The sequence below is a fragment of the Pseudomonas sp. ACN5 genome, from assembly GCF_002303975.1.
Taxonomy (GTDB): domain Bacteria; phylum Pseudomonadota; class Gammaproteobacteria; order Pseudomonadales; family Pseudomonadaceae; genus Aquipseudomonas; species Aquipseudomonas laurylsulfatiphila.
Genome location: NZ_MRCP01000019.1, coordinates 57,444 through 99,508 on the forward strand (window position 1 = coordinate 57,444; position 42,065 = coordinate 99,508).

Genomic DNA, 42,065 nt, shown 5'->3' on the forward strand with positions numbered 1-42,065 from the left:
CAGCTGACCCAGGGCGAGCGCAACGTCGGCGAGCTGGAAAAAATGACCGGCGTGCGCCAACCGACCCTGTCCCAGCAACTGGGGATCCTGCGCGATGAAGGACTGGTCGCGACCCGTCGTGAAGGCAAGTACATTTTTTACGGTCTCGCCAGTCACGAGGTGATCCAGGTGATGAAAACCCTCTCCGGGCTGTATTGCGGGGCGGTGCTTAAAAGCTGGGTTCAACCTTGATTTTTTCAACACACCGAACCTGTGGGAGCGGGCTTGCTCGCGAAGGCGGTGTGTCAGCCAACGTTTATGTCTACTGACACACCGCCTTCGCGAGCAAGCCCGCTCCCACAGTAGTTTTGTGTGTTGACTGGAAAAATCCTTGCGTGCAGCAAAAGGAACAAGCAATGAACGATCAACACTGGGGCCCATCCATCAGTGCAGATATCGTGGTGATCGGCGGCGGCACGGCGGGCATAGGCCTTGTCGCCAGCCTGCTCAAGCGTAGTCCGCACCTCAACATCACGGTGATCGAACCCGACTCCCGGCATTTCTATCAACCGGCCTGGACGCTGGTCGGCGGTGGCGCCTACAACGTGGAAAACACCGTGCGGCCAATGGCGTCGGTGATGCCGCGCGGGGTCAATTGGGTGCAGGCTGCCGTGACCGGCATCGACCCCGATCATGGCCGGCTCATCCTCAGTGACGCGCGCACGGTCAGCTATCAGAACCTGGTGGTCTGCCCCGGCCTGCGCCTGGCCTGGGAGAAAATCGAAGGCCTGGAGGAGACCCTCGGCCAGCACGGCGTGACCTCCAACTACAGCTACCGGCACGCGCCCTACACTTGGGACCAGGTGCAGAAACTGCGCGGCGGCAAGGTGCTGTTCACCCAGCCGGCCATGCCGATCAAATGTGCGGGAGCGCCTCAAAAAGCGCTGTACCTGTCCTGTGATCACTGGAACAGGAACGGTGTGCTGAACAACATCGATGTCGAGTTCAATCTCGCAGGCGCGGCACTGTTCGGCGTGGCGACCTTTGTCCCGCCGCTGATGAATTACATCGAGAAGTACAACGCCCGGCTGGCATTCAATTCGAATCTGGTCAAGGTCGACGGCCCGGCGAAAACCGCGTGGTTCGAGGTCAAGGACGCCGAAGGCACTGTCACCCGCCAGGCAAAAACCTTTGATTTGCTGCATGTCGTACCGCCTCAGGTGGCCCCGGATTTCGTCGCCCGGAGTCCGCTGGCCGACGCCGCCGGCTGGTGCGAGGTCGATCCCCACAGCCTGCAGCATCCGCGTTATCCAGGCGTCTTCGCGCTGGGTGATATCTGCGGCACCAGCAATGCAAAAACCGCCGCGGCGGTGCGCAAGCAGATAGTGGTCGTGGCCGAAAACCTGCTGGCCTTGCGCAAGCAACAACCCTTGCCGCTGAAGTACGACGGCTATGGCTCCTGCCCGCTGACGGTGGAGAAGGGCAAGGTGATCCTTGCCGAGTTCGGTTATGCGGGCAAATTGCTGCCGACCTTTCCCCTTGACCCGACGACGCCGCGCCGCTCAGCGTGGTGGCTCAAGGCAACGCTGCTACCGTGGTTCTATTGGAACGGTATGCTCAAGGGGCGCGAGTGGCTGACGCGTCTGTCCAGGGTCGACTGAGAACTCCCTATGTTGCTGGCAAGTCTGTTTGGCGTGGTGATGGGGTTGGTATTGGGTTTGACTGGCGCGGGCGGCGGGATTCTCGCGGTACCGGCCCTGGTATTGGGATTGGGCTGGAGCATGACCCAGGCCGCTCCCGTGGCATTGTTTGCGGTGGGCAGTGCGGCAGCGGTCGGCGCCATCGATGGATTGCGTCATGGCCTGGTACGGTATCGCGCGGCGTTGCTGATCGCCGCGCTCGGTGCGGTGTTTTCGCCGGTGGGCATCTACTTCGCCCATCAGTTACCGGAAAAAATCCTGATGATCCTGTTCAGCCTGCTGATGGTCATGGTGGCCTGGCGGATGTTGCGCCGTGAACGCAAGGACGAAGGCCCGAGCGACCACGGGCACGCGAACTGGGGCCAGAAAAACTGCATGCTCGATCAACAGACCGGGCGCTTTTCCTGGACCGCCAAATGCACCGCGACCCTCGCCGCGCTCGGAGCGGTCACGGGTGTGGTCTCGGGATTGCTGGGGGTGGGCGGCGGCTTCCTGATTGTCCCGGCGTTCAAGCAACTGACCGATGTGCAGATGCGCGGAATCATCGCTACTTCTCTGATGGTGATCAGCCTGATTTCGGCCATCGGCGTGATCGGCGCGTTCCATGCCGGCGTGCGCATCGACAGTGTGGGTGCCACCTTCATTGGCACGAGCATTATCGGCATGATCATCGGCCGCAAGCTGTGCGCCCGGGTGCCGGCGCGGGCGTTGCAGGTCGGGTTCGCCAGCATCTGCGTGGTGGTCGCCGCCTACATGTTGCTCAAGGCCAACGCCTAGCCGGTACCGGTTCCTGTGGATGCCAGTCGGGTCCACAGGCCTACACCCTAAGTGGCGAGCCTCGCCGACGAGCGGTCTTACGCCATAGCGGTCACGCGCCGCCAGCCAATCCAAAGCACCTCAAAACCAGCCCCAAGGCAGCGTATGGCGCCGCCCGTCAGGTTTCGATAATCGCCTCCGACACTCAGTCCCCCGTTTCGGAGCGCGCCATGCACAACAATAAGAACGTCACGCATCGTTTTCTGCCAGCCTTTATCGCCAGCCTGTCTGCCCTGGGCCTGAACCAGGTGGCTGAGGCGGATATCATGCTGTACGACAAGGACCAGACCACGTTCTCCACCGACGGCTACATCAACGCCTTCTACGTAAACAGCGATGTCGACCGCGCCGGCGATCAGTACGACCGTCGGCAGTCGCGGGTCAAGATGGGCTTTTTGCCCAACTACCTGGGATTCAACATGGGCAAGCAGGTAGACGATCTCAAGCTCGGCGCCCGCGCCTCGTTCTGGGTCACCATCAACGACAGCCAAACCAACGGCACAGACACCGCGATCGACGTGCGGCAGTTCTTCGGCACCGTGGCCAACCCGGAGTGGGGCGAGGTACTGATCGGCAAGGACTTCGGCTTGTTCGCCCGTTCCAACATCCTGCTCGACGAAATGCTCGCCGGTTACGGCCAGGTCAGCGATACGTTGGGGCTGGTGGATGGCGGCGGGGTGTCGTTCGGCAACATCGGCACCGGTTACCCGTATCCGTTCCCGACCTCGCAGATCACCTATCGCACCCCGGTGATGGACGGACTGCGCGTGGCGGTCGGGATCATGGACCCGGTGGACACCAACGACAGCAGCCCGACGGGCAAGGCCTATCAGGAAAACCCGCGTACCGAGAGTGAAGTCACCTATCAGTTCGACCTGGCCGGGGCAAAGATTTACAGCTGGGTCAACGGCAGCTACCAGACCTCGGACAACACCGATTCCACGGTCGAGACCGTCACCTCCAAGGGGGTCGGTTATGGCGTGCAGGCGAAGATGGGCGGCTTGTCCCTCACCGGGTCCGGTTTCCAGGCCAAGGGCATCAACCCGTTTTTCACCAACAATGCCGGCGAGCCGACCTTGCGCAACGTCGACAGCGACGGCTACCTGATGCAGGGTTCCTACAAACTGGGCAAGAACCGCCTGGCCTTGTCCTACGGCAAGACCAATGACGACGGCAACGGTGTGGTCGGCAGCGGCGCGGACTACGAGACCCGCGGCATCGCGTTGTTCCATGACGTGAACGACAACCTCAAGCTGGTGGCCGAGTACAACCAGTTCGAAATCAACGGCCACGACACCGATGAGCAGAACGAAGACACCGACACCTTTGCCGTGGGCGCGGTGCTGACCTGGTAACCCCGGGAGGTGGCCCTGGCCGTGCGCATCGCGGCGAGGGCTGCCAACCGTCTCATCCCATCGAAGCGGCTACCCGCTACCCAAGTAGCATTCGTCGCACCCCACAGACTTCGTACACTCGTGCCTCATACACACGCACCTGCGGGAGGTAAGGATGCAGCAGAGCGAAGGCGTCGTCAGTGCAATGTCCCAGGCCACCGATGCCCGACAGGTCGCGCAGGAACTGGCACGACAGTTGTTGCACCCGCACCTGGGGTTCGTGCTGTTCTTCTGTTCCGCCGAATACGACTTGCAGGCGCTGGGCCAGGCCTTGCAGCAAAGCTTCGGTGGCATTCGCCTGGCGGGCTGCACCAGCGCCGGGGAAATCACCCCGCTGGGCTATGGGCGCAATTGCGTGACGGCGGTGGGCTTCGACCACCGGCACTTTTCCATCTCGATCGAACTGATCGACCAGATGGAACACTTCAGCCTGATCGACGCCCAGCAAATGGTCGAGCGCCTGGTCAGTGGCTGTCGCAGCAACACCCTGGCCCCGATCAAGGGCAACAGCTTTGCCCTGACCCTGCTCGATGGCCTGTCCAGTCGTGAAGAAATGGTCCTGGCAGCCTTGAGTGCGGCCTTGGGCGACATTCCGCATTTCGGCGGTTCGGCCGGCGACGATAACTACCTGACCCATACCCATGTGTACTTCGATGGCGAGTTCCACAGCGGCGCGGCCGTGGTGGTGCTGGTCAATACCTGGCTGGATTTCGAAGTGTTCACCACCCACCACGTGCTGCCCCGCGCCGAAAAGCTGGTGGTCACCGGGGCCGACAGCACCTTGCGCCGGGTCTTCGAGCTCAATGCCGAGCCGGCTGCCGAGGAGTACGCCCGGCACATCGGCGTGCCGGTGGCGCAGCTTGATCACCGGGTCTTTGCCGCGCACCCGTTGGCGGTGCGGATCAACCAGCAATACTACGTGCGGGCCATCCAGCAGGTGCATCCGGACCTGAGCCTGAGTTTCTACTGCGCCGTGGAAAACGGCATCGTCCTCACCGCCATGACCCCGGGGCCGATGCTGCCGAACCTGCAGCGCCTGTTCGAAGGGTTGCAGGAGCGCCTGGGCGATTTGCTGCTGACCATCGGTTGCGACTGTTTCCTGCGGCGTCTGGAACTCGAAGACGACGGCAGTCTTGATCAGATCGGCGGTTTTTTGCGTGAGCAACGGGTGATGGGTTTCAACACCTATGGAGAACAGTTCAATGGCATGCACATCAACCAGACCTTCACCGGCGTTGCCATTGCCCGTGGCCGTGCCCCAGGACATCGCTGAGCTGCAGGCCGAGCTGGCCGGGCTGCGCCTGGAAAACCACAAACTGCAGCGCATCAATGGCGCGCTGATCGAGCGGGTCGAGTCCGGGGGAACCCGCGGCAACGATCCGTACGCGGCATTCCAGCATTCGGTGGTGCTGGCCGAGCAAGTGCGCGAACGCACCGATGCCCTGAACCAGGCCATGGCCGAACTCAAGGCCGGTAATCATTTGCTCAGCGAAGCCCGTTTGCGCGCGGAAACGGCGCACCAACACCTGATCGATGCCATCGAAAGCATTTCCGACGCCTTCGTGCTGTTTGACGCCGACCAGCGCATCGTGCTGTTCAACAGTCGCTTCAAGGCGTTCTGGAGCAACAGCCGGGTGCGGATCAACGCCGGCATGCGCCTGACCGAGGTCAAGCGGCTGATGATGAACAACGCCCTGTTCACCGAAGAGCCGCGCGGGCATGCCGACGAAAACCTGCTTTACCGCCTGCAGAACGGGCGCTGGCTGCAAGTCAGCGAGCGCCCGACCCAGGAAGGAGGGCGGGTGATCCTGTTCACTGACATCACCGACGTCAAACTCAGCGAAACCATACGCCGTGAGCAGGCGGTGGCGCAGAAGTCGCATCTGTTGCAACGGGCGGTCGACAACCTGTCCCAAGGGGTGGCGATGGTCAGCGCCGAGGGCATCCTGGAGTTGTGGAACCGGCGGTTCCTGGAGTTGAGCGGCCTGGCGCCGGTGGCGGCCCATCGCCCGTTTGCCGAAGTGATCGCCGACAGCGAGCTGAACCTGCTGACCCCGGCCAGTCGCGATGGCAACGGACGACCGGTGCGCGAATGCGAGCAGCGCCTGTACGATGGCCGGGTCCTGGAAATCCGCACCCATCCGTTGCCCACCGGCGGTTTCGTCAACACCTTCACCGACATCACCGAGCGCTACCAGCACGCCGAGGCGCTGAGTGAAAGCGAACACTGGATTCGCCTGATCACCGATCACGTGCCGGCATTGATTGCCTACCTCAATGCCGACCTGGTCTACGAGTTCACCAACAAGGTCTACGAAGAGTGGTACTGCTGGCCCCGCGGCGTGATGCTCGGCCAGAGCCTGCGCGAAGTGCACAGCGAGCAGCATTACCAGCGGCTGGAGCCCTACGTGGCCAGGGCACTGGCCGGCGAGAGCGTAACGTTCGAGTTCGCCGAAACCAACGTCAACAACCAGGAGCGCTACATGCTGCGCTCCTATGTGCCCAACCGTCTGGCCAGTGGCGAGGTGGTGGGGATTTTCGTGCTGATCCGCGACATCACCGAACGCCGCCGCACCGCCGAGGCGCTGCATCAGGCGTATCAGAACCTGGAGCTGCGGGTACGCGAGCGCACGGCGGAATTGACCACCCTCAACGACCAGCTGCTGCGCGAGATCGATGAGCGACGCCTGGTCGAGTCACGCTTGCGCGAGGCCAAGCAGGAAGCCGAGCAGGCCAACCTGTCGAAGACCAAGTTCCTCGCCGCCGTCAGCCATGACCTGCTGCAACCGTTGAATGCCGCGCGCCTGTTTACCAGTGCCTTGCTGGAACGGCGCGAGCCGATGTCCAGCGAGATTCTGGTGCGCAACGTGAGCAATTCCCTGGAAGACGTGGAGAACCTGCTCGGCACCCTGGTGGATATTTCCAAGCTCGATGCGGGGGTGATCAAGGCCGACATTGCGCCGTTCGCCCTCAGTGAACTGCTGGACAACCTGGCCGCCGAATACACCCAGGTGGCGCGCAGTGAAGGCCTGCAATTGCACTTCATCGGCTGTTCGGCGCTGGTGCGCAGTGACATCCAGCTGCTGGCGCGGATTCTGCGCAACCTGCTGAGCAATGCGATTCGCTATACCTACAGTGGTCGCGTGGTGCTCGGTTGCCGGCGGCATCATGAGTGCCTGACGATCGAAGTCTGGGACAGCGGCATGGGCATTGCCGAGCATCGCCTGGAGGAGATTTTCCAGGAGTTCAAGCGCGGCGATGTGCAGCGGCCCGATCAGGATCGCGGCCTGGGCCTGGGCCTGGCGATCGTAGAGAAGATTGCCGGCATCCTCGGACATCCCATTCATGTGCGCTCATGGCCGGGCCGGGGTTCGATGTTTTCGGTCGCAGTGCCCTTGAGCGCTACCGCGCCGAAGCCGCAGCCCACGTTGCAGATGAGCGAGCCGATGCTCGAGCGCCTGCGGGGGGCGCGGATATGGGTGCTGGACAACGACGCGACCATCTGTGCCGGCATGCGCACCTTGCTGGAGGGGTGGGGGTGTCGGGTGGTGACGGCGCTGTCGGAGGAGGACCTGGCGCGGCAAGTGGACAATTTCCACGCCGAGGCCGATCTGCTGATTGCCGATTACCACCTGGATAACGATCGCAACGGTGTCGACGCTGTGGCGCGCATCAATGCCCGGCGTGCGTCACCGCTCCCGGCGATGATGATCACGGCCAACTACAGCAATGAACTCAAGCAGCAGATCCGCGAACTGGGCCACACCCTGATGCACAAGCCGGTGCGGCCGATGAAGCTGAAGACGGCGATGAGTCATTTGCTTGGCCGGCCTTGAAATCTTCGGAGCATGGGACGGCCCCTTCGCGAGCAAGCCCGCTCCCACATTTGGAATACGGTCAAATGTGGGAGCGGGCTTGCTCGCGAAGGGCGCGCCGCGGTCTTGATGACTCAACGCCGCAAATAAGACCCGAAATCAATATCCCCGGCACTCAGGATCGCCTGCACCCGGTTGTGCACGTTGAGCTTGCGCAGGATCGCCGAGACGTGGGCCTTGACCGTGGTCTCGGCGATTTCCAGGGTGTAGGCGATCTGTTTGTTCGATTCGCCCTTGGTCATGCGTTCCAATACCTGCAACTGCTTGCGGGTCAGGGCCTGGAGCAGTTCGGGCGGGAAGCTCGGGGTGTCGTTCATCCGCCGGTGGGTGCTGCTTTTGGCGGTGCGGATGATGTCCGGGGGCAGGTAGACATTGCCATTGAGAATCTGCTGGATGGCATCGGTCATCTGGGCGCGGGGTGAAGACTTGGTGATGAAACCCACCGCGCCGTAGGTGATGGCTTGCAGCACGATCTGTTTGTCCTGTTCGGCGGAGACAATCACCACCGGAATGGTTGGCGCTTCGTTACGCAGGTTGATCAGGCCATTGAGCCCGTGCATGCCGGGCATGTTCAGGTCGAGCAGGATCAGGTCCAGGTCATCGTGTTCCTGGGTCAGGGCCAGGGCGCTGTCCAGATCGGCGGTTTCCATCACTTCGCTGCCGGCAAAACCGTCGCTGATGACGTTGTGGATGGCTTCGCGAAACAGCGGGTGATCGTCGGCAATCAGAATTTTGTACATGGCCTTTCACCTCATTATTTTGATTATGGTGTGGCAACAACACGCACGCGTAAAGCTCAGGGAAAGGGTTCGGGCCTGGCTGGCGAAACCGGTAGATTGGCCGCTTGCCAGGCGTCCAGGCCATCGCGATACCAGTACAGGGTCTTATAGCCCATGGTGGCTGCGCGCTTGACCGCATTCCAGCTCAACCAGCAGTCGGAGCGGCAATAGAAGACCAGCGGTTGCGTCGGGTCGCCGGCGGTCAGCTTTTTCAGGTTGGCGGCGAAATAGTCCTGCCATTGCGGCGTCAGCTCACCGTCACCGGTATTGGCCAGCCAATGGCTGCCGGGCAGGTTTTCATGGGGCTGGTCTTCGATGAATTGCCCTTGCAGCCACTGGCGGCGGTAGACATCGATCAGCAGCGGGCGCGGGGTTTGGCCGAGCAGTGCTTGCAGGGCTTGGGTATCGACGATGGTTGCGCCTTGCAGTTGGTCCGGCGTCGGGCTGCGGTACAGGCCGATGCGATAGCCGTCGCTGGAGAACAGCGCAGTGTCGGCCTGGGCGGTGCTTAGCAGCAGGCCCAGCGACAGGGCGGCGAGAGCAGGGCGCAACAGGCAACGTCGGGCACGTGGCATGGGGTCGGTCCTTATAGTTATGGACCTATTACATGCCAGTCGGGGGGCGTTGGGAATGCGACGATAGACAGGGAAACCAGTACTAAAGTAGTAATTTCACCCTGTTCAATGAAGATCCCCCCTGTGGGAGCGGGCTTGCTCGCGAAGGCGTAGTGTCAGTCAACTTATTTATTGATTTTGCCGCCGCCTTCGCGAGCAAGCCCGCTCCCACATTTAAATCGTGTTGTCAGCCCGCCTTGCGCAAGGCCGCATGCTGCGGGTTGAAGGTCAGTACGGCGAGCAACGCAAACAGCAGCGTCAGCCCCGTGCACACCGCCAGCGCCAGCGGATTGAAGCGTTCATACAGGGCAAAACGCACCAGCTCCACCGCGTGGGTGAACGGATTCACCGCGCACAGCCAGTACAGCCATTCGCTGGCCTCACGCATCTTCCACAGCGGATACAGTGCCGATGACAGGAAAAACAGCGGAAAGATCACGAAATTCATCACCCCGGCAAAGTTCTCCAGCTGGCGGATCGCGTTCGACAGCAACAGGCCCAGTGCGCTGAGCATCAACGCCACCAGCAGCAGCGCCGGCAACGCCAGCAACAGACCCATGGCCGGTGGCCGCACGCCATAGGCCCAGGCAATCGCCAGGAACGCATACACCTGCAGCAGCGAAATCAGTGACGTGGCCACCAGTTTGCTGCACAGCAGGAAGGTTCGGGGCAGAGGGCTGGTCAGCAGCACGCGCATGCTGCCCATCTCGCGGTCGTAGACCATCGACAGAGACCCCTGCATGCCATTGAACAGCAGGATCATGCAGGCCAGGCCGGGAATGATGTAGACCTCGTACGGAATGTAGGTGTCGTAGGGCTCGATGATCGCTATACCCAGCGCCGCGCGAAAACCGGCGGCGAACACCAGCAACCACAGCAGCGGTCGCACCAGGGCGCTGAGAAATCGCGTGCGTTGCAGCACAAAGCGCAGCCACTCGCGCAGCACGATACCGCTGAAACATTGCCAGTAAGCATTCATTGGGCAGCTCCCGATGTAGTCAGGCGGGTGAAGGCCGAACCGAGGTCACCGCCGTGCTCCAGGCTCAGCGCATCGGCCTGTCCGCTGGCCACCAGCCGGCCTTGATGCAGGATCAGCAAGTCATCGCTGGGTTGCACTTCGTCGAGCAGGTGGGTGGTCCAGAGCACGCTGATGTGCTCCTCGCGACACAGGCTGCGGATGTGCTGGTTGAGCGCCAGGCGACTCGCCGGGTCGAGGCCGACACTGGCTTCATCGAGCAGCAAAAGGCGCGGCTCATGCAACAGGGCGCGGGCAATTTCCACCCGGCGACGATGGCCGCCATTGAGTTCGCGCACCCGTTCGCGGCGGCGCTCGGTCAGGGCCTGGCGGGCCAGTTCGGCGTCGACCCGAAGGTCGGTCTGGCGCCGGGACAGGCCATGCAATGCCGCGTGATAACGCAGGTTCTGCTCGACGCTGAGGTCCAGGTCCAGGGTGCTCTGCTGGAACACCACGCCCAATTGCCTGAGCGCCGGGCGTGCCGCGCTGCGCAATGAACAGCCACCGACGCGGATCTCGCCGTGCTGCAGATCATAGAGCCGGGTCAACAGGGCAATCAGGGTCGACTTGCCGGCGCCGTTGGGCCCCAGCAGCGCGGCGAAACGCCCGGGCTCCAGGCTGAAACTCACTTTGCGCAAGGCCTCCCGGGCGCCGTAGGCAAAGCTCAGGTCACTGACTTCAAGGGCGTTCATGGCGTCACCACCACGCCCCAGGGATAGCGCCCGACCTTCACCGATTTGCTGACCTTGAGGCTGTCGACATCGATCACCGAGACATCGCCGCTGACGCCGTTGGTGGCCAGCAACTGCTTCTGATCCGGGGTGAACGCCATCTGCCAGACCCGTCGACCCACCAGCAGGTAATCGAGAATCTCGAAGGTCCTGGCATCGATCACCGCCACATGGTTGGCCGGGCCCAGTGCGACGAAGCCGTACTTGCCATCGGCGCTGAGCTTGATGCCGACCGGCTGGACCTTGTCCGGGTGCACGCCCTTGATCTGGAAGTTCAGGGTCTTGAGCACGGTGCGGCTGGCTACATCGAGAATGGTCACGGTGCCGCCGATTTCCGCCGAGGCCCAGAGCTTGGCGCCATCGGGGGAGAACTCGACGAAGCGCGGACGCTGGTCCACCAGGGTGCTGTCGGCCAGGGTCTGGGTGCTGGTGTCGATCCAGTGCAGCATGTTGGTGGTTTCGCTGGTGTTGACCGCCCACTTACCGTCAGGGCTGACGGCCATGCCCTCGGGCTCGACGCCGACATCGATCTGGCCGAGCACCTTGGAGGTCTCGGTGTCGATCACCGTGACCAGCGCATCGTCTTCATTGGAGACGTACAACCAGCGGTTGTTCGGGTGCAGGGCGAATTGCTCGGGGTCTTTACCCGAGGGCAGTTCCTTGATGATCTTGCGTGTGGCCACGTCCATCACCTGGACCCGGTCCGAGTCGCTGGCGCAGATGTACAACAGCTTGTTGTCATGGGACAGCAGCAGGCCCCGGGGGCGCTGGCCGACGGGCAGGGTGTCGGTGACTTGCAGGGTCTGCATGTCGATCAGGCTCAGGCTGTTGTCCTTTTCGTTAGAGACCCAGGCAGTGCTGGCAACGGCATGGCCAGCGGCGAGCAGCAAGGTGCACGAGAGCAGGGTGCGGCGCATGGCGGATTCCTTGTTGTTGTGATGTTCGGATCAGGGAAAGCGGCAGCTGACCTCGGGTTTGTCGTAGCCCAGGCTGTCCATCTCGTTGAACGGGTGCAGAAAGCCGTCCTGGGGTGAAGTGCTGACCAGCGCCCGGGGCTGGACGATGGGAATCGGCTGGCGCAACTGGCCGTTCCACGGCCGGTAGCTGAGCTTGCGACCCTTGAAACCGTCGAGGGGCAACTGGTCGCTGATTTCAAGGGTACGGATTGCCATCGGCTCGGCCTGGCGCAATTTGCTCACGGCACTGGCGATGCTGCGCACGGCCATCCAGGCGGCGAAATCGCGGTCATTCATCCAGCGCCCGGTCAGGGCTTCAAAGCGTTTTTGCAGCTGCGCGGCACCGTAGGTTTCCACGGTCTTGTGCCAGCCCACCGGGGTCAGGCCCTGGGTGCCGGCGACCGGGCGTGGGTACCAGGTCTGGTAGGGCACGTATTCACCGAAGTCGCCGCGTTCATCGGCCACCAGTACCACGTCGTACTCGGCGGTCTGGGTGAACAGCGGCATGTCGGCCTGGGCGCTGCGGCGTTGGTCGTTATCGAAGCTCCAGGTTTTTTCCGCCACCAGTTGCAAGCCGAAACGCTTGGCCCCGCGGCGCAGGGCGGCGGCATAGGCTTGATCGTCGGGCGTCGGGCCGACAATCAGCAGCGCCCGTTGCCATTTGCGCAACACCAGAAACTGCGCCAGCGCATCGGCGAGCATCGCCCGGCTCGGCAAGGTGTGCAGCACGTTCGGCAGGCAATCGGTGGTGCGCAGGCTGTCATCGGCACTGCCGGCGTTGAACAGCAAACTGTCGGGCAGTGCCGCACTCAATTGGCGCAGGCTGGTCGCGGGGGCATTCACCACAAACAGGCGCAGGCCTTGTTCGTGCTGAGTCTTCGCCGCTTCGAGCAAGGCCTCGGGGCTGTCGACGCTGGCGCTGACCAGGCTGTAGCCGTGGTTGAGAAAACGCCCGGTGCTGTTGCTGTCAGTGATCGCCAGTTCGGCACCGCGCAGCCCGGCATCGGTGGGTTCGGGGATGACGTTGGACAACAATGGGCCAGGGTCGGGGCGATAACCCAGGTAGCCGATCCGCACCTGCAAGGGGGCATCGGCGGCCTGGCTTTGGGTGGCCAGGCCGGCGGCGCAGGCAATCGCCAGCAGGTAGATCAGGGCGTAAGGGGCAAGCTGGCGCATAAGGCTCTCCATGACCGTTAGCGCCAGCATAGGAAGCCTGGGGTGCAGTGAAAATATGCAGAAAGTACCGAAGGGCCAGTACCAAGGTAGTAGCCCGCCACGCACGGCGCGGTTCTAGCATGGGCAACCACGGCCATTGATCTGGAGGGGATTGACCATGCGTATCGTCAAAGCACTGCTCCTGCCGTTTCTGCTGATCCTGACCCTGATCGGCGTCGACCGGCTCCAGGGCCCGCGTCCGGTGTCCCACGATCGCCTTACGACCAAGGGAGTAGGTGGCGACCACCAAAGCAGCATGGGGTCTGGGCGCAGGGCTTTCTAAGATGGCTGCCATAGCCTCTGCCAAGAGGTTTTGCGTGCAATCCAGAGGGCATGACAATGACAACAAAACGCAACGCCTTGCTCGTGACCGGTCTATTGGCCAGTTTGATCAGCGCAGGTTCGGTCTGGGCCCACGGCAACGTGGTACCACAGGCTGTCGCCACCCAGGGCCTGACCCCGATAAAAGATGCCGGTGTGCAGCTCGATGCCGATGGCTGGGCCGCGGTGAACCCGTATCGCACCGCCCCGGAACACGACAAGGCAGTGGAAATCGGCGCTTCGGCCTATACCCAGAACTGCGCGGCCTGTCATGGCCTGGAGGCCAAGTCCGGCGGTATCGCCCCCGACCTGCGCATGCTCGATGTCGGCGAGGCGGGCGATGAATGGTTCGCCGAACGGGTGCGCCATGGCGCGGTACGCGACGGTCGCGTGTACATGCCGAAGATGGCCGACTACCTGAGCCAGGAAGCCCTGTGGGCGGTGCGCACTTATCTGGACACTGTGCACGTCGAGGAGTGACCCATGCGCCTGTTCGCGGTGTTGATCAGTGCTCTGTGGCTGTGCTGCCAGGCGGCGCAGGCGCAGGTTCGCAACTACGACGAAATGATCGCCGCCGGGGAGCTGAAGGTGGCGGTCTACAAGGACTTCGCCCCCTACAGCTTTGAACGTGCCGGCAAACCCCAGGGTGTCGATGTCGAGCTGGCCGAAGCCCTGGCCAAGGCGCTCGGCGTGCGCCTGACGCTGATCTGGGCGCCGGCCGGGGAAAAGCTCGACGACGACCTGCGCGATTACATCTGGCGTGCCAGTGCCTTGCACAACCAGCAACTGGCCGACCTGATGATGCGCGTGCCCTACGACCACGACTACGCGCAGAAGCGCAATGAGCTCGGTGAACTGGTCAACGGCCATGTGGTGATGTTCGGTCCGTACCAGAACGAACAATGGCAGGTGGCCTATGACCGCCGAAGGCTGGACAAGGTCGCCAGCGTCGCGGTGTTCGAGCAGCACCCGATTGGTGTCGAAGTCGACAGCGTGCCGTCGTTCTACCTGACCTCGGTGTTCAACGGCATGCTCGCCGGCAAGACCCATCACTATCCGGGCGTGCCCCAGGCGTTTGCCGCGATGAAGGCCGGCGAGGTCGACGCGGTGATGGCCATGCGCGGCGAAATCGACTGGCAAGTGCACGAAGCGGCCGATCCGCAGCTGGCGCTGGCAGAAAATGCCTACCCGAACATGGGCAAGCAGCTCTGGGAAATCGGCATGGCGGTGCACGAAAGCAACCGGCAACTGGCCTATGCCGTGGAAGAAGCGCTCGAAGGCCTGATCCGCGAGGGTTCGGTGAAGACCATCTACGGCCGTTACGGCCTGCAATACGACGTGCCCGAGATGTATCAATAAGGAGCAGGCGATGAAATGGCGAGGGAGTTGTCTGTTGGCCTGCTGGTTGAGCCTGGCGGCACAGGCTGGCGCTATCGATCCCGGCAAAGACCCGGTGCCATCGGTGATGTGGGCTTTCTATCACCAGCAGTTTCTGGGCAATGCGCCGTTCGTTTTCGATGAACGGGTCAAGCTGCTGGCGCCGCCGTTTGCCGAAGATGCCCGGCAGGTGCCGCTGGAAATCGACGCCCGGGCGTTCAAGGGCGAGGTGGTAAGAATCCTCGCCTGGGCAGAACTGAATCCGTTGCCGAAAATCGTCGACTTCCAGCCGCTGGATTCGGTTTTGCCCTGGTTGTCGTTGCGCATTCGCATCGAACAGGCCACGCCCCTGCGCGCGGCGGTGTTGACCCGCGACGGGCTGTGGCATGTCGGCTCGACCCTGATTGACGCCGCAGGCGGCGGTTGCACCGCGCCCAGTGTGGTGCGCACCCAGCCGGGCTGGGAGGAACACATCGGCGAAGTGCTCGGCGGGCGCTATCCCCGGGACGGGTTCAGTCGTTTGCGTTTGCAGGTGGCCCACCCCATGGACAACGGCATGGTCAGCGGCATTCCGGAATTCTTCATCAACCATGCCGAGCTGCGTGACCACAACCAACACGTGCTGGCCTGGCTGGAGCTGTTCCCCGCGGTCAGCGAAAACCCCAACCTGGCCTTTGACATCGAGGGGGCAGGGCAAACACGTCTGTTACTGCGGGACAACAGTGGCAATGAGTTCGATGCGTCGATCCCCTGACCCCAAGGAGCGTGGCATGCGCTGGATCCTGTTGATGGTGTTATGCGTCAGTCTGCCGGCCCTGGCCGATCTCGACTACTCACTCAAGCCCCGGCAGATCGCCCGGGACACCTGGCTGCTCGAAGGCAGCACCGATAATTTCGCCAAGGCCAACGGCGGCAACATCGTCAACACCGCGTTTATCGTCACTGAACGCGGTGTGGTAGTGATCGACACCGGGCCGTCCCGGCGTTACGGCGAAGCGATGCGCAAGGCCATTGCCGCCACCACCGACAAGCCGGTGATCGAGGTCTTGCTGACCCATCACCACCCGGACCATGTGCTGGGCAATCAAGCCTTCACCGACGTGCCGATCGGCGCCCTGGCCGGCACCACCGAACTGTTGCACCGGCAAGGCGATGCCATGGCCGAGAATATGTACCGGATGGTCGGCGACTGGATGCGTGGCACCGAAGTGGTGCTGCCGACGCAGACGCTGACACCTGGTGTGAAAAGTTTTGGGAATCACGATCTGCGTCTGCTGAGCCTGGGTGGGCATACGGGCGCGGATCTGGCTATTCTCGACCAGCAAACCGGCGTGCTGTATGCCGGGGACCTGGTGTTTTATCAGCGGGCGCTGACCACGCCCAACAGTCCGGGGTTGTCAGTGTGGCTGGCGGACATCGCGACCCTGCAAGGCTTGCCCTGGACGCAGGTCGTGCCGGGCCATGGGCCGGTGTCGAGCGACCCACAACCCTTCGAGCAGATGCGCGATTACCTGAGCTGGCTCGATCAGCTCATGCGCGACGGCGCGGCCAATGGCAGTGATATGGCCGAGATGATCCGCAGCCCCATCCCCGAACGCTTCGCCGGGATCAGCCTGAGCCGTTATGAACTGATCCGCAGCGTCAGTCATCTGTACCCGCGCTACGAGCGCGAGCGGATGACGCGGGTGGATTCTGCCAGCAAATAGCCGACCCAAATCCCCTGTAGGAGCGAGCTTGCTCGCGATGGACGATAATGATAACGCTGGCAGCCTGACACCCAGCGGTGTCCTTGAGTCCATCGCGAGCAAGCTCGCTCCTACAGGGGGCCGGTGCTGTTCAAAAATCTTGTGTCCATCTCTTCCCACCCTGTACCAAGGAACTAGCAATCTCCTCATTGCGGGCAATTGTTGTCAGGGCGGTGGCGCCCAAGAATCTGCACCAGACCGGGAAAATTTCCGGACATAACAAAAATCCGCAGAGGAAGCCGTCATGACTCAACCCGCACGTCGCCAGCCCTTCGTCCTGAGCTTGCTGCTCAGTGCCATGCTGTTGTCCGGCCAGGCATTGGCCGGGGTTTCCGACCAGGACATTCTCCAGGATCCGAAGAACCCGGAACAGGTCGTGACCAACGGCCTCGGCGTTCAAGGGCAGCGCTACAGCCCGCTGGATATTCTCAACGTCGACAACGTCAAGGAGCTGCGCCCGGCCTGGGCGTTTTCCTTCGGCGGTGAAAAACAGCGTGGCCAGCAAGCGCAGCCGATGGTCAAGGACGGCGTGATGTACATGACCGGTTCCTACTCCCGGGTCTTCGCCGTGGATGCGCGCACCGGCAAGAAACTCTGGCAATACGATGCGCGCCTGCCCGATGACATCCGCCCTTGCTGCGACGTGATCAACCGTGGCGTCGCGCTGTATGGCGACCTGGTGATCTTCGGCACCCTCGACGCCAAGCTCGTGGCGCTGAACAAGGACACCGGCAAGGTGGTGTGGAGCAAGAAAGTCGCCGACCACAAGGAAGGCTACTCGATCAGCGCCGCGCCGCTGGTGATCAACGGCAAGCTGATTACCGGCGTGGCCGGTGGCGAGTTCGGCGTGGTGGGCAAGATCGAGGCCTATGACCCGAAAAACGGTGCTCTGCTGTGGACCCGGCCGACGGTCGAAGGCCATATGGGCTACGTCTACAAGGACGGCAAAGCGGTGGAAAACGGCATTTCCGGCGGCGAGGCGGGCAAGACCTGGCCGGGCGATCTGTGGAAAACCGGCGGTGCGGCCCCTTGGCTTGGCGGTTATTACGATCCGGAAACCAACCTGCTGCTGTTCGGTACCGGCAACCCGGCGCCATGGAACTCGCACCTGCGCCCAGGCGACAACCTCTACTCCTCATCGCGCCTGGCGCTCAACCCGGACGACGGCACCATCAAGTGGCACTTCCAGAGCACGCCCCACGACGGTTGGGACTACGACGGCGTGAACGAGCTGGTGTCGTTCAACTACAACGAAGGCGGCAAGGAGATCAAGGCAGCGGCCACGGCCGACCGTAACGGTTTCTTCTACGTGCTGGATCGTACCAACGGCAAATTCATCCGCGGCTTCCCGTTCGTGGACAAGATCACCTGGGCCACCGGCCTGGATAAGGACGGCCGGCCGATCTACAACGAAGCCAGCCGTCCCGGCGCCCCGGGTTCGGAAGTCAAGGGCAGCTCGGTGTTCGTAGCACCGGCGTTCCTCGGTGCGAAAAACTGGATGCCGATGGCCTATAACCGGGACACCGGGTTGTTCTATGTGCCGTCCAACGAATGGGGCATGGACATCTGGAACGAAGGCATTGCCTACAAGAAAGGCGCGGCGTTCCTCGGCGCCGGCTTCACCATCAAGCCGTTGAACGAAGACTACATCGGCGTGCTGCGGGCCATCGATCCGAAAACCGGCAAGGAAGTCTGGCGCCACAAGAACTACGCGCCGCTGTGGGGCGGGGTGCTGACCACCAAAGGCAACCTGGTGTTCACCGGCACGCCTGAAGGTTTCCTGCAGGCGTTCAACGCCAAGACCGGCGAAAAGGTCTGGGAATTCCAGACCGGCTCCGGCGTGCTCGGCTCGCCCGTGACCTGGGAAATGGACGGCGAACAGTACGTCTCGGTGCTCTCCGGCTGGGGCGGCGCGGTACCGCTGTGGGGCGGCGAAGTGGCCAAGCGGGTGAAGGACTTCAACCAGGGCGGCATGCTCTGGACGTTCAAGCTGCCCAAGGATCTCGTAGCCAAACACTGATCCCTTGTGGGAGCGGGCTTGCTCGCGAAAGCGGTGTGTCATTCAGCAAGTTTGTGGCTGACACAACGCATTCGCGAGCAAGCCCGCTCCCACATTAATTTGTGTGAAACCTACGACCAAATAACGAGAGCCCCTCCTGCCAACGACGCATTCGTCTGGCACGCGGGGCTCTCTAGTATCGGCTCATCGCCTGTCAGTACGACAGGCATCGACCCAGACAGAGGCCCACCATGATCTACGCACAACCCGGAACCCCAGGCGCCGTCATTACCTTCAAGCCGCGCTACGGCAACTTCATCGGTGGCGAGTTCGTTGCCCCGATCAATGGCGAGTACTTCACCAACACCTCGCCGGTCAACGGTGAAGTGATCGCCGAATTCCCGCGCTCCAGCGCCGCCGACATCGACAAGGCCCTCGACGCCGCCCATGCCGCTGCCGACGCCTGGGGCAAGACCTCGGCCCAGGACCGCTCCCTGGTGCTGCTGAAAATCGCCGACCGCATCGAGCAGAACCTTGAGGTCCTGGCCGTCACCGAAACCTGGGACAACGGCAAGGCCGTGCGCGAAACCCTGAACGCCGACGTACCGCTGGCGGCCGACCACTTCCGTTACTTCGCCGGCTGCATCCGTGCCCAGGAAGGTGGGGCTGCCGAGATCAACGAGCTGACCACGGCCTATCACTTCCATGAGCCTCTGGGCGTGGTCGGGCAGATCATTCCGTGGAACTTCCCGCTGCTGATGGCCGCCTGGAAACTCGCCCCGGCGCTCGCCGCCGGCAACTGCATCGTGCTCAAGCCTGCCGAGCAAACACCGCTGTCGATCATGGTGTTCGCCGAGCTGATCGCTGACCTGCTGCCAGCGGGTGTGCTGAACATCGTCCAGGGCTTCGGTCGCGAAGCCGGCGAGGCCCTGGCCACCAGCAAGCGCATCGCCAAGATCGCCTTCACCGGTTCGACCCCGGTGGGTGCGCACATCATGCATTGCGCCGCCGAAAACATCATTCCGAGTACCGTCGAACTGGGCGGCAAGTCGCCGAACATCTTCTTCGAAGACATCATGAACGCGGAGCCGGCGTTCATCGAAAAAGCCGCCGAAGGCCTGGTGCTGGCGTTCTTCAACCAGGGCGAAGTCTGCACCTGCCCGTCCCGGGCGCTGGTGCAGGAGTCGATCTACGAGCCGTTCATGGCCGAGGTGATGAAGAAAATCGCCAGGATCAAGCGCGGCAACCCGCTGGACACCGAGACCATGGTCGGCGCCCAGGCGTCCGAGCAGCAATACGACAAGATCCTCTCGTACCTGACCATTGCCCAGGAGGAGGGCGCCGAGCTGCTCACCGGCGGCGCGGCCGAACGCCTGGAGGGCGACCTGTCCAGCGGTTACTACATCCAGCCGACCCTGCTCAAGGGCCACAACAAGATGCGCGTGTTCCAGGAAGAAATCTTCGGCCCGGTGGTGGGTGTCACCACCTTCAAGGACGAAGCCGAAGCCCTGGCGATTGCCAACGACAGCGAGTTCGGCCTCGGCGCCGGCCTGTGGACCCGCGACATCAACCGCGCCTACCGCATGGGCCGGGCGATCAAGGCCGGACGGGTGTGGACCAACTGCTACCACCTGTACCCGGCGCACGCCGCGTTCGGCGGGTACAAGAAGTCCGGCGTCGGCCGCGAAAACCACAAGATGATGCTCGATCACTATCAGCAGACCAAAAACCTGCTGGTGAGCTACGACATCAACCCGCTGGGGTTCTTCTGACTCCTTAAGCACGACACATAACCTGTGGGAGCGGGCTTGCTCGCGAATGCGGAGTCCCATTCAGCAGAAATGTTGACTGGCACACCGCTTTCGCGAGCAAGCCCGCTCCCACATTGGTTATGTGTGTTTTGTAAGTCCTGCAACACCCCCTACCAAATCACCCCGCCAACTCCTTCGAAAGTAGCATTCGGGCGCCCGATGCCCCGTGCATTAATGGCTCTACCGGAATCACCCGGCACAAGAAGAGGAATGACCCATGTGGACTAAACCCGCGTTTACCGATCTGCGCATTGGCTTCGAAGTGACGATGTATTTCGCCAACCGTTGATTGATCACCCGGCCAGCCGATGCGTTGGCCGGGCCTGCCTTCCGGAGCATCTGCCATGTACATCCGCGTTCTCGGTTCCGCCGCTGGCGGTGGTTTCCCGCAGTGGAACTGCAACTGCCGCCAGTGCGCCGGTGTGCGCAATGGCAGCCTGCGGGCCCAGCGTCGTACGCAGTCGTCGATTGCCTTGAGTGACGACGGTGTGGAGTGGGTGCTGTGCAACGCGTCACCGGACATTCGCGCGCAACTCGAAAGTTTTGCGCCTCTGCAACCGGCGCGGCGCCTGCGTGACAGCGCCATCGCCGGCATCGTGCTGCTGGACAGCCAGATCGACCATTGCACCGGTTTGCTCAGCTTGCGCGAAGGCTGCCCCCATGACGTCTGGTGCACCGAGCGTGTGCATCGGGACCTGAGCAGCGGTTTCCCTTTGTTCAACATGCTCGGCCACTGGAACGGCGGACTGCAATGGCAACCGATCGGCCTCGATCGCCAGCCGTTCGGCATCCCGGCCTGCGGGCATTTGCAATTTCGCGCGATTCCCCTGGTGAGTAACGCGCCGCCGTATTCGCCCAATCGCGGCAACCCGCAACCGGGCGACACCATTGGCCTGTTCGTTGAAGACCTGCGCAGCGGCGCGTCGCTGTTCTATGCCCCGGGCCTTGGCCGAATCGACGATGAAGTGCTGGGCTGGATGCAGCGTGCCGATTGCCTGCTGCTGGACGGCACCCTGTGGCGCGACGACGAGATGCGTATCTGCGAAGTCGGCCAGAGCCTGGGCAGCGAAATGGGGCACCTCCCACAAAGCGGCCCCGGCGGGATGCTGGACGTGCTGGAGGGTTTCAACCGCCAGCGCAAGGTGCTGATCCACATCAACAACACCAATCCCATTCTCGATGAAGACTCGGCCGAGCGGGCGCTGCTGGAGCGGCGGGGGATTGAAGTGGCTTATGACGGCATGAGTATTGAGCTGTAGCCGACGGCCTCTTCGCGGGCAAGCCCGCTCCCACAGGGTTCGGCAGTGTCCACAAAACCTGTGGGAGCGGGCTTGCCCGCGAAGAGGCCGGAACAGACACCGAAGATTCCCCGGAGACCCGCAATGACCGACACCCCCCTGTCCCCCAGCGAATTCGAAGCCGCCCTGCGCGCCAAGGGCGCCTACTACCACATCCACCATCCTTTCCATCAAGCCATGTACGCCGGTCGCGCCAGCCGTGAGCAGATCCAGGGCTGGGTCGCCAATCGCTTCTACTATCAGATCAACATTCCCCTGAAGGACGCCGCGATTCTCGCCAACTGCCCGGACCGCGACGTGCGCCGCGAGTGGCTGCAACGGATTCTCGACCACGACGGCGCCCCCGGCAGCGAGGGCGGAATCGAAGCCTGGCTGCGCCTGGGCGAAGCCGTGGGGCTGGATCGTGAGCAGATCCTCTCCCAGGAGCTGGTGCTGCCCGGCGTGCGTTTCGCGGTGGACGCCTACGTCAATTTCGCCCGTCGCGCTTGCTGGCAGGAAGCGGCCAGCAGTTCGCTGACCGAACTCTTTGCCCCACAGATCCATCAGTCACGACTCGACGCCTGGCCGACCCATTACCCGTGGATAGACGTCGCCGGCTACGACTATTTCCGCACGCGCCTGAGCCAGGCGCGGCGTGATGTCGAGCATGGGTTGCGCATCACTCTCGCGCACTACGTGACGGCCGAGGGGCAACAACGCATGCTGCAGATCCTGCAATTCAAGCTCGACGTGCTGTGGAGCATGCTCGATGCCATGAGCATGGCCTACGAACTTGCGCGCCCGCCGTATCACACGGTTACCGGCGACAACGTCTGGCATCGGGGGATCGCCCTGTGAGCCTGATCGATCGCCAACAGTCACCGGCCTTGCGTCGCGGTTTTCGTCTGCAATGGGAGCCCCGTCAGGACTGCCATGTACTGCTGTACCCCGAAGGCATGATCAAGCTCAACGCCAGTGCCGGGCAGATTCTCGATCTGGTGGATGGCCAGCGCAGCGTGGCGGCGATCATTGAGCGATTGAGCGCGAATTTCCCCGGCGTACCCGGGATCGACGAAGACGTGCTGGCGTTTCTGGAGGTGGCCCATGCGCAATTCTGGATCGAGTGAGACGCTGCCCGGACCGCCGTTGTGGCTGCTCGCCGAGCTGACTTACCGCTGTCCGTTGCAGTGCCCCTATTGCTCCAATCCGTTGGACTTTGCCCGGCACGGCGAGGAACTGAGCACGCAAGAATGGATTCGCGTATTTCGCGAGGCGCGGGACATGGGCGCCGCGCAGTTGGGCTTTTCCGGTGGTGAGCCGCTGGTGCGCCAGGACCTCGCCGAACTGATCAAGGCCGCCCGGGACATGGGCTATTACACCAATCTGATCACCTCCGGCATCGGCCTGACTGAGCAGAAGGTGCGCGACTTCAAGGTGGCCGGGCTGGATCATATCCAGATCAGCTTCCAGGCCGCCGACGAAGCGGTGAACAACATGCTCGCCGGTTCGCGCAAGGCCTTTGCCCAGAAACTCGCCATGGCCCGTGCGGTGAAAGCCCAGGGCTATCCGATGGTGCTGAACTTCGTCACCCATCGGCACAACATCGACCGGATCGCGCAGATCATCGAGCTGTGCCTGGAGCTGGAGGCGGACTTTGTCGAATTGGCCACCTGCCAGTTCTACGGCTGGGCTGAACTCAACCGCGTCGGCCTGCTGCCCACCCGTGAGCAATTGCAGCGCGCCGAGCGCATCACTCACCAATACCGCGAACGCCTTGAAGCCCAGGGCCACCCGTGCAAGCTGATCTTCGTCACCCCGGACTACTACGAGGAGCGTCCCAAGACCTGCATGAACGGCTGGGCCAACCTGTTTCTCGACATCACCCCCGACGGCACGGCCTTGCCATGCCACAGCGCCCGGCAGTTGCCGGTAGCGTTTCCCAACGTGCGCGAGCACAGCCTCTCGCACATCTGGAACGACTCGTTCGGCTTCAATCGTTTTCGCGGCGACGACTGGATGAAAGAGCCGTGCCGCTCCTGCGACGAAAAGCACAAGGACCTGGGCGGGTGCCGTTGCCAGGCCTTCATGCTGACTGGTGATGCCGCCAATGCCGACCCGGTGTGCAGCAAGTCGCCCCATCACGGGGTGATCCTCAAGGCCCGCGAGGAAGCCGAGGCACCGGGGTTGGGGATCGAACACCTGACGCTGCGCAACGCGAAGGCTTCGCAGCTGATCTATCGCGGCTAACCCGAACGACACAACCCCCTGTAGGAGCGAGCAAGCTCGCTCCTACAGGGGGGTTGTGGTGAATCCAGCCATTGGTCTGATTGCATTCACAGCTGGATGGTTTAGTGTGGTTTCTACCTTCCAAAACAATAAAAACAGGCTTTCCAATGAGCCAGAGTCTCAACCAGTTGCGCAAGTTCGTTTCCCCCGAAATCATCTTCGGTGCCGGTAGCCGGCACAGTGTCGGCAATTACGCCAAGACCTTTGGCGCACGCAAGGTCCTGGTGGTCAGTGACCCCGGCGTGATCGCCGCCGGTTGGGTCGCCGATGTCGAGGCCAGCCTGCAGGCGCTGGGCATCGAATACTGCCTGTACAGCGATGTCTCGCCCAACCCTAGGGTTGAAGAGGTGATGCTCGGTGCCGAAATGTACCGGGAAAACCACTGCGACGTGATCGTCGCCGTGGGTGGCGGTAGCCCGATGGACTGCGGCAAAGGCATCGGCATTGTCGTCGCCCATGGCCGCAGCATTCTCGATTTCGAGGGCGTGGACACCATCCGCGTGCCCAGCCCGCCGCTGATCCTGATTCCGACCACCGCCGGCACCTCGGCCGATGTCTCGCAATTCGTGATCATTTCCAATCAGCAGGAGCGCATGAAGTTCTCCATCGTCAGCAAGGCCGTGGTGCCGGACGTTTCGCTGATCGACCCGGAAACCACCCTGAGCATGGATCCGTTCCTGTCGGCCTGCACCGGCATCGACGCCTTGGTGCATGCCATCGAAGCCTTCGTGTCCACCGGCCACGGGCCGTTGACCGATCCTCATGCGCTGGAGGCGATGCGCCTGATCAATGGCAACCTGGTGCAGATGATCGCCAACCCGAGCGACATTGCCCTGCGCGAGAAGATCATGCTCGGCAGCATGCAGGCCGGGCTGGCGTTTTCCAACGCCATCCTGGGCGCCGTGCATGCCATGTCCCACAGCCTCGGCGGCTTTCTCGATTTGCCCCACGGCCTGTGCAACGCGGTGCTGGTCGAGCATGTGGTGGCCTTCAATTACAACTCGGCGCCGGAGCGTTTCAAGGTGATCGCCGAGACGTTCGGCATCGACTGCCGGGGCCTGAATCACCGGCAGATCTGCGGGCGCCTGGTCGAACACCTGATCGCCCTCAAGCACGCCATCGGCTTTCACGAAACCCTCGGTTTGCATGGCGTCAGGACCTCGGACATTCCGTTCCTGTCGCAGCATGCGATGCACGATCCGTGCATCCTGACCAACCCGCGCGAATCCAGCCAGCGTGATGTCGAGGTCGTCTATGGCGAAGCCCTCTGACGAGCAACAACGGGCCCTGACCGGGCTGCTGGGGCTGGGCAGTCATTCGGCGCGCAAGAGTCATTACCCGGAACTGGCCGCGCGCCTGGATGATCTGGAAGCCGAGCGCAACCGCTACAAGTGGCTGTTCGAAAACGCGGTGCACGGGATCTTCCAGGCCAGCCTGCACGATGGCATGCGCGCCGCCAACCCGGCGCTGGCACACATGCTCGGCTACCAGGACCCGCAGGAGGTGCTGTTCTCCCTGACTGACCTGGGCAGCACCCTGTTCGTCGACGGCGCGCAGGAACTGGAAGCCATCGGCGAAATCCTCAGGCACCAGCGCAGCCTGCACGGCTATGAAACCCGCTTGCGGCGCAAGGACGGCAGTCACCTCGATGTGTTGATGAACCTGCTGCTCAAGCCCGGCCAGGAAGGCCTGGTGGAAGGGTTCGTCTCCGATATCACCGAGCGCAAGCTGGCCCAGCGACGCCTGCAGCAACTCAATGACGAACTGGAGCAGCGCGTCGTCGCGCGCACCGATGAATTGCTCGAAGCCAACCGTAACCTTCAGCAGCAGATCACCCAGCGTAAACAGATTGCCAAGGCCTTGCGCGATGCCCGTGATGCCGCCGAGGCCGCCAACCACAGCAAGGACAAATACCTCGCCGCTGCCAGCCACGACCTGCTGCAACCGCTGAACGCCGCGCGGTTGCTGATTTCGACCTTGCGCGAACGCAAGTTGCCGCAAGCTGAGCAGGTGCTGGTGGAACGCACTCACCAGGCCCTGGAAGGGGCCGAAGACCTGCTGACGGATCTGCTGGACATTTCCCGGCTCGATCAGGCCGCGGTCAAGCCGGACGTTGCGTTGTACCGCCTCGACGAACTGCTGGGGCCTCTGGTGTCGGAGTTCCAGTCCGTCGCCCAGGCGGCCGGTTTGAATCTGCGGGTGCACATGGCCGATTACGCCATCAGCACCGACTTGCGCCTGATGACGCGGATCCTGCGCAACTTCCTCAGCAATGCCTGCCGCTACACCGATGAAGGCAGCATCCTGCTGGCGGCAAGGCGTCGGGGCGAGATGTTGCGCCTGGAGGTCTGGGACACCGGGCGTGGCATCGCCGCCGACCGGCTCGATTCGATCTTCCTCGAGTTCAACCAACTGGACGTCGGCCGCGCCGCCGACCGCAAGGGCGTGGGCCTGGGGTTGGCGATTGTCGAGCGCATCGCCAAGATCCTTGGCTACAGGATTGGCGTTCACTCGTTGCCGGGGCGGGGTTCGATGTTCAGCATCGAGGTGCCGTTATCCAACGAGGTTCCATTGCCCGTGAGCCAGGCGGTGCCACAGCCGGGCACCGGCAACCCGTTGCCGGGACGCCGTTTACTGGTGATCGACAACGAAGTGAGCATTCTCCAAAGCATGGGCGCGTTGCTCGGGCAGTGGGGTTGCGACGTTCTGGTCGCCACCGATGAAGCGGCTGCGCTGGAGGCATTAGGCGGGCAGGCGCCGGAACTGATTCTCGCGGATTACCACCTCGATCACGGGGTGGTCGGCTGTGATGTGGTGCGACATTTGCGTGAGCATTTCCACCAGGACATTCCTGCGGTGATCATTACTGCCGACCGCACCGACCATTGTCGGCGTGCGTTGCAGCGGCTCAATGCCCCCTTGCTGAACAAACCGGTGAAGCCTGGCAAGTTGCGAGCGGTGTTGAGTCAACTGTTGGGGGCGTCTGCCTGAAACGGCCGATACTGCAGGGTCAAGCCCAGTTCGATGGCTTGACCTTGTTCCAGCAAACGCAACCCCGGCCGACCGGGCAAGTGGTGCGCGTTGACCGGGTGGCTCACCGGTTCGATGCAGAAAAATTCCAGGCCCACGGGGCAGTAGAGCAGGTAGTAATCGCTGCCGGTGGCTTGACAGTCCAGTTCGTATCCGAGGTCGGGCTGGCGGATCAGGCAGTGGCCGTTCCATTCGCAGAAGCCGTTGTCCACGAGCGATTCGGGCAATGGCTTCAGTTGCTGAAAATCCCACTCGACCGGCAATGGGCTGAGTTGCGTCGGTAGTTTTTTCTCGTTGCACAACCATACCTCGCGAGCCGCGGCCTGCAGTCGGGTGTTGGCGGTGCGCGGCAGATACGGATGCAGACCCAGACCATGCCAGGCGGCAGGTTCAGCCAGATGGGTGACGCTCAGTTCGATGCTGAGTTTGCCCTGGCTCAGATGGAAACGCTGGCTGGCGCGATAAGCAAAAGGGGTTGTGCTGTCGAGTTGCAGGACCACTTCATTTTCCGACCGGGAAACCACATCCCACGCCTGCTGCCAGGCGCTGCCATGGATCGGCAGGGGATCGGTGAGGCTGTTGGGCGCCAGTGCCAGCCAGCCATCGGGGCAATCGAAACCGCCTTCGGCAATGCGGTTGGACCAGGGGATCAAGGGAAAGCAGCCGAGCTTGCCGGGCAGGCCGGTGTTCAGGGCGTGCTCATCGGCGTGGCGCAGCAAGGGCTGTCCGCTGCTGCGCACGGTCCAGTTGACGATGCTGGCGCCGAGTTCGGGGGCGAGTGTCAGCTGAGTGTATTCGTCTTCGAGCTCGAGAAGTGCGGGCGTCATCGTCATCACTGATCCTGAAATCGCGGTTCCGGCAATCCCTTCACGCCAGGATCGAGCGCGAACACGCCCCCGGCCAGTGACTGCGGGTCATGGTCGTCGCCGGGGCGGATTGAGGTCACGAACAGCGTGTCCAGTCGAGGGCCACCGAAGGCGCACATGGTGGGTTTTTTCACCGGTACGGCCAGGGAACGGTCAAGTCGGCCATCGGGGGTAAAACGGTGGATCAAGCCGGCGTCGTTGGCGCAAATCCAGTAGCAGCCATCGGCGTCCACCGCTGCACCGTCGGGTCGGCCATCGTGCCGGTTCATGTCAACGAACACGCGGCGGTTGGAAGGGGTGCCGGTTTCGGTGTCGTAGTCGAAGGCCCAGATCTGCTGGATCTGCGGATGGGAGTCGGACAGGTACATCGTGCGCCCGTCCGGGCTGAAGCCCAGGCCGTTGGGCACGATGAACCCACTCAGCCGGGAATCGAGCGGCCCGCGTTGTCCGGTGCTGTAGCGGTACAACGTGCCGTTGGCGGCGTTGGCGCCCATGTTCAGCACCATGCTGCCGGCCCAGAAGCGTCCCTGACGATCGCAGCGGCCGTCGTTCAGGCGCATATCGGCGCGGGCATGGTCGACGTGGGCCAAGGGTTCACTGTCGAGGCTGCCGTCGTTGCGCGGATGCAAACGGAAGAACCCGCTTTCCATGCCGGCGACCCAGCCGCCGTCGGCATGAGGCGCGATGCAAGCGAGCATCTGCGGGGTTTTCCAGGTAGCCACCTGCCCGGTGTCGGCACTCCAGCGCTGTAAACCGCCGGCGGGAATATCGACCCAGTACAGAGCGCTTTCCTCAGGCACCCAGACCGGGCTTTCGCCGACTGCGTTACGGGCGTCGACAATCAATTCGGCTTGCATGGCAACTCATTCCCTTGGTTTTTGTTGTGGGGATCAAGCGGGGCGCGAAGGTTCAGTCACCGAACGGGCCGGCTACGCAAAAGGCGCCGCCCTGGTACAGCCGCGCCGGATCATCGGCGGCAGGCATCGGCTGGGCTTCGATTTTTTCGCGGAACTGTTCGGAGCTGTCCTGCGCGACAAAACCCAGGGCCGTAGCGTAGCGGTTGTCCCACCAGACGTCCTTGTTGTCGGACACGCCGTAGACCACGGTGTGGCCGACGTTCGGGGTGTACAAGGCGCGTTCGAGCAGTTGCGTCAGGTCGCCGAAACTCAACCAGGTGCTCATCATCCGCCGGTTGTGCGGCTCGGGGAATGAGGAGCCGATGCGCACGCTGACGGTCTCGATGCCATAGCGGTCGAAGTAGAACGTGGCCATGTCCTCGCCATAGGACTTGGACAGGCCGTAGTAGCTGTCGGGGCGGCGAGGGGAGTGGGCGTCGATGACTTCGTCCTGCCGGTAGAAGCCGATCACATGGTTGGAACTGGCGAAGATCACCCGCTTCACCCCATGGCGGCGCGCGGCTTCGTAGATGTGGAACACGCCACAGATGTTGGCGCCGAGGATCTGTTCGAACGAGTGCTCGGTCGACACGCCGCCGAAGTGCAGGATCGCGTCTACGCCTTCGACCAGTTGATGCACCGCTTGCTTGTCGGCGAGGTCGCACGGCATCACTTCTTCGCGATCATCGATGGCGGGCGCGATGTCGGCGATGTCCGACAGGCGAATGACATTGGCGTAAGGGCGCAGGCTTTCGCGCAGGACTTTGCCGAGGCCACCGGCGGCGCCGGTCAGCAGCAGGCGGTTGAAAGGGGGGCGGGCGGTTGCTGTGGTCGTCATGGGAATCCTGGGTGCGCTGTTATTGGTTTGTTGTAGGTTGTCGTATGACTTGGTTGAAGTATCGTTAGGCTTTCCGGCTCTTGTCAACGCGGCATTGGTGGAAATTGACGGAGGGTCGTCCTGTCTTGTCCTGTCCGTCCTGTGGGAGCGAGCTTGCTCGCGATGAACCTGAGAACGCCACGGGGTATCAGGTTTCCAGCGTTATCGTTGACGACCATCGCGAGCAAGCTCGCTCCTACAGGGGGGGATTTGATCCCGGGATTTACAACAACGAAATCGGATAGCTGATGAAAATGCGGTTTTCATCGAATTCGTTGGTGCTGAAACTCTTGCGGATACTCGCGTTACGCCATTTCACGTTGAGGTTTTTCAGCGCACCGCTTTGCACCGTGTAGGCCAGTTCGGATTCGCGGCCCCATTCCTTGCCATCGGTGATCGCGCCGGTGTGCACGTTGTCACCGCTGATGTAGCGGTTCATCAGGGTCAGGCCGGGAATGCCGAGGGCGACGAAGTTGTAGTCGTGGCGCACCTGCCAGGACTTTTCCCGGGCGTTGTCATAGCTGGAGTTGTAGCTGTCGTTGGCCAGGGTGCCGCCGCTGGTGCCGTTGACCCGCATCCACACGTCGTCGCCGGTGAGTTTTTGCAGGCCGACATAGAAGGTGTTGCCGCCATATTTGGCCGAGAGCAGGGCAAACGCGGTCTTGTTGTCGAGGTCACCGGCCTTGGCGCTGCCGTCTTCCTTGCCGATGAAATAGCCCAGGTTGGCGCCCAGGGTCCAGTCGCCGACGGGTTGGCTGTGGGTCAGGTTGAAGTATTGCTGCTGGTAAATGTCGCTGAGTTCCGAGTACCAGACGCCGACCTGCGTGCGCTTTTCATTGAACGCGTATTCACCGCCGCCGAAGTTGAAACGGTCGGAGCTGAACGCCGTTTTACCGTTCATGAACATGTCTTCCATGCTCGCGTCATTGCGCGGGCTGTTTTTCTGGAATTGACCGCCATACAGTGTCAGGCCGCTGATTTCGGTGGACGTCACCTGGGCGCCCTGGAAGGTCTGCGGCAGCGAACGACCGTCGTCGGAACGCAGGATCGGCAGCACCGGCATCCATTCGCCGACCTTCAATTCGGTTTTCGAAATCTTGCCTTTGAGCGCCACGCCCAGGCGGCCGAAGTTGTCGGCGGGGCGGCCGTCGTCGTGGATCGGCAACAGTTGCGTACCGCCAGTACCCTTGCCGCCATCGAGCTTCTGCGAATACAGGCCCAGTACGTCTAAACCGAAGCCCACGGTGCCCTGGGTGACCCCGGACCTGGCATCGAGTATGAAGTTTTGCGTCCACTCCTCAGCCTTGCCCTGGGGGTAGGCCGGGTTGGTGTAGTTGCGGTTGATGTAGGCGTTGCGCAGGTTCAGCGTGGCCTTGGCGTCGTCGGTGAAACCTGCGGCCTGGCCGGTGATGGGCAAGGCGAAGGCCAGCCCGCTGCAACCGATCAGGCTCAGGGTATGACGACGAGAAGGGTATGCACGCGAAGAACGGGCGGACGAATTGCGGACGAGCTTGCTCACTGTGACGCTCCCTTGTTTCTTGTTTTTATAGTTGTCATACGTCGTCGTACAACATTGCGAGCGATATTTGCGGGATTTTTGGGGGTTGTCAATCGGAAGTTATACGATGACTTGTGGCGGGGTGGATTAGACGTTCAGCTTTCTGACTGCGGCTGTACGAAGATTCGTTTTCCCCTGTCGCCGCAGTCCAGAGCGGATGCTAGTCTTGCTCAACGCTGTTGTCGGGGACCCGCATGGGCAATCACAAGATCGAGATTCGTCGCAGTAACGTCGAAAAAATCCTGCTGGGGGCGGAAAAGGTCTTCGCTGAAAAGGGCTTCGGCAGCACGGCCATGGCCGACATCGCCGCTGAAGTGCAACTGCCGCGTTCCAACCTGCATTACTACTTCAGCACCAAGACCGAACTGTACAGCGCGGTGCTGTTCGATTTGCTGGAAGTCTGGAAGCAGGACGCGCTGTGCTTCGAGATGTTCGACGACCCGCGCGTGGTGCTCAGCAGCTACATCCGCGCCAAGATGAACCATTCCCGCAGCCGGCCTTATGGTTCGAAAGTCTGGGCCAACGAAATCATCCACGGCGCACCGACCCTCGGCGCAGCGCTCGATGCGAGCCTGTACGACTGGGCCAAGATGAAGGAAGCGAAAATCCGCCAGTGGGTGGACGACAAACGCATCCTGCCGGTGGAGCCGTCGAGCCTGCTGTACATGATCTGGGCCTCGACCCAGCACTATGCCGACTTCGATCACCAGGTGAATATTCTCAACGACCACCAGCCGCTGTCGGACATGCAATTTGAAAAAGCAGTGCAGACGGTGACCCGTGTGATTTTGCGGGGGATCGGGTTGGAGCCTTGAGGTTTATGTTGACTGTGCCGGCCTCTTCGCGAGCAAGCCCGCTCCCACAGGGGATCTCGGTGTTTATGCGATCCCTGTGGGAGCGGGCTTGCTCGCGAAGGCGCCAGATCAGGCGCCGCAGATTTCAAGGGCTGACGTGATACGGATTCCTCGGATCATGATTCCAGTCCAGGAACGGCTTGCCAGTCTCCACCGGCACCATCTCGATACAGTCCTGCACCGGGCAGGTGATCTGGCACAGGTTGCAGCCCACGCACTCCTCATCGATCACCTGGTACTTGTGCGTGCCATCCGCTTGCTTGAGGCTGGCCACGGCCTGGTGCGAGGTGTCCTCACAGGCAATGTGGCAACGACCACAGCCGATGCACGCCTCCTGGTCGATTTTCGCGATCACCTGGTAGTTGATGTCCAGGTACTTCCAGTCCGTGGTGTTGCCCACCGCGCGCCCGGAAAATTCCGCGACGCTGGCGTAGCCCTGACTGTCCATCCAGCGTGACAAGCCGTCCTTCATGTCTTCGACAATCCGGAAGCCATGCAGCATCGCCGCCGTGCACACCTGCACCGCGCCGCTGCCCAACGCGATGAATTCCGCAGCGTCGCGCCAGTTGCCGATGCCGCCGATGCCGCTGATTGGCAAGCCTTGGGTCTGCGGGTCACGGGCGATTTCGGCGACCATGTTCAAGGCAATCGGCTTGACGGCCGAGCCACAGTAACCGCCGTGGGTGCTCTGGCTGCCGACCATGGGATTGGCGACCATGCGCTCGAGGTTGACGCTGGTGATCGAGTTGATCGTGTTGATCAGCGACACCGCATCGGCACCGCCACGGTGGGCCGCGCGGGCGGCGACGCGGATGTCGGTGATGTTCGGTGTGAGCTTGACGATCACCGGCAGCGAGCAATAGGTCTTGCACCAGCGGGTGACCTGTTCCACGTATTCCGGTACCTGGCCGACCGCGGCGCCCATGCCGCGTTCCGGCATGCCGTGGGGGCAACCGAAGTTCAGTTCGATGCCGTCGGCGCCAGTGGCTTCCACCAGCGGCAGGATGTGTTTCCAGGATTCCTCGACGCAGGGCACCATCAAGGACACGATCAGCGCGCGGTCCGGCCAGTCCTTTTTGACCTGGGTGATTTCCCGCAGGTTGATCTCCAGCGAGCGGTCGGTGATCAGTTCGATGTTGTTAAAGCCAAGCACCTCCCTGTTCGCCCCGAAGTGCGCCGAGTAGCGCGACGACACGTTGACCGCCGCCGGATCTTCCCCCAGGGTTTTCCAGACCACGCCGCCCCAGCCGGCCTCGAAGGCGCGGACCACGTTATAGGCTTTGTCGGTGGGTGGCGCGGAGGCCAGCCAGAACGGATTGGGTGCCTTGATGCCGGCGAAGACAATCGACAGATCGGCCATTTACGCAGCCTCCACGTTGAGCATCAGTTGAGTGTTGATCGCCTCGGCGGCGCGCTTGCCATGCTGCACCGCTTGCACGGTGAGGTCTTGATCGAGGCTCGTGCAGTCACCGCCGGCATACACGCCGGGGATGCTGGTGCGCAGTTGTTCATCGACGGCGATGCGCTCGCCATGGCGCTTGAGTTCGCGCGCCAGCGGATCGGCGAGGGCATCGCTGTCGAAGGCCTGGCCAATGGCCTTGAAGATCGCGTCGGCGGCCAGTTCGAAGGTTTCACCGGTTGATTGCAGGCGACCTTCGACCAGATGGGTGCGGGCGAAACGCATGCCGCGCACCCGGCCGTGGTCATCGAGCAGCACCTCTTCAGGTTGCGCCCAGGTCATCAGCCGCACCTGATTGGCTTTGGCAATCTCCTGTTCGTGATGGGTGGCGCCCATGTCTTCAGCGCCGCGCCGGTACACCAGGTTCACGTCACGGGCGCCGAGACGGGCCATTTGCACGGCCATGTCGATGGCGGTGTTGCCCGCGCCGAGGACGATGCAATGGTCGGCCAGGGGCAATTGGCTCAGGTCATCGGCCTGGCGCAGTTCGCGGATGTAGTCGGTGGCGGCGAGCAGGCCGGGCGCGTCTTCGTGGGCCAGGCCCAGTTGTTTGCTGGCGTTGAGCCCGAGGCCGAGGAACACCGCATCGAACTGTTGATGCAGTTCGCTGAGGGTCAGGTTGTCCCCGAGCTTGTGCCCGTGGCGGATTTCGATTCCGCCGATTTCCAGCAGGAACTCAAGCTCCCGTTGCGCGTAGTCGTCCACCAGTTTGTATTTGGCGATCCCGTATTCATTGAGGCCGCCCGCTTTTTCCCGCGCCTCGAAAATCACCACGTCATGCCCGTGCATGGCGCTGCGGTGGGCGCAGGACAACCCGGCCGGACCTGCGCCCACCACGGCGATGCGTTTGCCGGTGGCGGCAGCACGCGGGAACGGGTGAGTGCTGAAGTGGGCGTTGTCCACGGCGTAGCGCTGCAACAGGCCGATCATGACCGGCGCGCATTCGTGGGCGTTGTTGCGCACGCAGGCTTGCTGGCAAAGGATTTCCGTCGGGCACACCCGGGCGCAACTGCCACCGAGGATGTTGGCCGAGAGGATCTTCTGCGCGGCGCCTTGCACGTTGTCCTGCTGGATATTGCGGATGAACGAGGGGATGTCGATTTCGCTCGGGCAGGCATTCACGCAGGGCGCGTCGTAGCAATACAGGCAGCGCGAAGCTTCCAGGTGCGCCTGGCGCTCGTTGAGCGGCGGCGCCAGATCGGTGAAATGGCCGGCGAGGGCGGCCGCATTCTCAACGGGATGCGGAAGGTGGTCCAGGGTCTTGATCACGGTGTTGGCCTCACGGTTATTTGAGGTGCTGCCTCTGAATGGGCATTGTTTTTTTGTTGTCTGTACCGACCTCTTCGCGAGCAAGCCCGCTCCCACAGGGATCTCGGGTGTCCACAAAACCTGTGGGAGCGGGCTTGCCCGCGATAGGCCGAAGGCCGCTCTCAGCGTTTCACTGCAACCGGCTGATTCAACTCTGCCCGCTTGCTCAGCAAATCAAACACCGCCGGGTACGCCGGCCGTTCGATGTAGCGCCCGGCGCCACGCTCGGCCCGCAGGTCGCCGTCGGCCCAGACCACCCGGCCCTGGCTGATGGTGTGACTGGGCACACCGCGCACGGTCTTGCCTTCGAAGATGTTGAAGTCCACCTGCTGATGGTGGGTCTTGGCGGAAATGGTCCGCGTGCCGTGCGGGTCCCACAGCACCAGGTCGGCATCGGCGCCGACGCGAATCGCGCCTTTGCGTGGGTAGAGGTTGAAGATCTTCGCGGTGTTGGTGGACGTCAGCGCGACGAATTGCTGCATCGAAAAGCGTCCGCTGTTCACCCCTTCATCCCACAACACCGCCATGCGGTCTTCGATGCCGGCGGTACCGTTGGGGATCTTGCTGAAGTCGTCGCGGCCTGCGGCTTTTTGCTCGGCGCAGAAGCAGCAGTGGTCGGTGGCGGTGGTGTGCAGGTTGCCCGATTGCAGGCCATGCCAGAGCGCCTCTTGATGACCGCGAGGGCGGAACGGCGGGCTCATCACGTAACCGGCGGCGGTTTGCCAGTCCGGATCACGGTAGACACTGTCATCCAGCAGCAGGTGCCCGGCCAGCACTTCGCCGTAGACCGGCTGGCCCTTGCCCCGGGCGTAGGTGATTTCGTCGAGGGCTTCCTTGGTCGAGACGTGTACCAGATACAGCGGCGTACCCAGGGTTTCGGCGATGCGGATCGCCCGGCTCGCGGCCTCGCCTTCAACCTGTGATGGCCGCGATAGCGGATGCGCTTCCGGCCCGGTGATGCCCTGGGCCATCAGCTTGCGTTGCAGGTGATAGACCAGTTCGCCGTTTTCCGCATGCACGGTCGGCACCGCGCCCAGTTCCAGGCAGCGTTCGAAGCTCGCCACCAGGGTGTCATCGGCGGCCATGATCGCGTTCTTGTAGGCCATGAAGTGCTTGAAGCTGTTGACGCCGTGCTGGCTGACCAGTTCGGCCATTTCCTCGCGGACCTGTTCGCTCCACCAGGTGATGGCGACGTGAAAACCGTAGTCCGACGCCGACTTCTCGGCCCAGCCGCGCCATTGATGGAAGGCTTCAAGCAAGGATTGCTGCGGATTGGGAATCACGAAGTCGATGATCGAGGTGGTGCCGCCGGCCAGTCCCGCCGCCGTGCCACTGTAGAAGTCTTCGCTGGCCACCGTGCCCATAAAGGGCAGTTGCATGTGGGTGTGCGGGTCGATACCGCCGGGCATCAGGTATTGGCCGCTGCCGTCGAGCACCTCGGCGCCTGCAGGGATATCGAGGTTTTCGCCGATGGCCTTGATCACGCCGTCTGCGCAATACACATCGGCGCGATAACTTTCATCATGGGTAATAACGGTGGCGCCACGAATCAACAGAGACATTCCGAGTTCCTCGCAGGCAATGACCGGCTTGTGCCGGCTCTAGATGTTTTATATGACGCCAGCGTCAACAGGTGTATTCCTGTCAGTGCTGTCAGGATTAAACGCTAGCTGCAGTTATTCGAATCGGCAAGAATATTTTTTATAAGCTTATACAGTTATTAACTGATTGAAATTTAATGACTTAATATAAGAATCACCAAAATGGTGAGCGATCTCACCATTTTGACGCACTTGACAGGATCGAAAAATAGTCAAGATTTCTTATGTGAAATCAGCTGTTTGAGTATGGTCTATGGTTGATGCGCAGCCATTGAAAAAAAGATCAACGCACCAGTTTGAGTCCTGACTGTCCGGACAATTTGCCTGGCCTTCGGCCTGAGTGGCCTGACAAATAGTCGAGTCAGCGAATAAAACCGATAAACATCAGTGGGTTGCAATGTGTTTATGGAACTGCCCGATGCGTAATCGGGGTGCCCGGCACGTTTATTGATGCCGCCAGCCCCCGATGAGCAAAAAAATAATTCAAAGAACAGTGGAGCGGCCATGCAACAGATCAGATCGCAAGTGACCGAGCGCGACGGCTTGTTCGAGCTGGAAGCCGGCAGCGATGTACTCGACAGTCCCCGTTACAACCACGACATTGCACCGACCAAGGTGCGCGAACGCACCTGGAACAAATGGCACATCACCGCGCTGTGGGTGGGCATGGCGATCTGCGTGCCGACCTACACCCTCGGTGGCGTGTTGACCGCGTACTTCGGCCTGACGGTCGGTGAAGCGCTTCTGGCGATTCTGTTTGCCAACATCATTGTGCTGATTCCCCTGACCCTGAACGCCTTTCCCGGCACCAAGTACGGCATTCCCTTTCCGGTGTTGCTGCGCTCGTCCTTCGGCGTGCTCGGTTCCAATATTCCGTGCCTGATCCGCGCCCTGGTGGCGTGCGGCTGGTTCGGCATCCAGACCATGTTCGGCGGGCTGGCGATTCACCTGTTCCTCGGTTCGGTGTTCGAGGGCTGGAAATCCCTGGGCGGCACCGGCGAGGTCATCGGCTTCATGGTGTTCTGGGCGCTGAACCTGTGGGTGGTGATACGCGGCGCCGAGTCGATCAAATGGCTGGAAACCCTGTCTGCACCGCTGTTGGTACTGGTGGGCGTAGGGCTGCTGGTCTGGGCCATGCCGAACGTGTCGATGACCGAGTTGCTGGCGATTCCGGCCAAGCGTCCCGAAGGCGCCGGGGTGGCCAGTTACTTCGCCGCCGGGCTGACCGCGATGGTCGGCTTCTGGGCCACGCTGTCACTGAACATTCCGGACTTCAGCCGCTACGCGAAAAGCCAGAAGGATCAGATTGTCGGGCAGATCATCGGCCTGCCGCTGACCATGTTCCTGTTTGCTTCCCTGGGTGTGGTGATGACCGCGGCCTCGGTGAAACTGGTGGGCGTGACGGTATCCGATCCGGTGACCCTGATCGGCCATATCCAGAGCCCGGTGTGGGTCGCACTGGCCATGGCGCTGATCATCATCGCCACGCTGTCGACCAATACCGCAGCCAATATCGTGTCGCCGACCAATGACTTCCAGAACATCGCCCCCAAGGTGATCAACCGCACCAACGCCGTGCTGCTGACCGGGTTCGTCGGCTTGGCGTTGATGGCCCATGAGTTGTTGAAAAAACTCGGCCTGATCGTGTCCGACCTCAGCCTGGAAACGGTCTATTCCAACTGGTTGCTCGGCTATTCCAGCCTGCTCGGGCCGATCGCCGGGATCATGGTGGTGGACTATTTCCTGATCAAGAAACAGCAACTGGACCTTGCCGGCCTGTACCGCGATGACGTGTATCCGGCGTGGAACTGGAGCGGGTTCATTGCGTTTGGCGTGCCGGTGGTGTTGACGCTGCTGTCGCTTGGCAGCGATGTCTTCAGCTGGTTCTACAGCTACGGCTGGTTCACCGGCTCGGCGTTGGGTGGGGTTATTTATTACGGGTTGAGTGTGATGCGGCCCAGCGCATCTGTCGCGAAATCTGCGGTGTAGCGGCTGGCCTCTTCGCGAGCAAGCCCGCTCCCACATTTGGAATGCATTCCCCCTGTGGGAGCGGGCTTGCTCGCGAAGGCGGCCGCACAATCACCAACGAATTGCCTGAAGAAACACACAAGAACAGCCAGAGGAGATCATCATGAACGCGGCCGTCGACGTTCTGCAGTCCAGCCATCAACACATCAACCGCGACCGCCTGTGGCAGTCGCTCATGGAACTGGCCAAACTCGGCGCCACGGTCAAGGGGGGCGTGTGTCGCCTGGCCCTGACCGATCTCGATCGCCAGGCTCGGGACATCTTCGTCAAATGGTGTGTCGATGCCGGCTGCACCGTCAGCATCGACGCTGTCGGCAACATCTTCGCCCGTCGCCCCGGGCGCAATCCCGACCTGCCACCGGTGATGACCGGTAGCCATATCGACACCCAGCCCACCGGTGGCAAGTTCGATGGCTGCTTCGGTGTGTTGGCGGGCGTCGAGGTGCTGCGCACCCTCAATGACCTGAACATCGAAACCGAAGCACCGCTGGAGGTGGTGGTCTGGACCAACGAAGAAGGCTCGCGCTTTGCCCCGTGCATGATGGGTTCCGGTGTGTTCGCGGAAAAATTCACCCTCGAAGAAACCCTGGCCAAGGTCGATGCCGATGGCGTGACTGTGGGTGACGCGTTGAATGCCATAGGCTACGCCGGCCCGCGTAAAGTCAGTGGCCACAAAGTCGGGGCCTATTTCGAAGCCCATATCGAGCAAGGCCCGATCCTGGAAGACGAACGCAAGACCATTGGCGTGGTCATGGGCGCGCTCGGGCAGAAGTGGTTCGACCTGAAACTGCGTGGCGTCGAAGCCCACGCCGGCCCGACCCCGATGCACCTGCGCAAGGACGCCTTGGTCGGCGCCGCGGTGATCGTCGGTGCGCTCAACCGCGCCGCCCTCAGCCATCAACCCCATGCCTGTGGCACCGTCGGTTGCCTGCAAGCCTATCCCGGCTCGCGCAACGTCATTCCCGGCGAAGTGCGCATGACCCTGGACTTCCGCCACCTGGAACCTGCACGCCTGGACTCGATGATCGCCGAAGTGCGCGAAGTCATCGAAAACACCTGCGACGAACACGGCCTGACCTTCGAACTCACCCCGACTGCCGACTTCCCGCCGCTGTACTTCGACAAGGGTTGCGTCGAGGCGGTGCGCGGTGCCGCCCAAGGCCTGGGCCTGTCGCACATGGACATCGTCAGCGGAGCAGGGCACGACGCGATCTTCCTCGCCGAGCTCGGTCCGGCCGGGATGATCTTTGTGCCCTGCGAAGGCGGTATCAGCCACAACGAAATCGAAAACGCCGCGCCGGATGATCTGGCGGCCGGGTGTGCGGTGTTGTTGCGGGCGATGCTGGCGGCTTCCGAGGCCATCGCGAAGGGGAAACTGGCGGCTTGAAGATCAAAAGATCGCAACACCCAACCGGTTCATCATGCGTAATCCGGACAAATTGCCAGGGCTGGAGGCATCGTTGAATCTGTACTAGTCAAACGGCCGCCCGGAGCAGGCTCGCTCCCACAAGGTTGCTTTGCACTATTGCAAGCCCGGGCGGTCGTATTCTCCACAGGGTCGCCATTCTTGTGGAGATGCGATGAGCCAGGACGTCCTGAGCACGGAAACCAATCGCCGCCAGTTGCAGCAGATCATCGCCGGTCTGTCCGACGGGGTTATTCTGCTCGATCCCGACCAGAGCATCCTGTGGGCCAACGAGGCGGCGCTGGCCATGCACGGTGTTTCGCAAGTCAGCGACCTGGGTGCCACTGCCGCGGCGTATGCCAAACGCTTCGCCTTGCGCTATCGCAACAAGCACGGGTTGGCCGTCGACAGCTACCCGATCAGCCGGGTCGCGCGCGGCGAGACGTTCAGCGATGTGCTGGTGGAAGTGACGCCGGCGGCGGACCAGGCGCGTACCTGGGTCCATCGCGTGCGCAGCCTGGTATTGGCCGACAGCCGTGGCGACCCGGAATCTCTGGTGTTGATCATGGACGATGTCACCGATTGGGCCAGCGCCGAGCAGCGTTTTGAAAAAACCTTCACGGCCAATCCGGCACCGGCGGTGATTTGTCGGCTCAGTGATTTGCGCTACATCAAGGTCAACCCGGGGTTCCTCGAAATGACCGGTTACTCCCGTGAACAGGTGATCGGCACTTCGACCTATGAGCTGGACGTGCTGGACCAGGCCGAGCACAAAGAACTGGCCAGGCAGCGTCTATGCGAAGGGGCGACCATTCCCCAGATGCAGGCCGAGTTGCGCTTGGCCGACGGTGGTCGCAAGCAAGTCATCGTGGCCGGTCAGCCGCTGGAGCTCAACGACGAAGCCTGCATGCTGTTTTCCTTTGTCGACATGGAACTCCGGCACAAGGCTGAAATCGCCCTGCGCCAAAGCGAAGAACGTTTCGCCAAGGCCTTTCGCCTGTCGCCGGTGCCGATACTGGTATGCGGCGCGGCGGATCAGTTGGTGCTGGATGTCAACGAAGCCTTCCTTGATACCCTGGGTTATCCCGGTGAAGAGGTGCGTGGGATCGGCATAACGCAGATCGACTTCTTCGAAGACCGGCACGCATGCCTCCAGCTGTTCACCGCCCTGGAGAAAACCGGCAGACTGGACTGCATCGATGTACGTGTGCGTAGAAAAGACGCCGGGCTGATCGATTGCACGGTGTCAGCGGACACCGTGAACATTCAGGGCATGCCCTGTTATCTGTTGGTGTTGATGGACATCACCGAGCGCAAGCGCACCGAGCTGGAGCTGGTGGCGGCCATCGAGGAAGTGATGAAGGACGCCTCCTGGTTCAGCCGCACGCTGATCGAAAAACTGGCCAACGTAAAAAGCGTGAATTCGCCGAAGTTGCCCAGCGCGGCCCTCACCGAGCTGACCGCCCGTGAGCGCGATGTGCTGGGCCTGATTTGCGAAGGCCTGGCCGACAAGGAAATCGCCGCGCGCCTGAAGCTGGCGCCGAACACGGTGCGCAACCATGCGGCTGCGGTGTATTCCAAGCTCGACATACACAGTCGCAGCGAGGCGATTGTCTGGGCGCGGGAGCGGGGGCTGTTCTCCAGCGAGTGGCGGCCCAAGGGGCAGCGTTAAAGTGCAATTGCACTAAGGCGCCGGGTGCAAATGCATGTGTCGACCTGCCGTGGTGGCTCTTAGGCTGGGGATGCAGCAGGCCACTTGAAGTCACTTGCGCGCCCTCTGCGTAAACCGCCAAAAGGAATAGCCCCATGAACCCGTTACACCCTGCATCAAGCCGCCAGGGTCCGTCGCAATGATTACGCTGGCGCAGTTGAGGATGCTGATCGAACACAGTTTTTCACCCTTGGCCTGTGAATGCAGTATCACCGGCGAACACTGGCTGACCGTCAAGCTCTATCACCCGGTGTCGGGTCAGGTGGACCTGGTGGTCAGTGGCCTGAACATGAGCACGCTACAAACAGCAGAGTCGGTCGCTTCGCTGATCGAAGAATTGCGCTATGAACTGCAGTGCAATTCCCTGCAACGCCCTGACCCGGTGATGTAAGAACTGCCAGCTTTTTGCTGGCATTGGCCACTGGCTGGGCCATAAGTGATTCGCAAATATTTATTTTTGTGACAGGTGTATGGATTTTGCGCGCCGGTTTTGTTGTCACAAAAATGTGTCGATCACTTATCGCGGGTCAACCTATGAAAACTCTTGGGAAACGCGTTATCTCACCCTTGTCGCTGGCATTG

The 42,065-nt window shown here is 62.0% G+C and carries 38 protein-coding genes (1 of these 38 only partly in view); 25 read left to right on the forward strand and 13 right to left on the reverse strand.

Going from position 1 to position 42,065, the window contains the following annotated elements:
- The 6 genes from BSF40_RS27275 to nahK form a co-directional block, all read left to right on the forward strand.
- Window positions 1-231 carry the 3' portion of a helix-turn-helix transcriptional regulator gene (locus BSF40_RS27275; RefSeq protein WP_007976596.1) on the forward strand. It extends 111 nt beyond the left edge of the window, so 231 of the gene's 342 nt are visible here — the last part of the coding sequence; its start codon lies off the left edge, out of view; it ends in the stop codon at window positions 229-231.
- A gap of 164 nt (window positions 232-395) precedes the next feature.
- Entirely contained in the window at window positions 396-1,640 is a 1,245-nt protein-coding gene (locus tag BSF40_RS27280) for an FAD/NAD(P)-binding oxidoreductase (RefSeq protein WP_095967631.1), read from the forward strand.
- Window positions 1,641-1,649: 9 nt separating this feature from the next.
- Window positions 1,650-2,456 carry a sulfite exporter TauE/SafE family protein gene (locus BSF40_RS27285; protein WP_095967632.1) on the forward strand — a complete coding sequence of 269 codons (807 nt, stop codon included), beginning with the start codon at window positions 1,650-1,652 and terminating at the stop codon, window positions 2,454-2,456.
- Window positions 2,457-2,665: 209 nt separating this feature from the next.
- On the forward strand, window positions 2,666-3,850 hold the full coding sequence (locus BSF40_RS27290; RefSeq protein WP_095967633.1) for a porin: 1,185 nt from the start codon (window positions 2,666-2,668) through the stop codon (window positions 3,848-3,850).
- 154 nt (window positions 3,851-4,004) lie between these two features.
- Window positions 4,005-5,162, forward strand: coding sequence for a nitric oxide-sensing protein NosP (gene nosP, locus BSF40_RS27295; protein WP_095967634.1), 1,158 nt, complete (start codon window positions 4,005-4,007; stop codon window positions 5,160-5,162).
- Entirely contained in the window at window positions 5,092-7,725 is a 2,634-nt protein-coding gene (gene nahK, locus BSF40_RS27300) for a hybrid sensor histidine kinase/response regulator NahK/ErcS' (RefSeq protein WP_095967635.1), read from the forward strand. The genes nosP and nahK overlap by 71 nt, the downstream gene beginning before the upstream one ends.
- A gap of 113 nt (window positions 7,726-7,838) precedes the next feature.
- Here the strand turns inward: nahK and BSF40_RS27305 are convergent, their stop codons facing one another.
- The 6 genes from BSF40_RS27305 to BSF40_RS27330 form a co-directional block, all read right to left on the reverse strand.
- The gene (locus tag BSF40_RS27305; RefSeq protein WP_007976602.1) at window positions 7,839-8,504 is read right to left on the reverse strand and encodes a response regulator transcription factor; all 666 of its coding nucleotides are present in this window, start codon (window positions 8,502-8,504) and stop codon (window positions 7,839-7,841) included.
- Window positions 8,505-8,560: 56 nt separating this feature from the next.
- Window positions 8,561-9,118: a PQQ-dependent catabolism-associated CXXCW motif protein gene (locus BSF40_RS27310; protein ID WP_095967636.1), complete on the reverse strand. Its 558-nt coding sequence runs from the start codon at window positions 9,116-9,118 to the stop codon at window positions 8,561-8,563.
- 226 nt (window positions 9,119-9,344) lie between these two features.
- Window positions 9,345-10,136, reverse strand: coding sequence for an ABC transporter permease (locus tag BSF40_RS27315; RefSeq protein ID WP_095967637.1), 792 nt, complete (start codon window positions 10,134-10,136; stop codon window positions 9,345-9,347).
- A complete protein-coding gene (locus BSF40_RS27320) occupies window positions 10,133-10,864 on the reverse strand; it encodes an ABC transporter ATP-binding protein (protein WP_095967638.1) in 732 nt (243 codons plus the stop codon). Before BSF40_RS27320 ends, BSF40_RS27315 begins: the two co-directional genes overlap by 4 nt.
- A complete protein-coding gene (locus BSF40_RS27325) occupies window positions 10,861-11,820 on the reverse strand; it encodes a YVTN family beta-propeller repeat protein (protein ID WP_095967639.1) in 960 nt (319 codons plus the stop codon). Before BSF40_RS27325 ends, BSF40_RS27320 begins: the two co-directional genes overlap by 4 nt.
- 30 nt (window positions 11,821-11,850) lie before the next feature.
- Window positions 11,851-13,035: an ABC transporter substrate-binding protein gene (locus BSF40_RS27330; RefSeq protein ID WP_095967640.1), complete on the reverse strand. Its 1,185-nt coding sequence runs from the start codon at window positions 13,033-13,035 to the stop codon at window positions 11,851-11,853.
- Between the two features lie 157 nt (window positions 13,036-13,192).
- Between BSF40_RS27330 and BSF40_RS32815 the strand changes: the two genes are divergently transcribed.
- From BSF40_RS32815 to BSF40_RS27400, 14 genes are all read left to right on the forward strand, one after another.
- On the forward strand, window positions 13,193-13,357 hold the full coding sequence (locus tag BSF40_RS32815; RefSeq protein WP_172435761.1) for a hypothetical protein: 165 nt from the start codon (window positions 13,193-13,195) through the stop codon (window positions 13,355-13,357).
- A gap of 56 nt (window positions 13,358-13,413) precedes the next feature.
- On the forward strand, window positions 13,414-13,875 hold the full coding sequence (gene pedF / locus BSF40_RS27335) for a cytochrome c-550 PedF (RefSeq protein WP_015095433.1): 462 nt from the start codon (window positions 13,414-13,416) through the stop codon (window positions 13,873-13,875).
- 3 nt (window positions 13,876-13,878) lie between these two features.
- Window positions 13,879-14,754, forward strand: coding sequence for an ABC transporter substrate-binding protein (locus BSF40_RS27340; protein ID WP_095967641.1), 876 nt, complete (start codon window positions 13,879-13,881; stop codon window positions 14,752-14,754).
- Window positions 14,755-14,764: 10 nt separating this feature from the next.
- The gene (locus BSF40_RS27345) at window positions 14,765-15,526 is read left to right on the forward strand and encodes a quinoprotein dehydrogenase-associated SoxYZ-like carrier (protein WP_095967642.1); all 762 of its coding nucleotides are present in this window, start codon (window positions 14,765-14,767) and stop codon (window positions 15,524-15,526) included.
- 16 nt (window positions 15,527-15,542) lie between these two features.
- Window positions 15,543-16,478, forward strand: coding sequence for a quinoprotein relay system zinc metallohydrolase 1 (locus BSF40_RS27350; RefSeq protein WP_095967643.1), 936 nt, complete (start codon window positions 15,543-15,545; stop codon window positions 16,476-16,478).
- 283 nt (window positions 16,479-16,761) lie between these two features.
- The gene (locus BSF40_RS27360) at window positions 16,762-18,537 is read left to right on the forward strand and encodes a PQQ-dependent methanol/ethanol family dehydrogenase (RefSeq protein WP_095967645.1); all 1,776 of its coding nucleotides are present in this window, start codon (window positions 16,762-16,764) and stop codon (window positions 18,535-18,537) included.
- 230 nt (window positions 18,538-18,767) lie between these two features.
- Entirely contained in the window at window positions 18,768-20,288 is a 1,521-nt protein-coding gene (locus tag BSF40_RS27365; protein ID WP_015095428.1) for an aldehyde dehydrogenase family protein, read from the forward strand.
- Window positions 20,289-20,544: 256 nt separating this feature from the next.
- A complete protein-coding gene (gene pqqA, locus BSF40_RS27370) occupies window positions 20,545-20,616 on the forward strand; it encodes a pyrroloquinoline quinone precursor peptide PqqA (RefSeq protein WP_003253598.1) in 72 nt (23 codons plus the stop codon).
- 55 nt (window positions 20,617-20,671) lie between these two features.
- On the forward strand, window positions 20,672-21,586 hold the full coding sequence (pqqB, locus tag BSF40_RS27375) for a pyrroloquinoline quinone biosynthesis protein PqqB (protein ID WP_095967646.1): 915 nt from the start codon (window positions 20,672-20,674) through the stop codon (window positions 21,584-21,586).
- A gap of 123 nt (window positions 21,587-21,709) precedes the next feature.
- Window positions 21,710-22,462 (forward strand): pyrroloquinoline-quinone synthase PqqC, encoded by a 753-nt coding sequence (gene pqqC, locus BSF40_RS27380; RefSeq protein ID WP_095967647.1) that lies wholly within the window; start codon window positions 21,710-21,712, stop codon window positions 22,460-22,462.
- Window positions 22,459-22,731, forward strand: coding sequence for a pyrroloquinoline quinone biosynthesis peptide chaperone PqqD (gene pqqD, locus BSF40_RS27385; RefSeq protein WP_007972043.1), 273 nt, complete (start codon window positions 22,459-22,461; stop codon window positions 22,729-22,731). Before pqqC ends, pqqD begins: the two co-directional genes overlap by 4 nt.
- Complete coding sequence (pqqE, locus tag BSF40_RS27390; protein WP_095967648.1) at window positions 22,709-23,851, forward strand: pyrroloquinoline quinone biosynthesis protein PqqE; 1,143 nt, start codon at window positions 22,709-22,711, stop codon at window positions 23,849-23,851. Before pqqD ends, pqqE begins: the two co-directional genes overlap by 23 nt.
- A gap of 146 nt (window positions 23,852-23,997) precedes the next feature.
- Window positions 23,998-25,161 (forward strand): alcohol dehydrogenase-like regulatory protein ErcA, encoded by a 1,164-nt coding sequence (gene ercA / locus BSF40_RS27395; protein ID WP_007972176.1) that lies wholly within the window; start codon window positions 23,998-24,000, stop codon window positions 25,159-25,161.
- Window positions 25,145-26,881: a NahK/ErcS family hybrid sensor histidine kinase/response regulator gene (locus tag BSF40_RS27400; RefSeq protein WP_095967649.1), complete on the forward strand. Its 1,737-nt coding sequence runs from the start codon at window positions 25,145-25,147 to the stop codon at window positions 26,879-26,881. Before ercA ends, BSF40_RS27400 begins: the two co-directional genes overlap by 17 nt.
- Here the strand turns inward: BSF40_RS27400 and BSF40_RS27405 are convergent.
- The 4 genes from BSF40_RS27405 to BSF40_RS27420 form a co-directional block, all read right to left on the reverse strand.
- Window positions 26,857-27,747, reverse strand: coding sequence for an aldose 1-epimerase (locus BSF40_RS27405; RefSeq protein ID WP_095967661.1), 891 nt, complete (start codon window positions 27,745-27,747; stop codon window positions 26,857-26,859). The two genes, BSF40_RS27400 and BSF40_RS27405, sit on opposite strands and share 25 nt — an antisense overlap.
- A 5-nt stretch (window positions 27,748-27,752) precedes the next feature.
- Entirely contained in the window at window positions 27,753-28,643 is an 891-nt protein-coding gene (locus BSF40_RS27410) for an SMP-30/gluconolactonase/LRE family protein (RefSeq protein ID WP_095967650.1), read from the reverse strand.
- A gap of 52 nt (window positions 28,644-28,695) precedes the next feature.
- Entirely contained in the window at window positions 28,696-29,520 is an 825-nt protein-coding gene (locus BSF40_RS27415) for an NAD(P)-dependent oxidoreductase (protein WP_095967651.1), read from the reverse strand.
- A gap of 262 nt (window positions 29,521-29,782) precedes the next feature.
- On the reverse strand, window positions 29,783-31,078 hold the full coding sequence (locus BSF40_RS27420; protein WP_095967652.1) for an OprD family porin: 1,296 nt from the start codon (window positions 31,076-31,078) through the stop codon (window positions 29,783-29,785).
- A gap of 233 nt (window positions 31,079-31,311) precedes the next feature.
- On the opposite strand from BSF40_RS27420, the gene BSF40_RS27425 reads away from it, so the two are divergent.
- Window positions 31,312-31,932, forward strand: a complete 621-nt coding sequence (locus tag BSF40_RS27425) for a TetR/AcrR family transcriptional regulator (RefSeq protein ID WP_095967653.1) — start codon at window positions 31,312-31,314, stop codon at window positions 31,930-31,932.
- A 124-nt stretch (window positions 31,933-32,056) separates the two neighbouring features.
- On the opposite strand, the gene preA is transcribed toward BSF40_RS27425, so the two are convergent.
- The 3 genes from preA to hydA form a co-directional block, all read right to left on the reverse strand.
- Window positions 32,057-33,331 carry an NAD-dependent dihydropyrimidine dehydrogenase subunit PreA gene (gene preA / locus BSF40_RS27430; protein WP_007988216.1) on the reverse strand — a complete coding sequence of 425 codons (1,275 nt, stop codon included), beginning with the start codon at window positions 33,329-33,331 and terminating at the stop codon, window positions 32,057-32,059.
- On the reverse strand, window positions 33,332-34,699 hold the full coding sequence (locus BSF40_RS27435; protein WP_095967654.1) for an NAD(P)-dependent oxidoreductase: 1,368 nt from the start codon (window positions 34,697-34,699) through the stop codon (window positions 33,332-33,334). It lies immediately after the preceding gene.
- Between the two features lie 161 nt (window positions 34,700-34,860).
- Window positions 34,861-36,300: a dihydropyrimidinase gene (gene hydA, locus BSF40_RS27440; RefSeq protein ID WP_095967655.1), complete on the reverse strand. Its 1,440-nt coding sequence runs from the start codon at window positions 36,298-36,300 to the stop codon at window positions 34,861-34,863.
- Window positions 36,301-36,843: 543 nt separating this feature from the next.
- On the opposite strand from hydA, the gene BSF40_RS27445 reads away from it, so the two are divergent.
- The 4 genes from BSF40_RS27445 to BSF40_RS27460 all read left to right on the forward strand — a co-directional run bounded on the left by BSF40_RS27445 (window position 36,844) and on the right by BSF40_RS27460 (window position 41,874).
- Window positions 36,844-38,328: an NCS1 family nucleobase:cation symporter-1 gene (locus BSF40_RS27445; protein ID WP_095967656.1), complete on the forward strand. Its 1,485-nt coding sequence runs from the start codon at window positions 36,844-36,846 to the stop codon at window positions 38,326-38,328.
- Between the two features lie 142 nt (window positions 38,329-38,470).
- The gene (locus tag BSF40_RS27450; protein WP_095967657.1) at window positions 38,471-39,754 is read left to right on the forward strand and encodes a Zn-dependent hydrolase; all 1,284 of its coding nucleotides are present in this window, start codon (window positions 38,471-38,473) and stop codon (window positions 39,752-39,754) included.
- Between the two features lie 193 nt (window positions 39,755-39,947).
- On the forward strand, window positions 39,948-41,444 hold the full coding sequence (locus tag BSF40_RS27455) for a helix-turn-helix transcriptional regulator (RefSeq protein ID WP_095967658.1): 1,497 nt from the start codon (window positions 39,948-39,950) through the stop codon (window positions 41,442-41,444).
- A gap of 178 nt (window positions 41,445-41,622) precedes the next feature.
- A complete protein-coding gene (locus BSF40_RS27460; protein WP_095967659.1) occupies window positions 41,623-41,874 on the forward strand; it encodes a DUF1652 domain-containing protein in 252 nt (83 codons plus the stop codon).
- Window positions 41,875-42,065 lie beyond the last annotated feature (191 nt).

What these genes read in the sequence shown, in the direction of transcription:
- BSF40_RS27280 (WP_095967631.1), top strand. Translation starts at nt 396, where the DNA reads ATGAACGATCAACACTGGGGCCCATCCATCAGTGCAGATATCGTGGTG.
- BSF40_RS27285 (WP_095967632.1), top strand. Translation starts at nt 1,650, where the DNA reads ATGTTGCTGGCAAGTCTGTTTGGCGTGGTGATGGGGTTGGTATTGGGT.
- BSF40_RS27290 (WP_095967633.1), top strand. Translation starts at nt 2,666, where the DNA reads ATGCACAACAATAAGAACGTCACGCATCGTTTTCTGCCAGCCTTTATC.
- nosP (WP_095967634.1), top strand. Translation starts at nt 4,005, where the DNA reads ATGCAGCAGAGCGAAGGCGTCGTCAGTGCAATGTCCCAGGCCACCGAT.
- nahK (WP_095967635.1), top strand. Translation starts at nt 5,092, where the DNA reads ATGGCATGCACATCAACCAGACCTTCACCGGCGTTGCCATTGCCCGTG.
- BSF40_RS27305 (WP_007976602.1), bottom strand. Translation starts at nt 8,504, where the DNA reads ATGTACAAAATTCTGATTGCCGACGATCACCCGCTGTTTCGCGAAGCC.
- BSF40_RS27310 (WP_095967636.1), bottom strand. Translation starts at nt 9,118, where the DNA reads ATGCCACGTGCCCGACGTTGCCTGTTGCGCCCTGCTCTCGCCGCCCTG.
- BSF40_RS27315 (WP_095967637.1), bottom strand. Translation starts at nt 10,136, where the DNA reads ATGAATGCTTACTGGCAATGTTTCAGCGGTATCGTGCTGCGCGAGTGG.
- BSF40_RS27320 (WP_095967638.1), bottom strand. Translation starts at nt 10,864, where the DNA reads ATGAACGCCCTTGAAGTCAGTGACCTGAGCTTTGCCTACGGCGCCCGG.
- BSF40_RS27325 (WP_095967639.1), bottom strand. Translation starts at nt 11,820, where the DNA reads ATGCGCCGCACCCTGCTCTCGTGCACCTTGCTGCTCGCCGCTGGCCAT.
- BSF40_RS27330 (WP_095967640.1), bottom strand. Translation starts at nt 13,035, where the DNA reads ATGCGCCAGCTTGCCCCTTACGCCCTGATCTACCTGCTGGCGATTGCC.
- BSF40_RS32815 (WP_172435761.1), top strand. Translation starts at nt 13,193, where the DNA reads ATGCGTATCGTCAAAGCACTGCTCCTGCCGTTTCTGCTGATCCTGACC.
- pedF (WP_015095433.1), top strand. Translation starts at nt 13,414, where the DNA reads ATGACAACAAAACGCAACGCCTTGCTCGTGACCGGTCTATTGGCCAGT.
- BSF40_RS27340 (WP_095967641.1), top strand. Translation starts at nt 13,879, where the DNA reads ATGCGCCTGTTCGCGGTGTTGATCAGTGCTCTGTGGCTGTGCTGCCAG.
- BSF40_RS27345 (WP_095967642.1), top strand. Translation starts at nt 14,765, where the DNA reads ATGAAATGGCGAGGGAGTTGTCTGTTGGCCTGCTGGTTGAGCCTGGCG.
- BSF40_RS27350 (WP_095967643.1), top strand. Translation starts at nt 15,543, where the DNA reads ATGCGCTGGATCCTGTTGATGGTGTTATGCGTCAGTCTGCCGGCCCTG.
- BSF40_RS27360 (WP_095967645.1), top strand. Translation starts at nt 16,762, where the DNA reads ATGACTCAACCCGCACGTCGCCAGCCCTTCGTCCTGAGCTTGCTGCTC.
- BSF40_RS27365 (WP_015095428.1), top strand. Translation starts at nt 18,768, where the DNA reads ATGATCTACGCACAACCCGGAACCCCAGGCGCCGTCATTACCTTCAAG.
- pqqB (WP_095967646.1), top strand. Translation starts at nt 20,672, where the DNA reads ATGTACATCCGCGTTCTCGGTTCCGCCGCTGGCGGTGGTTTCCCGCAG.
- pqqC (WP_095967647.1), top strand. Translation starts at nt 21,710, where the DNA reads ATGACCGACACCCCCCTGTCCCCCAGCGAATTCGAAGCCGCCCTGCGC.
- pqqE (WP_095967648.1), top strand. Translation starts at nt 22,709, where the DNA reads ATGCGCAATTCTGGATCGAGTGAGACGCTGCCCGGACCGCCGTTGTGG.
- ercA (WP_007972176.1), top strand. Translation starts at nt 23,998, where the DNA reads ATGAGCCAGAGTCTCAACCAGTTGCGCAAGTTCGTTTCCCCCGAAATC.
- BSF40_RS27400 (WP_095967649.1), top strand. Translation starts at nt 25,145, where the DNA reads ATGGCGAAGCCCTCTGACGAGCAACAACGGGCCCTGACCGGGCTGCTG.
- BSF40_RS27405 (WP_095967661.1), bottom strand. Translation starts at nt 27,747, where the DNA reads ATGACGCCCGCACTTCTCGAGCTCGAAGACGAATACACTCAGCTGACA.
- BSF40_RS27410 (WP_095967650.1), bottom strand. Translation starts at nt 28,643, where the DNA reads ATGCAAGCCGAATTGATTGTCGACGCCCGTAACGCAGTCGGCGAAAGC.
- BSF40_RS27415 (WP_095967651.1), bottom strand. Translation starts at nt 29,520, where the DNA reads ATGACGACCACAGCAACCGCCCGCCCCCCTTTCAACCGCCTGCTGCTG.
- BSF40_RS27425 (WP_095967653.1), top strand. Translation starts at nt 31,312, where the DNA reads ATGGGCAATCACAAGATCGAGATTCGTCGCAGTAACGTCGAAAAAATC.
- preA (WP_007988216.1), bottom strand. Translation starts at nt 33,331, where the DNA reads ATGGCCGATCTGTCGATTGTCTTCGCCGGCATCAAGGCACCCAATCCG.
- hydA (WP_095967655.1), bottom strand. Translation starts at nt 36,300, where the DNA reads ATGTCTCTGTTGATTCGTGGCGCCACCGTTATTACCCATGATGAAAGT.
- BSF40_RS27445 (WP_095967656.1), top strand. Translation starts at nt 36,844, where the DNA reads ATGCAACAGATCAGATCGCAAGTGACCGAGCGCGACGGCTTGTTCGAG.
- BSF40_RS27450 (WP_095967657.1), top strand. Translation starts at nt 38,471, where the DNA reads ATGAACGCGGCCGTCGACGTTCTGCAGTCCAGCCATCAACACATCAAC.
- BSF40_RS27455 (WP_095967658.1), top strand. Translation starts at nt 39,948, where the DNA reads ATGAGCCAGGACGTCCTGAGCACGGAAACCAATCGCCGCCAGTTGCAG.
- BSF40_RS27460 (WP_095967659.1), top strand. Translation starts at nt 41,623, where the DNA reads ATGATTACGCTGGCGCAGTTGAGGATGCTGATCGAACACAGTTTTTCA.